Annotated in this window: 55 protein-coding genes and 2 pseudogenes (2 of these 57 only partly in view); 26 read left to right on the plus strand and 31 right to left on the minus strand. The window is 69.0% G+C overall.

Features of this window, described 5'->3' with window-relative positions; all coding sequences use genetic code 11:
• Positions 1-579, minus strand: partial view of a carbohydrate ABC transporter permease gene (locus tag EDF19_RS18060; protein ID WP_260217292.1) — the 5' portion only. It extends 327 nt beyond the left edge of the window; the window shows 579 of its 906 coding nt (coding positions 1-579); it begins with the start codon at positions 577-579; its stop codon lies off the left edge, out of view.
• A 42-nt stretch (positions 580-621) separates the two neighbouring features.
• Positions 622-1,659 carry a carbohydrate ABC transporter permease gene (locus tag EDF19_RS18065; protein ID WP_123682244.1) on the minus strand — a complete coding sequence of 346 codons (1,038 nt, stop codon included), beginning with the start codon at positions 1,657-1,659 and terminating at the stop codon, positions 622-624.
• Between the two features lie 134 nt (positions 1,660-1,793).
• Between EDF19_RS18065 and EDF19_RS18070 the strand changes: the two genes are divergently transcribed.
• Together EDF19_RS18070 and EDF19_RS18075 are read left to right on the plus strand one after the other, a co-directional pair.
• Positions 1,794-3,059, plus strand: a complete 1,266-nt coding sequence (locus tag EDF19_RS18070) for an ROK family transcriptional regulator (protein WP_123682245.1) — start codon at positions 1,794-1,796, stop codon at positions 3,057-3,059.
• Positions 3,060-3,152: 93 nt separating this feature from the next.
• Positions 3,153-3,962: a DUF1684 domain-containing protein gene (locus tag EDF19_RS18075; RefSeq protein ID WP_123682246.1), complete on the plus strand. Its 810-nt coding sequence runs from the start codon at positions 3,153-3,155 to the stop codon at positions 3,960-3,962.
• Between the two features lie 255 nt (positions 3,963-4,217).
• Here the strand turns inward: EDF19_RS18075 and EDF19_RS18080 are convergent, their stop codons facing one another.
• Positions 4,218-4,778: a histidine phosphatase family protein gene (locus tag EDF19_RS18080; protein ID WP_123682247.1), complete on the minus strand. Its 561-nt coding sequence runs from the start codon at positions 4,776-4,778 to the stop codon at positions 4,218-4,220.
• Positions 4,779-4,841: 63 nt separating this feature from the next.
• Between EDF19_RS18080 and EDF19_RS18085 the strand changes: the two genes are divergently transcribed.
• The 13 genes from EDF19_RS18085 (at position 4,842) to EDF19_RS18150 (ending at position 20,942) form a co-directional block, all read left to right on the plus strand.
• Positions 4,842-6,326, plus strand: coding sequence for a reverse transcriptase family protein (locus tag EDF19_RS18085; RefSeq protein ID WP_123682248.1), 1,485 nt, complete (start codon positions 4,842-4,844; stop codon positions 6,324-6,326).
• Positions 6,327-6,421: 95 nt separating this feature from the next.
• Entirely contained in the window at positions 6,422-7,642 is a 1,221-nt protein-coding gene (locus EDF19_RS18090; protein ID WP_123682249.1) for an acyl-CoA dehydrogenase family protein, read from the plus strand.
• 154 nt (positions 7,643-7,796) lie between these two features.
• Positions 7,797-8,576: an LLM class flavin-dependent oxidoreductase gene (locus tag EDF19_RS18095; RefSeq protein ID WP_185022939.1), complete on the plus strand. Its 780-nt coding sequence runs from the start codon at positions 7,797-7,799 to the stop codon at positions 8,574-8,576.
• Entirely contained in the window at positions 8,573-9,850 is a 1,278-nt protein-coding gene (locus tag EDF19_RS18100; protein WP_123682251.1) for an NtaA/DmoA family FMN-dependent monooxygenase, read from the plus strand. Before EDF19_RS18095 ends, EDF19_RS18100 begins: the two co-directional genes overlap by 4 nt.
• Before the next feature lie 507 nt (positions 9,851-10,357).
• Positions 10,358-10,813: a carboxymuconolactone decarboxylase family protein gene (locus tag EDF19_RS18110; RefSeq protein ID WP_123682253.1), complete on the plus strand. Its 456-nt coding sequence runs from the start codon at positions 10,358-10,360 to the stop codon at positions 10,811-10,813.
• Positions 10,814-10,836: 23 nt separating this feature from the next.
• Positions 10,837-12,063 (plus strand): LLM class flavin-dependent oxidoreductase, encoded by a 1,227-nt coding sequence (locus EDF19_RS18115; RefSeq protein ID WP_123682254.1) that lies wholly within the window; start codon positions 10,837-10,839, stop codon positions 12,061-12,063.
• Positions 12,060-13,496 carry an NtaA/DmoA family FMN-dependent monooxygenase gene (locus tag EDF19_RS18120; RefSeq protein ID WP_260217297.1) on the plus strand — a complete coding sequence of 479 codons (1,437 nt, stop codon included), beginning with the start codon at positions 12,060-12,062 and terminating at the stop codon, positions 13,494-13,496. The genes EDF19_RS18115 and EDF19_RS18120 overlap by 4 nt, the downstream gene beginning before the upstream one ends.
• On the plus strand, positions 13,493-14,521 hold the full coding sequence (locus tag EDF19_RS18125) for an LLM class flavin-dependent oxidoreductase (RefSeq protein WP_123682255.1): 1,029 nt from the start codon (positions 13,493-13,495) through the stop codon (positions 14,519-14,521). Before EDF19_RS18120 ends, EDF19_RS18125 begins: the two co-directional genes overlap by 4 nt.
• Complete coding sequence (locus EDF19_RS18130) at positions 14,518-15,567, plus strand: ABC transporter permease (RefSeq protein ID WP_123682375.1); 1,050 nt, start codon at positions 14,518-14,520, stop codon at positions 15,565-15,567. Before EDF19_RS18125 ends, EDF19_RS18130 begins: the two co-directional genes overlap by 4 nt.
• Entirely contained in the window at positions 15,564-16,460 is an 897-nt protein-coding gene (locus EDF19_RS18135; protein WP_123682256.1) for an ABC transporter permease, read from the plus strand. Before EDF19_RS18130 ends, EDF19_RS18135 begins: the two co-directional genes overlap by 4 nt.
• Entirely contained in the window at positions 16,457-18,163 is a 1,707-nt protein-coding gene (locus EDF19_RS18140) for an ABC transporter ATP-binding protein (protein ID WP_123682257.1), read from the plus strand. Before EDF19_RS18135 ends, EDF19_RS18140 begins: the two co-directional genes overlap by 4 nt.
• A complete protein-coding gene (locus tag EDF19_RS18145) occupies positions 18,160-19,785 on the plus strand; it encodes an ABC transporter substrate-binding protein (RefSeq protein ID WP_123682258.1) in 1,626 nt (541 codons plus the stop codon). The genes EDF19_RS18140 and EDF19_RS18145 overlap by 4 nt, the downstream gene beginning before the upstream one ends.
• Entirely contained in the window at positions 19,782-20,942 is a 1,161-nt protein-coding gene (locus EDF19_RS18150) for an LLM class flavin-dependent oxidoreductase (RefSeq protein ID WP_123682259.1), read from the plus strand. Before EDF19_RS18145 ends, EDF19_RS18150 begins: the two co-directional genes overlap by 4 nt.
• 602 nt (positions 20,943-21,544) lie before the next feature.
• Here the strand turns inward: EDF19_RS18150 and EDF19_RS18155 are convergent.
• The 3 genes from EDF19_RS18155 to EDF19_RS18165 form a co-directional block, all read right to left on the minus strand.
• Complete coding sequence (locus tag EDF19_RS18155) at positions 21,545-22,576, minus strand: transporter substrate-binding domain-containing protein (protein WP_123682260.1); 1,032 nt, start codon at positions 22,574-22,576, stop codon at positions 21,545-21,547.
• Positions 22,577-22,657: 81 nt separating this feature from the next.
• Entirely contained in the window at positions 22,658-23,431 is a 774-nt protein-coding gene (locus tag EDF19_RS18160) for an amino acid ABC transporter ATP-binding protein (RefSeq protein WP_123682377.1), read from the minus strand.
• Positions 23,428-24,450: an amino acid ABC transporter permease gene (locus EDF19_RS18165; RefSeq protein WP_123682376.1), complete on the minus strand. Its 1,023-nt coding sequence runs from the start codon at positions 24,448-24,450 to the stop codon at positions 23,428-23,430. Before EDF19_RS18165 ends, EDF19_RS18160 begins: the two co-directional genes overlap by 4 nt.
• A 148-nt stretch (positions 24,451-24,598) precedes the next feature.
• Between EDF19_RS18165 and EDF19_RS18170 the strand changes: the two genes are divergently transcribed.
• The gene (locus EDF19_RS18170) at positions 24,599-24,835 is read left to right on the plus strand and encodes a DUF4287 domain-containing protein (protein ID WP_123682261.1); all 237 of its coding nucleotides are present in this window, start codon (positions 24,599-24,601) and stop codon (positions 24,833-24,835) included.
• A gap of 410 nt (positions 24,836-25,245) precedes the next feature.
• Here the strand turns inward: EDF19_RS18170 and EDF19_RS19475 are convergent, their stop codons facing one another.
• The 6 genes and pseudogenes from EDF19_RS19475 to EDF19_RS18195 all read right to left on the minus strand — a co-directional run bounded on the left by EDF19_RS19475 (position 25,246) and on the right by EDF19_RS18195 (position 30,019).
• A complete protein-coding gene (locus tag EDF19_RS19475) occupies positions 25,246-26,022 on the minus strand; it encodes a hypothetical protein (protein ID WP_260217304.1) in 777 nt (258 codons plus the stop codon).
• Between the two features lie 752 nt (positions 26,023-26,774).
• Positions 26,775-27,140, minus strand: a pseudogene (locus EDF19_RS19560) (TniQ family protein); the annotation flags it as partial.
• Positions 27,049-27,360: a hypothetical protein gene (locus EDF19_RS19480; protein ID WP_260217305.1), complete on the minus strand. Its 312-nt coding sequence runs from the start codon at positions 27,358-27,360 to the stop codon at positions 27,049-27,051. The pseudogene EDF19_RS19560 and the gene EDF19_RS19480, both read right to left, overlap by 92 nt.
• A 220-nt stretch (positions 27,361-27,580) precedes the next feature.
• The gene (locus tag EDF19_RS18185; protein ID WP_123682263.1) at positions 27,581-28,039 is read right to left on the minus strand and encodes a hypothetical protein; all 459 of its coding nucleotides are present in this window, start codon (positions 28,037-28,039) and stop codon (positions 27,581-27,583) included.
• Positions 28,040-28,209: 170 nt separating this feature from the next.
• On the minus strand, positions 28,210-28,836 hold the full coding sequence (locus EDF19_RS18190; protein ID WP_123682264.1) for a DUF2332 family protein: 627 nt from the start codon (positions 28,834-28,836) through the stop codon (positions 28,210-28,212).
• A gap of 19 nt (positions 28,837-28,855) precedes the next feature.
• Positions 28,856-30,019, minus strand: a pseudogene (locus tag EDF19_RS18195) (IS3 family transposase).
• A 786-nt stretch (positions 30,020-30,805) separates the two neighbouring features.
• On the opposite strand from EDF19_RS18195, the gene EDF19_RS18200 reads away from it, so the two are divergent.
• Together EDF19_RS18200 and EDF19_RS18205 are read left to right on the plus strand one after the other, a co-directional pair.
• The gene (locus EDF19_RS18200) at positions 30,806-31,633 is read left to right on the plus strand and encodes a universal stress protein (RefSeq protein WP_185022941.1); all 828 of its coding nucleotides are present in this window, start codon (positions 30,806-30,808) and stop codon (positions 31,631-31,633) included.
• Positions 31,634-31,831: 198 nt separating this feature from the next.
• Complete coding sequence (locus EDF19_RS18205; protein ID WP_123682266.1) at positions 31,832-33,709, plus strand: heavy metal translocating P-type ATPase; 1,878 nt, start codon at positions 31,832-31,834, stop codon at positions 33,707-33,709.
• Here EDF19_RS18205 and EDF19_RS18210 read toward each other — a convergent pair.
• Positions 33,684-34,613, minus strand: a complete 930-nt coding sequence (locus tag EDF19_RS18210) for a universal stress protein (RefSeq protein ID WP_123682267.1) — start codon at positions 34,611-34,613, stop codon at positions 33,684-33,686. The two genes, EDF19_RS18205 and EDF19_RS18210, sit on opposite strands and share 26 nt — an antisense overlap.
• Before the next feature lie 110 nt (positions 34,614-34,723).
• On the opposite strand from EDF19_RS18210, the gene EDF19_RS18215 reads away from it, so the two are divergent.
• A complete protein-coding gene (locus EDF19_RS18215; RefSeq protein ID WP_123682379.1) occupies positions 34,724-35,491 on the plus strand; it encodes an SDR family NAD(P)-dependent oxidoreductase in 768 nt (255 codons plus the stop codon).
• A gap of 16 nt (positions 35,492-35,507) precedes the next feature.
• Here EDF19_RS18215 and EDF19_RS18220 read toward each other — a convergent pair whose 3' ends face one another.
• Positions 35,508-35,972, minus strand: coding sequence for a DUF2231 domain-containing protein (locus tag EDF19_RS18220; protein ID WP_123682268.1), 465 nt, complete (start codon positions 35,970-35,972; stop codon positions 35,508-35,510).
• A 156-nt stretch (positions 35,973-36,128) separates the two neighbouring features.
• On the opposite strand from EDF19_RS18220, the gene EDF19_RS18225 reads away from it, so the two are divergent.
• The 6 genes from EDF19_RS18225 to EDF19_RS18250 all read left to right on the plus strand — a co-directional run bounded on the left by EDF19_RS18225 (position 36,129) and on the right by EDF19_RS18250 (position 41,794).
• The gene (locus EDF19_RS18225) at positions 36,129-36,848 is read left to right on the plus strand and encodes a VIT family protein (protein ID WP_123682269.1); all 720 of its coding nucleotides are present in this window, start codon (positions 36,129-36,131) and stop codon (positions 36,846-36,848) included.
• 19 nt (positions 36,849-36,867) lie between these two features.
• The gene (locus tag EDF19_RS18230; RefSeq protein ID WP_260217307.1) at positions 36,868-37,533 is read left to right on the plus strand and encodes a response regulator transcription factor; all 666 of its coding nucleotides are present in this window, start codon (positions 36,868-36,870) and stop codon (positions 37,531-37,533) included.
• Positions 37,530-38,894 (plus strand): HAMP domain-containing sensor histidine kinase, encoded by a 1,365-nt coding sequence (locus EDF19_RS18235; RefSeq protein ID WP_123682271.1) that lies wholly within the window; start codon positions 37,530-37,532, stop codon positions 38,892-38,894. Before EDF19_RS18230 ends, EDF19_RS18235 begins: the two co-directional genes overlap by 4 nt.
• Positions 38,895-39,024: 130 nt before the next feature.
• Complete coding sequence (locus EDF19_RS18240) at positions 39,025-40,491, plus strand: ferredoxin reductase family protein (RefSeq protein ID WP_260217310.1); 1,467 nt, start codon at positions 39,025-39,027, stop codon at positions 40,489-40,491.
• The gene (locus EDF19_RS18245; protein WP_123682273.1) at positions 40,488-41,003 is read left to right on the plus strand and encodes an FMN-binding protein; all 516 of its coding nucleotides are present in this window, start codon (positions 40,488-40,490) and stop codon (positions 41,001-41,003) included. The genes EDF19_RS18240 and EDF19_RS18245 overlap by 4 nt, the downstream gene beginning before the upstream one ends.
• Complete coding sequence (locus EDF19_RS18250; RefSeq protein WP_123682274.1) at positions 41,000-41,794, plus strand: FAD:protein FMN transferase; 795 nt, start codon at positions 41,000-41,002, stop codon at positions 41,792-41,794. Before EDF19_RS18245 ends, EDF19_RS18250 begins: the two co-directional genes overlap by 4 nt.
• On the opposite strand, the gene EDF19_RS18255 is transcribed toward EDF19_RS18250, so the two are convergent.
• Positions 41,747-42,415, minus strand: a complete 669-nt coding sequence (locus EDF19_RS18255) for a BON domain-containing protein (RefSeq protein ID WP_123682275.1) — start codon at positions 42,413-42,415, stop codon at positions 41,747-41,749. The two genes, EDF19_RS18250 and EDF19_RS18255, sit on opposite strands and share 48 nt — an antisense overlap.
• Positions 42,412-42,711 (minus strand): hypothetical protein, encoded by a 300-nt coding sequence (locus tag EDF19_RS18875; protein ID WP_148071148.1) that lies wholly within the window; start codon positions 42,709-42,711, stop codon positions 42,412-42,414. Before EDF19_RS18875 ends, EDF19_RS18255 begins: the two co-directional genes overlap by 4 nt.
• Before the next feature lie 144 nt (positions 42,712-42,855).
• On the opposite strand from EDF19_RS18875, the gene EDF19_RS18260 reads away from it, so the two are divergent.
• On the plus strand, positions 42,856-43,716 hold the full coding sequence (locus EDF19_RS18260; RefSeq protein WP_123682276.1) for a universal stress protein: 861 nt from the start codon (positions 42,856-42,858) through the stop codon (positions 43,714-43,716).
• A 3-nt stretch (positions 43,717-43,719) separates the two neighbouring features.
• Here EDF19_RS18260 and EDF19_RS18265 read toward each other — a convergent pair whose 3' ends face one another.
• The 15 genes from EDF19_RS18265 to EDF19_RS18335 all read right to left on the minus strand — a co-directional run.
• Positions 43,720-44,178, minus strand: a complete 459-nt coding sequence (locus EDF19_RS18265) for a BON domain-containing protein (protein WP_123682277.1) — start codon at positions 44,176-44,178, stop codon at positions 43,720-43,722.
• Positions 44,132-45,313, minus strand: a complete 1,182-nt coding sequence (locus EDF19_RS18270) for a lysylphosphatidylglycerol synthase transmembrane domain-containing protein (protein WP_185022942.1) — start codon at positions 45,311-45,313, stop codon at positions 44,132-44,134. Before EDF19_RS18270 ends, EDF19_RS18265 begins: the two co-directional genes overlap by 47 nt.
• On the minus strand, positions 45,310-45,792 hold the full coding sequence (locus EDF19_RS18275; RefSeq protein WP_123682279.1) for a pyridoxamine 5'-phosphate oxidase family protein: 483 nt from the start codon (positions 45,790-45,792) through the stop codon (positions 45,310-45,312). Before EDF19_RS18275 ends, EDF19_RS18270 begins: the two co-directional genes overlap by 4 nt.
• On the minus strand, positions 45,789-46,181 hold the full coding sequence (locus tag EDF19_RS18880) for a hypothetical protein (RefSeq protein WP_148071149.1): 393 nt from the start codon (positions 46,179-46,181) through the stop codon (positions 45,789-45,791). Before EDF19_RS18880 ends, EDF19_RS18275 begins: the two co-directional genes overlap by 4 nt.
• The gene (gene adhP / locus EDF19_RS18285) at positions 46,178-47,242 is read right to left on the minus strand and encodes an alcohol dehydrogenase AdhP (RefSeq protein ID WP_123682281.1); all 1,065 of its coding nucleotides are present in this window, start codon (positions 47,240-47,242) and stop codon (positions 46,178-46,180) included. Before adhP ends, EDF19_RS18880 begins: the two co-directional genes overlap by 4 nt.
• Positions 47,243-47,330: 88 nt before the next feature.
• Positions 47,331-47,846 (minus strand): hypothetical protein, encoded by a 516-nt coding sequence (locus tag EDF19_RS18290; RefSeq protein ID WP_123682282.1) that lies wholly within the window; start codon positions 47,844-47,846, stop codon positions 47,331-47,333.
• A gap of 253 nt (positions 47,847-48,099) precedes the next feature.
• Positions 48,100-48,912 (minus strand): ABC transporter permease subunit, encoded by an 813-nt coding sequence (locus EDF19_RS18295; RefSeq protein ID WP_123682283.1) that lies wholly within the window; start codon positions 48,910-48,912, stop codon positions 48,100-48,102.
• Entirely contained in the window at positions 48,909-49,862 is a 954-nt protein-coding gene (locus EDF19_RS18300) for an ABC transporter ATP-binding protein (protein ID WP_123682284.1), read from the minus strand. The genes EDF19_RS18295 and EDF19_RS18300 overlap by 4 nt, the downstream gene beginning before the upstream one ends.
• Positions 49,863-49,944: 82 nt before the next feature.
• Positions 49,945-51,378, minus strand: coding sequence for an NAD(P)(+) transhydrogenase (Re/Si-specific) subunit beta (locus EDF19_RS18305; protein ID WP_123682285.1), 1,434 nt, complete (start codon positions 51,376-51,378; stop codon positions 49,945-49,947).
• A complete protein-coding gene (locus tag EDF19_RS18310) occupies positions 51,375-51,689 on the minus strand; it encodes a proton-translocating transhydrogenase family protein (protein ID WP_123682286.1) in 315 nt (104 codons plus the stop codon). The genes EDF19_RS18305 and EDF19_RS18310 overlap by 4 nt, the downstream gene beginning before the upstream one ends.
• Positions 51,686-52,873: an NAD(P) transhydrogenase subunit alpha gene (locus EDF19_RS18315; RefSeq protein WP_123682287.1), complete on the minus strand. Its 1,188-nt coding sequence runs from the start codon at positions 52,871-52,873 to the stop codon at positions 51,686-51,688. The genes EDF19_RS18310 and EDF19_RS18315 overlap by 4 nt, the downstream gene beginning before the upstream one ends.
• A complete protein-coding gene (locus EDF19_RS18320) occupies positions 52,870-53,733 on the minus strand; it encodes a slipin family protein (RefSeq protein WP_123682288.1) in 864 nt (287 codons plus the stop codon). The genes EDF19_RS18315 and EDF19_RS18320 overlap by 4 nt, the downstream gene beginning before the upstream one ends.
• Positions 53,730-54,803, minus strand: coding sequence for a zinc-dependent alcohol dehydrogenase family protein (locus EDF19_RS18325; protein WP_123682289.1), 1,074 nt, complete (start codon positions 54,801-54,803; stop codon positions 53,730-53,732). The genes EDF19_RS18320 and EDF19_RS18325 overlap by 4 nt, the downstream gene beginning before the upstream one ends.
• A gap of 203 nt (positions 54,804-55,006) precedes the next feature.
• Entirely contained in the window at positions 55,007-55,651 is a 645-nt protein-coding gene (locus tag EDF19_RS18330; RefSeq protein ID WP_123682290.1) for a response regulator transcription factor, read from the minus strand.
• Positions 55,648-56,283 carry the 3' portion of a GAF domain-containing protein gene (locus tag EDF19_RS18335; protein WP_123682291.1) on the minus strand. 1,074 nt of this gene lie beyond the right edge of the window, so only the last 636 of its 1,710 coding nucleotides appear in the window; its start codon lies beyond the right edge, outside the window; it ends in the stop codon at positions 55,648-55,650. The genes EDF19_RS18330 and EDF19_RS18335 overlap by 4 nt, the downstream gene beginning before the upstream one ends.

Here is a 56,283-nt window from a genome sequence, read left to right on the forward strand (position 1 = left end):
GAGCAGGTCCTTCGGGATCTGCAGCAGGAACTGCCGGAGCAGGAACACGTAGAACGCGGACCCGAACAGACTCGGCACGATCAGGGGCAGGAACGTGTTGATCCAGCCGAGTCGGGCGTACAGGTCGAACATCGGGATGAGCGTGACCGGGAACGGGATGAACAGCGTGGCGAGCACGACGTAGAACACCTTGTCGCGGCCGCGCCACTCGAGGCACGAGAACCCGTACGCGATCACGAGGTTCGAGACCATCGAGAAGAGCGTCACGCAGACCGTGATGATGAGCGTGTTCCGGAAGAACGTGAAGAACGGCATCGCGTCGATCGCCTTGCCGAAGTTCGACCAGTCGAGCCACTGCGGGAACCACGTGGGCGGGAAGGCGCCGAGCTCCGAGTTGCCCTTCAGCGCCGAGATCACCATCCAGTAGATCGGGATGAGGAACAGCAGGCTCATCGCGATGAGGAGCACGCGAGCGAGGACGGACGACCACGGTGAGCGGATCGAGCCGTCGGCGTTCCGGGAGCGGTCGTCGGCCCCCTTGCGACCGCGGGGTCGGACGGACTCGATCGACGAGGTCACGGTGTCACGGTCCGGGTGTCGTTCAGTGCGCAGTGTCATCGGTCACTCCCCGGTCACGTCGTAGTTGACGAAGCGCTTGGACAGCCAGTACACGAGCCCGGACAGGATCATCCCGGCCAGGAACAGCAGCACGGCCATCGCACTCGCGAACCCGAGCTGCGCGTAGCTGAACGCGTTCTTGTAGAGGTAGAGCATGTAGAACAACGTCCCGTTGTCCGGGCTGCCGAGCCCTCCGGTGCCGGAGGAGATCACGTACGCCTCGGTGAAGACCTGCAGCCCGTTGCTGATGCCGGTGATCAGGTTGAACAGGATCACGGGGGAGAGCAGCGGCAGCGTCAGCGCGAAGAACTGCCGGAGCGGTCCGGCCCCGTCCACGCGAGCGGCTTCGTACAGGGTCTTCGGGATCCCACGCAGCCCCGCGAGGAAGATCAACGCCGCGTTGCCCGCACCCATCTGCGCGAGCGCGACGATCACGAGCTTCGCCGTCGTCGGGTCGCCGAGCAGGTTCGTCGCCGGGATCCCGACGAGCTTCATGACCTGGTTGACGAGGCCGGTCTGCGGGTTGACGAGCACCACGAAGATGAACGCCAACGCGAACGTCGGGATGAGCGACGGGATGTAGAGCGCCGTCCGGTACCAGCCGATCTCGCGGACGTCCTGGTTCATCGCGATGGCGATCACGATCGCGATGACGATCCCGACCGGCACCGCGATCACGGCGTAGAACAGGGTGTTGCCGACCGCCGTGTGCACCAGCGGGTCGATGAAGGCGGCGACGTAGTTGGCGAACCCGACCCACGTGATGTCGGCCATGCCCGAGTACCGGGTCAGGCTGATCGCGAACGAGTAGATCAGGGGGTAGGCGATGAACACCAGCACGCCGAGGATCCACGGCGAGATGAACGCGATGCCGACGCGGAGCCGACGGCGCTCGGCCGGGGTCCACGGATGGCGTTCCCGTGCGCGGCCACCGGCGGGTCGCCGTCTCGGTCGACCCCGGCTGGTCGGTCCGTCGTCGTCCCCTCGGCGCTCGCCGCTGGAGGGTCGTGGTGCTGTTCCGGTCCGTGTCGTCGTCGTCACGAGCGTCCCTTCCGACCCCGCGTCACCCCGATGTGACGCGGGCGAATCCGTCTCCGGACGGGCGAACCGATCGCACCGTCGCGGATTCAATCCAATTGATTGACAAATTCGTTTGAGCAGAGACGATAGGGATCATGGACGAGCCACGTCAACCCCTTCGCCACACCGTGGTGCAGGGCAGAACGGGCGGCACGAACCTCGTGCGCGTCGGGGTCCAGAACCGTGCGCTGGTGCTCGATCTCGTCCGTCGCCGGGGACCGTTCGCCCGCGCCGAGCTGATGCGTGCGACCGGGCTCAGCGCGCAGACGGTGTCGAACATCGCGGCCGGACTCGTGGCAGCGGGACTCGTGCGCGAAGCACCGGGCGGCGGACGACGACTCGAGGTCGTCGCAGGGTCGCGGTCGGCGATCGGGGTCCACCTCGACCCGGCGCACCTCGTCGTCGTGCGCACCGACCTGACCGGCGCCGTGCTGGCCGTCGAGCACGTCGACCTGGACGCGACGGACGACCCGGCGCGGACGCTCGACACGATGGCGGCGGCGGTGCACCGGGTCCGTGGCGGTGCCCGTCAGCGCGTTCCCCTTCCCGCCGGCATCGGCCTCGCCGTCCCCGGCTCGATCGACCCCGACGGCGTCCGGCTGGGTACCCCCGCGCAGTTGCCCGCCTGGTGGTCGCTGCCGGTCACCGACGAGCTCGCCGCCCGGACGGGTCTGCCCGTGCGGCTCGAGAAGGACGGCGTCGCGAGCGCCCTCGGCGAGGTGTGGTCCGCTGCCGGTGCCGACGACCTGGTCTCCGTGTTCCTCGGCCACGGCATCAGCGCCGCGACGGTCGCCGCGGGCGAGGTGGTCCGCGGCGCGACCGGCAACGCCGGCGAGTTCGGTGGCATGCCCGTCGAGGCGCACGGCCGCTGGACCGAGGTCTGGGAAGCATGCCAGCCCCTGCAGCAAGTCCGCCGCGGGATCGACGCCGGGCTGCTCCCCACGGGAGTCCCACTCGACCGCCCCGGCGACGTCCGGCACGCGTTCGAGCGGCTCTGCGCGACGCCGTCCGCAGCGCCGCTGGTCGCCGAGGCCGGTGCCGCCCTCGGATCCGCGCTCGCCCACGTCGTCGAGTTGCTCGACGTGCCACGCGTCGTGATCGGTGGCAGCGCGGCCCTCGCCGGCGGCGACGTCTTCATCGATGCCGTCCGCGAGCGGCTCGCGGTCCGGCTGCCGAACGGACCGTTCCCGACGGTCGCGGCGACCGCCTTCGGCGAGGCCTCGGTGGCCCGTGGCGCCGCCTGCGCGGTGCTGCAGGCCGACCTCGCCGTGCCTGCCCCCGTCGGCCGCGGCGCCGGCGTCGGTACGGGGCGTCGACCGGGAGGCCCGGTGCACGTCCGCAGCATCGCCCACCCCTGGTGAGCGGGACTGTCCAGGGCGTCGGGTCGGCCGTGCGCATGACGTCGCGCGACGGGGACGTCGCGTTCGCGGCCCGGGCGTCGTAGCGTCGGGGGCATGAGCACGACGACGCCGACCGCACCCGAATCCGCCACCGAGTGGGCGGCCTGGCACGACGCCCACGAACGAGCCCGGGCGAGCGAGCACGGCTTCCTCGCGATCACGAGCATCCGTTGGCTGACCGCCACGCCCGAGCGGTTCGACGACGCGCCGGGCACCTGGTCGACCGGTGAAGACGGCCCGGTCGTGGAGCTCGCCGACGACGAGGCGATCGAGGTCGACGGACAGCGGATCACCGGCACGCACCGGTTCGGGCCGCTGCCGGAGCGGTCGAGCACGAACGTCGTGTGGCAGGACGGCGACGAGTCCGTCGTCATCGAGGTTGCGCGGCGCGGCGGCAGCGACGTCATCCGGCCCAGGCACCCGGGCAACCCGACCCGGACCGAGTACCCCGGCACCCCGACGTACGAGCCGTCGGACCGGTTCGTCGTCGACGCGCGCTTCGAACCGTTCGACGTACCGCGCGAGGTCACCGTCGGCTCGGTCGTCGACGGGCTGCAGCACGTGTACTCGGCCCCGGGCGTCCTCACCTTCGACCTCGACGGGCCGCGGTCGCTGCTCGCGTTCAACGGGCACGGCGACGGCCTGCACCTCTTGTTCACCGACCGCACCAGCGGCGTCACGACCTACGCCGCGAATCGGAGCCTGGACATCGCCGCCCCGGATGCCGCCGGCGCGACCCGGATCGACTTCAACCGCGCCACGAATCTGCCGTGCGCGTACACGGCGCACGCCACGTGCCCGCTGCCTCCGGCCGAGAACCGGCTCGACGTCGCGGTCGAGGCGGGGGAGCGGCTGCCCGCCTGAGCCCGCCGCCGCGGTGCGACGCCGCGCCCGCCGCCGCGGTGCGACGCCGCGCCCGCCGCCGCGGTGCGACGCGGTGACGTCGTTCGCTGCGCGTGCATCGTCCGACACTCCACGAGGTGATCGACTCGTGGTTGGTCGGAACATGCACGCGCACTCGATGCGTGCGCAAGAGACGACGATCCACCCGTTGATCAACGAGTGGATCGTCGCAACATGCACGCGCACCGGCCGCCGGCGCACCGGTCGGCGTGCGCGTCAGGCGAGGGGCAGGCGCTGCCAGGTGCTCGTCGCGGCCCAGCGACGAGGGTCGAACGAGAACACACTGCCCATGCCGGGCTGGTCGAGCGCCCGTGAGACCGGTTCGCCGAGCAGGTCCGCGAGGAGCAGTGCCCCGACGGCACCGTGCGACACGATCGTCACGTCGCCGTCGGCTGTCAGGCGTCGGACCACCTCGACGATCCGGTCCTGCGCGTCGACGGCACGCTCCCACCCACGCACCGACCGGGTCGGGTCGGCGAAGAAGGCCTCGACGACACCGTCGAACTCGTCCGGTGGCAAGTACCCCGTCGCGTCGCGGTCGATCTCGCCGAGCCGGGCGTCCGTCGCGGGGACCAGCCCGACCGCGGTCCCGAGCAGCCCGGCGGTCTCGATGGCCTTCCGCTCGTCGCTCGACACGATCCGCCGGACGTCCGGGTCCCAGGCGATCTCGGCGGCAGCGGCTGCACGAGCGCGGCCGTCGCGGGACAGCCCCCACGACCGGATCGGTTGGGCGGGTGCCACGACGACCTCGGCGTGGGTCAGGAAGTACGAGACCATCCGCCGATCCTGGCACGGCGGCCATGTGCTGCCGTCTCAGGGGTGTGACCGTAGGGTGAGCGCGTGGAGTTCCCGGGGGAGGCGGCCGGCGCGCGTGACGCGTCGACCTCTCCGGGGTCACCCCGGGGCACGCAGGACCAGCAGGAGGACACGCCCCGAGCGGGACAGCGCGCTGCGCGCGCGACGCCGCACGGAGGCACCGACGAGTCCTCCGGGAACCCCACGCCCCTCACCGTCGTCACCGCGGCGCTGGCCGACGCGTTCCTGACCGCCGAGCGGTGGGCCGCGAAGGAGCTCACCGCCCTCGGGTACGTCGTGCTCGGCGTCGAACGGGCCGCCGTCCGGCACGCCGTCACCGCTGCGCTCGAGGCGTACCCGCGGCCACCGGTCGACGCACCACGCCAGCTCGCCGCCGTGCTCGCCCTCGCGCCCGGCCTCGTCCGGCTGCACCGCATCCGTTCGGCACGGAAGCCGATCACGGTGCTCGTGCGCCGGGTCACCGCGGTCCGTGCGCGTCCCGAGACGGCGAGCCCGCTGCTCGTCGACACGCTGCCCGAGCTCGCCCGGGCACTCGACCTCACCGTCGGCCGGCTGCTCTGGCTCGCCGACACCCGCGCGTGGAACCGCCGATCGGCACCGTCGAGCCCGCTGCACCACTACCGGCACGAGTGGATCACCCGCCCGGGGCGTGCACCTCGGCTGCTCGAGAAGCCGATGGACATGCTCCGGCGCACCCAGCGGACGATCCTCGACGAACTCCTGACGATGCTGCCCGTGCACGACGCCGCGCACGGGTTCGTGGCCGGTCGGAGCGTCGTCACCGGAGCAGCCGCGCACACCGGCCAGCAGGTCGTGGTCACCGCCGACCTCACCACGTTCTTCGCGAGCGTCAGCGCCCCGACGGTCTACGGCGTCTTCCGGCAGGCCGGGTTCGCGGAACCCCTCGCGCACGTGCTCACCGGCATCTGCACGCACCGCGTGCCGGTCCACGTGCTCAGCGCCATGCCCGCCGGCGGCTCCCCGGAGGAGCGGCACGCGCTGCGCCAGGCGTTGGCGGGAGCCCACCTGCCGCAGGGAGCGCCCACCTCGCCGGCACTCGCGAACACCTCGTTACGGCACCTCGACGCGCGCCTGTCCGGATGGGCCGGCGCCGTCGACGCCGTCTACACCCGCTACGCCGACGACCTGACGTTCAGCGGGGGCGACCGGCTGGCCGCGCGGCCGGACGCGTTCCTGCGGGGCGTCGACCGCATCGTGCAGGAGCAGGGACACCGGCTCAACCCTGCGAAGACCCGGGTCCGTCGGCAGGGCGTCCGGCAGTCGGTCACCGGGGTCGTCGTCAACGAGCGGACCTCGCCCGGACGTCGCGAGGTCGACCGGCTGCACGCCATCCTGCACAACGCCGCGGTGCACGGGCCGGCCTCCCAGAACCGCGCGGGACACCCGGAGTTCCGGGCGCACCTGCTCGGGCGCATCGGGTGGGTCGAGCAGGTCAACCCGGGCCGGGCCCGACGGCTCCGCGAGGAGTTCGCGCGCATCGTGTGGTGAGGCGCGCTGCCCGGTCTGTGACGTCCGGTTGCGCCGGGTTGCCCAGCGTTGCGGCGGCACGCCGGCCACCGCCTGCGCCTGGGTAGCGTGCGGCCATGTGTCCGAGTGAGCTCCCGACCGATGACCGCTACGACGCGCTGATCGCGCCGCTCCGGCCCGTCATCGAGCAGATCGGTCTCGACGCCCGCCAGCGGGAACGCGAGGAGCGTCTCGCCACGGAACAGCTCGGCTGGCTCGTCGACGCCGGCTTCGCGCGGTGGCGGACGCCGGTCGAGTGGGGCGGGGTCGGTGCCCGTCTGTCCGACGTGTTCCGCGCGATCGCCGAGATCGCCGAGGTCGACCCGAACCTGGCACACGTGTGGCGGAACCACTTCTCGTTCGTCGAGGACCGCGTGCACGCCGAGGGCACCGCGTTCGACCGTGCGATCGTCACGCGGCTCGGCGACGGCGAGTTCGTCGGCGGCGGGTGGAGCGAGTCGCCGAACACGACCGGGGTCGACCTCGCCACGCGGATCGTCCGAGACCCGGACGGGTCCTGGCGGCTGACCGGTCGGAAGTTCTACTCGACGGGGAGCGTGTACGCCCGGTGGATCACGGTGCTGGCGGTCGACGACGCCGGCGCGAAGTCCGTCGCGCTCGTCGACGCTTCCGACCCCGGTGTGCTGATCGGCGACGACTGGGACGGCTTCGGCCAGCGGATCACCGGCAGCGGGAGCGTGACCTACACCGACGTGCCGGTGCCCGACGAGCGGGTGCTGCCGTACGCGACCCGGTACCCGTACCAGGAGCAGTACTACCAGACGGTGATGCACGCGATCCTGGTCGGCATCGGCCGCGCTGCCCTGCGCGAGGGCGTCGAGGCGCTCCGCGCACGAGCACGCGGCCACCACAACGGCACCGCGGCGGATCCGACCCACGATCCGGAGCTGCTGAGCGTGATCGGCACCGTCGACGCCCGGGTGCACGCCGCCGACGCCGCGTTCGCCGCGAGCCTCGGCCCGGTGGACGCGGCCGTCGACCGGCACACCGCCCTGCGTGCGGCGGGTGCGGACCCGTCGACGGACCCGGCGCTGCGTGCGGCGCTCGAGCGCAGCTGGGTCGCTGTGGCGCGCGCGCAGACCATCGTCACGGACGCCGTGCTCGACGCGACGACGCTGGTGTTCGACGCGCTCGGGTCCTCGGGGACGTTCCGCTCGCTCGGCCTCGACCGGCACTGGCGGAACGCCCGCACCCTGGCGTCGCACAACCCGCGCGTGCACAAGCGCCGCATCGTCGCCGACCTGCTCGTCAACGGTGCGAGTCCACTCGACCGCTGACGGATCCGCCGTAACGGGCCGTCACGCGGAGCAACCCGGTGACACCTGCGCACGCGGCGGCGACCGACCGCCGTACGGTCGGTGCAACGGCCCGCCACGGACGCTGGGGAGGCGATGGTGGCGGGCCGCTCCCACCGGACCGGAAGGCACCGACGTGACCCCACCAGCCGAATCGCCCGAACAGGACGTCGTGGCCGTCCCGGACGCTGACCTCGTCTCGGCCGTGACCACCCCCGGCGGGATCGTCGCGCTCGCGGACCGCATCGTCCGGTCCGGAGCGTCCGTCGTCGCGATCGGTGCGGACCGCTTCGACCGGGCGACCGGCACCGGGTACCGGCTCGACCCGACGACGGCGACACTCGCCCTCGGTCGTGCACTGCCCGGCCACGGGTTCCTCGTCGCCGTCGCCCCGACCCGCGAGCACCCGTACAACGTCGCCCGCCGGGTGCTCTCGCTCGACCACGTCCTGGACGGCCGCGTCGGGCTCCTCGTCGGAGCGGTCGACCACGGCGTGCCCGATTCGGGGGAGCAGCACGACCCCGCCGAGTTCGCCGACGTGATCCGCGGGCTGTGGCGGACGTGGCCGCTCGACAGCATCGTCGGTGACCGGGACGCCGGCGTCTTCGCCGACACCGAGCGGATCCTCCCGCTCGACCACGACGGCGGGCCGGACGGCTACCGGGTGCGGGGCCCGCTCACGACGCCGTCGAGCAGGCAGGGGGAGCCGGTCCTCGCGGCCTGGCACGACGTCGACCTGCCGACCGCCGACCTCGTGCTCGGCCACCACGCGCACCCGCTCGCGCCGCTGCCGGAGGCGACGTCCGAGGCGGAGCCGAGCCGTGCCTCCCGGCCGACCGTGCCGCAACCCGTCCACCCGACGCTCCGCGCCCTGCTCGGTCTCACCGTGCCGGACGTGGCTGCGGTGCGCGCATGACGAGCGAGCGGGACGACGCGGGGCTGATCCTCGGCGTGAACCTGCAGGGCTTCGGGCAGCGGCCAGCGGCATGGCGGACCCAGGACGTCGAGGCCACGGACCTGCTCACCGCGGACTTCTGGGCAGGGCTCGGGCGGACGGCCGAACGGGGACTGCTCGACATGGTCTTCTTCGCCGACCACCCGGCGTTCGGCGACCCGAACGTCCGGGCCTACGGGCTGCTCGAACCGTTCGTGGGCCTCGGGGCGATCGCCGACGCGACGAGCCAACTCGGGTTGGTCGGCACCGCGTCGACGACCTACAACGACCCGTTCGACCTGGCCGAGCGGCTGCTGTCACTCGACACGGTGTCCGGCGGCCGGGTCGCGTGGAACGCCGTCACCACCTACGACCGGTCCGTCTCGGCGAACTTCGGCGTCGCGACGAACCCCGACCGGCCGGAGCGGTACGCCCGCGCCGGGGAGTTCGTGGACCTGGTGACGGCACTCTGGCGGTCTGCGGCGACGGGGGAGCCGGTCGTCCACCACGGCGAGTTCCTCGACCTCGACGGAGTCCTCCGGGTGCCGCCGTCGGCGCAGGGGCACCCCGTCGTGTTCCAGGCCGGTGGGTCTCCGCACGGGCGAGACCTGGCGGCGCGGGTCGCCGAGGGCGTCTTCGCCGTCGAGCTCACCCCGGAACCGGCGCGGGAGCACCGCCGCGCCGTCAAGGCCGCCGCCGCGACGTACGGGCGAAGCGCGTCGGACGTCGCGATCGTGCCCGGACTGTCGCTCGTGCTCGGCAGCACGGAGGCCGAGGCGCAGCGCCGGTTCGACGAGCTCGAGTCCCTCGCGCCGGACGGGTACTCGCTCCGGGCGCTCGGGACCCACCTCGACGCCGACCTGTCGGGGCTCGACCCGGACGCGCCGATCCCGTCGGCGATCCTCGACCGCGAGGTCGACCCGGTCACCTACGGGCCGTCGCTCGGGTACCACGAGACGGTCGTGCGCTGGGTGCGCGCCAACAACACCTCGTTGCGGGACGTGCTGCGGGGCTTCGGCGGGTACGGCGCCCGGATCGTCGTCGGGACCCCGGAGCAGGCCGCCGACACCATCGAGGACTGGTACCGCACCGGTGCCGCCGACGGCTTCAACCTGATGATCGACGAGTTCCCGCGGGGCCTCGAGACCGTCGTCGACGAGCTCGTGCCGATCCTGCAGCGCCGGGGTGTGTTCCACCGGTCGTACGAGGACGTGACGCTGCGCGGGCGGTTCGCGGCGCGGGCGCGGGCGGTCTGACGCGGGGGCGTGCGGGGGCGCGGCGCGGGCGGAGCGTGCGGGGCGGGGCGGGGCCGCAGTGTGCGAGGTTCCTGCGACCGTGGGACCTGCGCGGCGTCCCACGCTGCGCGGAACCTCGCACACTGTCGGCGCCCGGCGTGCGTGCCTCGCACCGTGCGACCCCGTGCGACCCCGTGCGACCCCGTGCGAGCTCCTGCAGCTCGTGCGGCTCGTGCGGCTCCAGTGTGCGAGGTTCCTGCGACCGTGCGACCTGCGCGGCGTCCCACACTGCGCGGAACCTCGCACACTGTGGGCGCCCGGCGTGCGTGCCTCGCACCGTGCGACCCCGTGCGACCCCGTGCGACCCCGTGGGACCGCGAACGCGAACGCGACCCCGAACGCGACCGCGCCCCCCGCGTGACGCCGTGTGACACCGGGCGACGCGGCCCGCCGTCACACGGTGCAACGCCCGTTCACGGTCCGCAACACCACCCCGCACCGGGGCCGAACCGTCCTAGCGTCGCCGACATGACCGACTACCTCGACCGCGAGCAGGACAAGACCTTCACGAAGGTCTACAAGCAGCAGACCCCGGACATCCTCAAGGCCTTCGTCCAGTTCGACGAGTCGGTGTTCCAGCCCGAGGGCCGCGCGATCCCGCTGAAGTACCGGGAGCTCATCGCCCTCGCGGTCGGCATCACCACGCAGTGCGTCTACTGCATCGACGGCCACAGCCAGCGAGCGGTGAAGGCCGGCGCGGACGAGGCCGAACTCGCCGAGGCCGCCTGGGTCGCCACGGCCATCCGCGCCGGCGGCGGCTTCGCCCACGGTCGGCTCGGCTTCAAGTTCGGCGCCGACGCGGCTGCACCGGCCGACACGCCTGCACCGACCGACGCCGAAGCACCGGCCCACGCCGAAGCACCGGCCCACGCCGCTGCACCGGCCGACACGGCTGCACCCACCCACGCAGCCCACTCCCACTAGCCACCGAAACCGGACGGAACACCATGCCCGACCGCATCACCCTCGTCACCGCGCTGCAGGGCGCCGGCTGGCACCCTGCCGCCTGGCGCGTCGCCGGCCCGGCCGCGCAGCGCCTGTCGAGCCTCCGGCACTGGCGCGACGTCGTCGTCGAACAGGACCGGCTCGGCATCGACGCCGTCACCATCGAGGACTCCTTCACAGCCGGCCCGACGACTGCCGGCCCGACGACTGCCGACCTCGACCTCGACCTCGACACCACCACCGTCGTCGGCCGCCTCGACGCCCTGCTCGTCGCGAACGCGGTCGCCCCTGCGACCCGCGCCGTCGGTCTGGTGCCGACCGTCTCGGTGACGCACACCGAACCGTTCCACGTCGCCACGGGCCTCCAGACCCTGGACCACGTCTCCCTGGGGCGAGCCGGGTGGCGGATCCAGGTGAGCCCGACGACCCGTGAGGCCGCCCTGTTCGGCCGCCGCCCCGGCGGCGACGACGCGGCCACGCTGTTCGACGAGGCCCGCGAGGCCGCCGAGGTCGTCTCCCGCCTCTGGGACAGCTGGGACGACGACGCGATCATCCGCGACGTCACGACCGGCCGCTTCATCGACCGCGACCGCATCCACAACGCGGCGTTCGAGGGGCGGTACCTCTCGGTGCACGGCGCGTCGATCGTGCCGCGGTCCCCGCAGGGTCGACCGCCGGTCTTCTCGCTGGCGCACCGCTCCGACGCGGCCGCGTTCGCGGTCGACGCTGCGGACGTCGTGCTGGTCACGCCCGGGTACCAGGGCCGGGAGGCGCGGGACCTGTTGACGGAGATCCGTCACCTCGAGCAGGTGGCCGGGTCTGCCGTCCGTCGTCCGGTCCTCGCGGACCTCGCGGTGCTCATCGGGTCGTCGACGGCGGCTGCCGCCGACGAGCTCGCCGCGCTCGACGCGGCCGCGGGCGCCCCGTACGCCGTCGGCTCCGGGTCCGACACGTCCGTCCTCGCGACCACCGTGCCGGACCTGGTGTCACGGATCGGCGACCTCCGCGACCTCGGCTTCGCCGGCGTCCGGCTCCGCCCCCTGCGCATCCCGATCGACAGCACCGCCATCGCCAGGCAGCTCGTCCCGGCTCTCGTCACCGCCGGGCTCCGCGCCGACGTGGCGTCCCGTCCCACCGCCGACCTGCGCACGCGGCTCGGCATCGCCCCGGCGGTCAGCCGGTACGCGTCCGCACCCGCCGGTTCCGTCTCCGTGGAGGTCTCAGCATGAGCGCCAAGCGTCAGGTCCACCTCGCCGCCCACTTCCCGGGCGTCAACAACACCACCATCTGGAGCGACGACCGCGCCGAGAGCCAGATCGCGTTCTCGTCGTTCGAGCACTTCGCCCGGAACGCCGAGCGCGGGTACTTCGACTTCCTGTTCCTCGCCGAGGGGCTTCGGCTGCGCGAGCAGAAGGGCCGGGTCCACGACCTCGACGTCGTCGGCCGTCCGAACACGCTCGCGATCCTCGCCGCGCTGGCCGGTGTCACCGACCACATCGGCCTGGTCGGCACCCTGCAGACGACGTTCAACGAGCCGGTCGAGCTCGCGAAGCAGCTCGCCACGCTCGACCACCTCACCGACGGCCGCGCCGGGTGGAACGTCGTGACGAGCTCGGACGCGTTCCACGGCGCGAACTTCCGCCGCGGCGGGTTCCTCGACCACGCCGACCGGTACACGCGGGCCGCCGAGTTCATCGCGCTGTCCCGCGAACTCTGGGACTCGTGGCAGCCCGACGCCGTCGTCGCGGACACCGCGGCTGGCAGCGCGCTGGCGGACGGCGTGTTCGCCGACCGGTCGCGCATCCACGACGTCGACCACCACGGCCCGCAGTTCGACGTGACCGGCACGTTCCCGGTGCCGCGCAGCCCCCAGCGGCACCCGGTGATCGTGCAGGCCGGCGACTCCGACGAGGGTCGCGACCTCGCCGCCGCGAACGCCGAGGTGATCTTCTCCCTGCACACCGAGTTCGACGACGCGCAGGCCTTCTACCGCGACGTCACCGCGCGCCTCGAGCGCGTCGGACGGTCGAAGGACGAGCTGCAGATCCTGCCGGGTGCGACGTTCGTGATCGGGTCGTCGGCAGAGGACGCCGAGGAGCGGTCGAACGCCATCCGTCGCGCCCAGGTCAGCCCGGCCACGGCGATCGCGTTCCTCGAGCAGGTCTGGAACCGCGACCTGTCGTCGTACGACGTCGACGGCCCGCTGCCGACGATCGAGCCCGACCTCGACGGTGCTGCGATCACGAGGGGCCGCGCCCGCCACACCCGCGACGTCCCCGCCCTGGTGCGGTCGTGGCGCGACCTGGCCGACGCCGAGCACCTGTCGATCCGCGACCTCGTCATCCGGGCATCGACCCGCGGCGGGTTCGTCGGGACGGCGTCCCACATCGCCGCCGAGATCGACCGGTACGTGCAGGAGCGCGCCACCGACGGCTTCGTCGTCGTGCCGCACACCAACCCGTACGGACTCGACGAGTTCGTCGACACCGTCGTCCCGCTGCTGCAGGAGCGCGGCGTGTACCGGCAGTCGTACGACCAGGGCGCAACGCTCCGGCAGACGCTCGACCTGCCCGGCACGATCCGCGACCGTTCGGTCCCCGCACGCACGGCCGCTGCGGCAGGTCCGGCGCGTACGGCAGCGTCCGCCGGGGTGCTCGCGTGACGATCTCGAGCCTGGCGATCCTCGTCCCCGGCAACTTCGACGACGACGCACCCGCCGACGGCCTGGAGGCCACCCTCGACCTCTTCGCCACCGCGGAACGACTCGGCGTCGACGGCGCCTGGGTCCGGCACCGCCACCTCGAGCACGGCATCGGCTCGGCCGCGGTGTTCCTGGCCGCGGCCTCCCAGCGGACGACGTCGATCGAGCTCGGTGTCGCCGTGGTGCCGATCGGGTGGGAGAGCCCCTTCCGCCTCGCCGAGGACTTCTCGCTCGCCGACGTCCTGTCGCACGGGCGGGTACAGGTCGGGCTGTCGACGAGCGCCCCGCACGCCGACATCCTCGGCGACTTGGTGTTCGACGGCGACTGGCGCTCGTTCGACCGCGGGTACGGCCGGGTCACCCGGTTCGTGGACAACCTGCGCGGGGACTTCCTCGGGGACACGGACACTGTCATCGAGAGCCCGGGCAACGTCCAGCGGCCCCGCCTGCAGCCGTACGCGCCGGGCCTGGTCGACCGGGTCTGGTACGGCGGCGGGTCGCTCCGCTCCGCGGCCTTCGCGGGCAGCGCCGGCCTCAACCTGCTCATCGGCAACCTGACCTCGGGCGAGGGCACCGACGACTACGGCACCGCCCAGCGGAACCAGCTCGCCGCCTACCGCGCCGCGCTGCCCGACGGTCGCCGCCCGCGCGTGGCCTGGGGGCGCTGCGTCGTCCCGACGGACTCGGCCGACCGGGTCTCGCGCGAGCGCTACCGCACGTGGCACGAGTCGCGCCTGGCACGGCAGAGCGCACCGCAGGGGCCCCGCCGCACCCTGTTCTCCGCCGACCTGGTCGGACCGGCCGAGCAGATCGTCGAGCAGCTCGTCCACGACGCCACCCTCGCCGAGGTCGACGAGTTCCGGATCGAGCTGCCCTACGAGTTCGCCGGCGACGAGTACGAGCAGATCCTCGCCGACGTCGTCGAGCGGGTCGCACCGGCGCTCGGATGGACGGCGCGGACGCAGCAGGCGGTGGTCGCCGCATGACCCGCTACGTGCTCTCCCGCATCGGGCAGGCCCTGCTCGTGCTCTGGGCGGCGTGGACGATCTCGTTCTTCGTCCTCTACGTGCTGCCGAGCGACCCCGCACGGATCATGGTCGGCCCGGACGCCACCGACGTGACCGCGGCGCAGCTCGACGCCCTCCGGCACCAGTACGGCCTCGACCAGCCCGTGCTCGTGCAGTACTTCCAGCACCTCGGCTCCCTGTTCACCGGGGACCTCGGCCGTTCCATCGGGGTCGGCCGGCCGGTCGCCGACGTCATCGGCGAGGCGATCGCCCCGACGGCCCAGATCGCCGTCGCCGGCCTCGTGCTCGCGATCGTGTTCGGTGGCGGGATCGCGGTGTTCGCGACCTGGACCCGCAACCGTGCCCTCGGTCAGTTCCTGCTCCAGCTGCCCCCGATCGGCGTCGCGGTGCCGGGGTTCTGGTTCGCGTTGCTCCTGGTCCAGTGGTTCTCGTTCGGCCTGCACGTGTTCCCGGCGTTCGGGGGTGAGGGCCCCGCCTCCGTCGTCCTGCCGGCGATCACCCTGGCGCTGCCGACCGGCGCCACGATCGCGCAGCTGCTCTCCAAGTCCCTCGTCCAGACGCTCCGCGAACCGTACGTCGACACGGCGTACGCGAAGGGTGCCGGGCGCTGGCGAGTGCAGCTCCGCCACGCACTGAAGAACGCCGCGCTGCCTGCCCTCACCGTCACCGGGCTCATCGTCGGGCAGCTGTTCTCCGGCACCGTCGTCACCGAGACCGTGTTCTCGCGGCCGGGCCTCGGGCGGGTGACGGCGACGGCCGTGCAGCAGCAGGACATCCCCGTCGTGCAGGGCATCGTCCTGCTCGCCGCCGCGATCTTCGTGGTCGTGAACCTCGTCGTCGACCTCGTGTACCCGCTGCTCGACCCCCGCGTCGTGATCGCCGGCAGCCGTCGGAAGCTCCGAGACCAGGACAGCGCGACCCCCGGCGCCACCCCCGGCGCCACCCCCGGCGCGCCCGGCACCACTCCGTCCAGCACCCCCGAACCCAAGGCGGTCCACGCATGACCGAGACCACGCAGCTCGCAATCGGCCGTCCGGCCCCGCTCGCCACGACCGCGGGCCGTGTACCCGGGGGCACCACGGCACTCCGCGGCCTCGTCGCCCGCCCGACCCTGACCGTCGCCGTCGTCTGGCTGGCGCTCGTGATCGTCGCCGCCCTCGTGCCGGGAGCCCTGACCCACCACGACCCGCTGGCCGCCGAACCAGCCGTCAAGCTCACCGCTCCCGACGCCGCGCACTGGTTCGGCACCGACCAGCTCGGCCGTGACCTGTACGCGCGGGTCGTGCACGGCACCGCGCTCACCCTGCAGGCCGCGGTCCTCGCGATCGTCATCGGACTGGTCGGCGGTTCGCTCGTCGGACTCGTCGCCGGCTTCGTGGGCGGCGTCGTCGACGCGGTGCTCATGCGCGTCACCGACGTCCTGCTGGCCATCCCGAGCCTGCTGCTGTCGCTGACGATCGTCACCGTCCTCGGCTTCGGCACCGTGAACGTCGCCGTGGCGGTCGGTGTCGCGAGCATCGCCACCATCGCCCGCATCATGCGCTCCGAGGTCGTCCGCGTCCGCACCGCCCCGTACGTCGAGGCCGCGAGCGCGAACGGCAACCGCTGGTGGCGCGTCCTGCTCGTGCACGTGCTGCCGAACGCCGCGGGCCCCGTGCTGGTGCTCGCCGCGCTCGAGTTCGGCACCGCGATCCTCGCCGTGTCCAGCCTGAGCTTCCTCGGCTACGGCGCCCAGCCGCCCCAGCCGGAGTGGGGTTCGCTCGTCGCCACCGGCCGCGACTTCATCGCGTCCTCGTGGTGGCTCACCACGATCCCCGGGCTCGTCATCGCCGTCACCGTCCTCGCCGGCAACCGCGTCGCCCGTGCACTCGACACCGAACGGCGGGCCGTCCGATGAGCCTCCTCTCCATCCGCGACCTGACCGTCTCCTACGGTCGCGGCCGCGCCGCGCGGCCCGCGCTCCACGGCGTCTCGCTCGACGTCGGTCGCGGCGAGCGCGTCGCGATCGTCGGTGAGTCCGGTTCGGGCAAGTCGACGACGGCCCACGCGGTCCTCCGGCTCCTGCCCGCAGCAGCGGAACTGACGGGAGGCACGGTGCGGCTCTCCGGGGCGGCCGCCGGTTCCGCGGACCTCGACCTGGTCACCGCGACCGACAGCGAGGTCCGGTCCGTCCGCGGCGTCCGGATCGGCTTCGTGCCGCAGGACCCGACGGTCTCGCTCAACCCCGTGACGCGGATCGGCACCCAGGTCGCCGAGGTGCTCCGCATCCACGGCCTCGCCACCGGCGCCGAGGCCCGGGACCGTGCCGTCGAGGAGCTCCGCCGTGCGGGCATCGACCGTCCGGAGCTCCGTGCACGGCAGTACCCGCACGAGCTCTCCGGCGGGATGCGGCAGCGTGTGCTCATCGCGATCGCCCTGATCGGCGACCCGGAGCTGCTCGTCGCGGACGAACCGACGAGTGCGCTCGACGTCACGGTGCAGCGGACGATCCTCGACCACCTGGACCGGCTCGTCGCCGAACGGGGCACGAGCGTGCTGTTCATCACGCACGACCTCGGGGTCGCCGCCGACCGGGCCGATCGCATCGTCGTGATGTCCGAGGGACGGATCGTCGAGCAGGGCACCCCGGCCGAGGTGCTCGGCGCACCCCGTGAGGCGTACACGCGCGCACTGATCGCAGCGGCACCCAGTCTCGACGACGTGACCGTGTCCGTGGGACGCGATCCGCGCCTCCCGTCCGACCGCCCCGACCCACTCGTCGTCGCGACCGGACTGCGGAAGTCCTTCGACCGCGTGACCGCCGTCGACGGGGTCGACGTGACCGTGCCACGCGGCCGCACGCTGGCGCTGGTGGGGGAGTCCGGGTCCGGCAAGTCGACCACTGCTCGGCTCGTGCTCGGACTCGAACGGCCCGACGAGGGCAGCGTGCGCTTCGACGGTGCCGACGTGGCCGGAGCCCGAGGCGTCGCGCTCCGGGCGTACCGGCGGCAGGCGCAGATCGTGCAGCAGAACCCGTACGCGGCGCTGCACCCGCGGCTGTCCGTGGGGTCGGTCATCGCCGACCCGCTCGCGGCGTTCGGCGTCGGTACCAGGCGGTCCCGCGCAGCCCGTGCCGCCGAGTTGCTCGACCTCGTGGCACTGCCGGCCTCGACCGCCGCACGACGCCCAGCGGAGCTCTCCGGCGGCCAGCGGCAGCGGGTCGCGATCGCCCGTGCGCTCGCGCTCGACCCGTCGTTCATCGTGCTCGACGAGCCGGTCTCCGCGCTCGACGTGTCCGTGCAGGCACAGATCCTCGACCTGCTCGCGGAACTGCAGTCGACGCTCGGCGTCTCGTACCTCTTCATCTCGCACGACCTAGCCGTCGTCCGCCGCATCGCCCACGAGGTGTCCGTCCTGCGGGGCGGGCGCGTCGTGGAGCACGGCGACGTCTCGCAGGTCCTGCACGACCCACAGCACGAGTACACGCGTGCGCTGCTCGACGCGATCCCGGGGCGGTCCCGGCGCGTCGTGCCCGTGCCCGTTCCCGTTCCCGTTCCCGTTCCTGTTCCTGTTCCCGCATCCGCATCCGCATCCGCATCCGCACCCGAAGGAGTCTCATGACCATCCACCGCACGCCGTTCCGTCTGGTGGCCGCGATCGCGGCCGGAACCACGGCGGCCCTGGTGATGGCCGGCTGTTCGTCGGGCGGCACCGCGTCGACGTCGTCGTCGAAGCCCGTCGACGGCGGCTCGCTGACCTACGCCATCGCGAACGACCCGATCTCGCTGAACCCCTCGGGTACCGGCGCCGGCAACGACACCTTCGCGATCACCCGACAGCTCGTCGACTCGCTGCTGTGGCAGGACCCCTCCGACGGATCGCTGAAGCCCTGGCTCGCGACGAAGTACTCGGCGAACGCGGACGCCACCGCCTTCACGTTCGACCTGCGCTCCGGCGTCACCTTCTCGGACGGCACCGCCTTCGACGCGACCGCCGTCAAGGACACCTTCGACGACATCGTCGCGGCGGGGGCGTCGAGCACGGCCGCCGCGTCCTTCTCCGGGTACGAGAAGACGAAGGTCATCGACGACGACACCGTCGAGGTCGACTTCACGACGCCGAACGCCGCGTTCCCGAACGCCACCGCGTCGGTCGGACTCGGCATCGTCGCGCCGGAGACCACCGAGACGAAGTTCGACGACCGCGCCGACGGCAAGGCCGTGATCGGCACCGGGCCGTTCACGCTCACCTCGTACACGAAGAACACCTCGACGGTCCTGACCAAGCGGAAGGACTACGACTGGGGTCCCGCCGAGCGGAGCAACACCGGGGCCGCGCACCTGTCGAAGGTCACCTTCCAGGTCGTGCCGGAAGCCAGCGTCCGCACCGGCAGCCTGGAGTCCGGGCAGCTCGACGCGATCAGCAGTGTCCAGCCGAGCGACGTCGACACGCTCACGGCGCAGTACGACCTCGTCACCCGGGCCAACCCCGGGCAGGTGTTCGGGCTGACGTTCAACCAGGAGCGCCCGATCGTGTCCGACCTGGTGGTCCGCAAGGCGATCGCGCAGTCGGTCGACGCCACTGCCGTCCGGGACACCTCGCTGAACGACCTGTTCAAGGTGGGGACCTCGGTGCTCGGGTCCACGACGCCCGGGTACACGGACGCGTCCGACGCGCTGCCCGCGTACGACCCGAAGGCCGCCGCAGCCGCTCTGGACGACGCCGGATGGAAGGAAGGCTCCGACGGCATCCGATCGAAGGACGGCACGAAGCTGCAGCTGAAGCTCATCTGGATCACGAACTTCGGGCCGAACCAGACGTCACTCGAGCTCATCCAGCAGGAGCTCGGGAAGGTCGGCGTCGGGCTCACCCTCGAGAGCGGCACCGTCCCGCAGTACCTCGCCAACCTGACCAGCGGCGACTGGGACCTGTCGTGGGACAACAACTCCCGTGCCGACGGCGACGTCCTCCGCTCGAAGTTCTCCAGCACCGGTGCGCAGTCGATCGGCGCCTCGGACAAGACGCTCGACGCGCTCTTCACGAAGGAGCTGTCGCAGTCGTCCGCGGAGGACCGCTCGGCCACCTTCGCCGACATCCAGGACCGCATCGCGTCCCAGGTCGACTTCGTCCCGGTGCACGAGCTGACGAGCATCATCGCCCCGGCCACGGACGTCCACGGCATCGCCTTCGGCGCCGACACCCGACTCGACCAGCTCACCGGGGCCTGGAAGGACGCATCGTGACCGCCGCGCGGCCCGTCCCGCTCTCCGTCCTCGACCTGGTGCCGGTGAGCGCCGGCTCGTCCGCCGCCACCGCCCTGGCGAACACGGTCGACCTGGCCGTCGCCGCCGAGCGCGCCGGGTACGCCCGGTACTGGCTGGCCGAGCACCACCTGAACCCGGGCGTCGCGGGCAGTGCGCCGACCGTCGTCATCGGTGCGGTCGCTGCCGCCACCCGGGAGCTCCGGGTCGGCAGCGCCGCGACGCTCGTGGGCAACACCCGCGGGCTGCAGATCGCCGAGACCTTCGGCACGCTCGCCGCGCTGTACGGGCCCCGGATCGACCTCGGGCTCGGACGTTCCGGCGCCCCGGCACCGGGGACGCCGAAGCCACCGTCGCTCGCGCCGCGGTCGGACCAGGTCGTCGACGGACTGCTCGTCCCCGCCCCGTTCGACTTCCACGTCGCGCCGGGCAGCCGGTTCGCGCTGCAGGGCGAACTGCTCGGACGGGTGCCGGGCGACGTCGACCGGTTCGAGGGCGAGCTGGAGCTCATCCGCGGGCTGCTCGCCGGTACGTGGTCGCGGGACGGTGCCGTCGTCGAGGCTCCGCCGGCCTCCGGCGCACCCGTCGAGCTCTGGATCCACGGGTCGACCGGTGGCGAGAGCGCCCGGATCGCCGGTGCGCTGGGGCTGCCCTACGGTGCGAACTACCACACGTCACCGGGCACGGTCCTGGCGTCGGTGGAGGCCTACCGCGACGCCTTCCGGCCGGGAGTGCTCGACGCGCCGCACGTCATCGTGTCGGCCGACGTCGTGGTCGGGCGGTCGTCGTCCGAGGCCGAGGAGCTCGCGCTCGGGTACGACTCGTGGGTGTACTCGATCCGCGCCGGCGTGGGTGCGATCGCGTACCCGTCGCCGGCCGCGGCGCGACGCGACCCCCTGGACCCGGCGGCGGCGGAGTCCGTGGCCGACCGGGTGGCCACGCGCTTCGTGGGGGACGCGGCGGAGGTCGCGGACCGGCTCGAGACCCTGCGCCGGGCCGCCGGGGCGGATGAGCTGCTCGTCACGACGATCACGCACGACCACGCGGCGCGGGTGCGCTCGTACGAGTTGCTCGGGGCCGAGTGGGCGGCGCGTGGCGCGGGTGCCGTCGTGGGGGAGTCCGCTCTGGCTGCGCGGTAGCTCGCTGCGTGTGCATGTTCCGACGTCCCACCTGTCGTTCGACGGTTGGGACGTCGTTCGTTGCCCACACATCGGATGCGTGTGCATGTTCCGACGATCCACGAGTCGTTCCCCTCGTGGATCGTCGATCGTCGCGTGGGCGCCGCCGTCGTGCGACGACGCCGACGTCGCACGACGGCGACGAAGTCGTTCGGCGGCGGCAACCCGACGGCCCGCCAGTTCGGTGCGTGTGCATGTTCCGACGATCCACGAGTCGTTGCCCTCGTGGATCGTCGTTCTGGGCGTGGGCCGCCGCAGCCGTGGTGCGACAACGCCGACGCCGTACGACGTCGACCCCGTCGTTCGGCGGCGGCAACCCGACGGCCCACCTGTCGTTCGACTGGTGGGACGTCGTTCGTTGCGCACGCATCGGGTGCGTGTGCATGTTCCGACGATGCACGAGTCGTTCCCCTCGTGGATCGTCCTTGTGGGCGTGGGCGTGGGCGTGGGCGTGGGCGTGGGCCTGCGCCGCCGTGGAGCGACAACGCCGGCGTCGCCCGCCCCCGCACGCACGACACCCCCGCGACCACGACGGCCACGGGGGTGTCCCGGCACAGCTCAGCTCAGCTCGCGTCGAGCGGCAGCCCCTCGGGGTTCAGCTCCGAGGTCTTCACGGCCTCGTTCGACAGGTTGTACGCCTTGAGCCACGTGGCGTAGGTGCCGTCCTCGATCAGATCGTCGATCGCGCCCTGGATCGGCTCCGCCAACCCGTTGCCCTTCTTGGTCGTCGCCGCGATGAGCCCCTGCAGCGTCGATCCGGCACCGGAGTACGTGCCCGCGGTCGACGTGGCCTTCGCCGTCCCCGCGTTCTGCTTGTTCTGGTAGGCGATCGTGGGGTTCGGGCCGAGGTACCCGTCGACCTTGCCGGACTGCACGGCGAGCAGGCGTGCGTTCGCGTCCGGGTAGTACTTGACCGTGATGGTCTTGCCCTCCTTCGCGAGCTCCTTCTTCCAGCCGAGCAGGATGTTCTCCTGGTTCGTGCCGGAGTCGGTGGCGATGGTCTTGCCGGCGAGCACGGACGGGTCGCCGTCGAAGGTCAGGGAGCTGCCCTCCTTGACCTGCAGCGCGAGGTTGTCCTGGCGGTACGCGGCGAAGTCGTACTTCTCCTTGCGCTCCTCGGTGACGGTGATGTTCGAGAAGCCGGCGTCGATGGAGCCGCCGTCGATGCCGATGAACAGGTTGTCCCACGTCGCGTTCTTGATCTCGGGCTCGAGGCCGAGCTTCGCGGCGACCAGTCGACCGAGGTCCGGTTCGGTGCCGGTCAGGGTCTTCGTGTCGGTGCCGGTGAAGGCGAGCGGCGGGTAGCCGGAGGGCAGCGCGCCGATGCCGACGACGAGCTTGCCGGACTTCTTGATCGAGGCGGGCAGCGCGTCGTGGAGCTTCGCGTCCTCCTCGACCGTGACCTTCGTCTCCGTCGCGGCGCCGTTCGAGACGGCGCCGATGGTCACGGAGCCGTCGGGACCGGAGCCGTCCGTGCCGGCACCCGCCGAGGCAGACGTGGCGCATCCGGAGAGTGCGACGACGACTCCGGCGGCGAGGACGAGGGCGCCGGCGCGCAGGCGCCAGCGGCTGGGGGTGGAGGTGATCGTGGACATGGTTCTCCTGGGATCGGGTGACGAAGGAACGAACGAGGGAACGAACGAAGGAACGAACGAGGGAACGAACGACGGGGAGTCTCAGCGGACTCGGGACAGGAAGTCCCGCGTCCGTGCGTGCTGCGGGGCGTCGAGCACCTGGGCGGGCGGCCCCTGCTCGACGACGCGGCCGTGGTCGAGGAACACCACGTGGTCGGCGACCTCGCGGGCGAAGGCGATCTCGTGCGTGACGATGACGAGCGTCGTGCCGGACTCGGCGAGGGACCGGATGACGCCGAGCACCTCGCCGACGAGCTCCGGGTCGAGCGCCGAGGTCGGTTCGTCGAGCAGGACGACCGACGGTTCGAGCGCCAGTGCCCGGGCGATCGCGACGCGCTGCTGCTGGCCGCCGGAGAGCTGTCGCGGCCGGGTGGCTCCGCGGTCACCGAGCCCGACGCGCTCCAACAGTGTCTGCGCCCGCGCGCGTGCCTGGGCGGCGGGCACGCCGGAGGCGATCGGCCCCTCGGCGACGTTCTCGAGTGCGGTCAGGTGCGGGAACAGGTTGAAGTGCTGGAAGACGAAGCCGATCCGGGCACGCTGCCGCAGGATCGCCCGTTCGGGCAGCTCCTTCCACCGCGGGACCCCGTCTCGCCCGGTCCGGAGTCGGACGCCGACGGCCTCGCCGCCGACGGTGACGACGCCGCGGTCGAGCGGCTCGAGGTGGTTGATGGCGCGCAGCAGGGTCGACTTGCCGGACCCGGACGGCCCGAGCACGACGGTGACGCTGCCTGCGGCCAGGTGCAGGTCGATGCCGTCGACGACGACGGTCTCACCGAAGGCCTTCACGGCCCCGTGGATGCTGATCGCGGCGCTCATCGGACGACCCCCGGACGACCTCGCCGCACCGCCGCCCGAACCCGCTGCCACGGCGTCGGCGGCAACGCGCGGACGGATCCGCGCGCCGTCCACCGCTCGACGTAGAACTGCACGACGGACACGGCGCTGGTGAGCACGAGGTACCAGATCGTCGCGACGACCAGCAGGGGGATGACGTCGCCCGGGTACGTGCTGGACAGGTTCTGCACGACGCCGAACAGGTCGAGCAGCGACACGTAGAACAGCAGCGACGATGCCTTGAGCAGCCCGACGACCTGGTTCACGAACGCCGGCACGATCGATCGCATCGCCTGCGGCATGATCACTCGGACGAACTGCCGCCGCCGGGGGAGCCCGAGCGCCTGCGCGGCCTCGTGCTGCCCGTGGTCGACGGCCAGCACCCCGGCGCGGACGATCTCGGACGCGTAGGCGATCTCGCTGAGACTCAACCCGATCACCCCGATCGCCAGGTCACCGAGCAGGTTCGCCGTCGGCACCTGCACCTGCGGGCCGAACGGGATGCCGATGCCGATCGTCGGGTACAGCGACCCGAGGTTGTAGAGGAAGACGAGCACGAGGATGAGCGGCACGGACCGGAACAGCCACACGTAGCCCCACGCCAGCCCGGACAGCACCGGGTTCCGCGAGAGCCGGGCGATCGCGACGACGATGCCGCCGGCGAAACTGATCACGGCACTCAGCGCGGTCGCCGTCAGGGTGAGCTGCAACCCCGTCAGGATCGCCGGACTGAACAGCCACTTCCCGACCGCCGGCCAGCCCCACTGCTCGTTCGTGAAGAGCGTCTCGACGAAGTTCAGGAGCAGGACGAGGACGAGCGCGGCGGCGATCCACCGCAGCGGGTGCCGCAACGGCACGACGGGTCGGCCGAGCGCGGCGCGTCCGGCCGCGTCGATGGTCGGCACACGATCCGGCCTGGAGGCGGTGCTCGCGTCGTGCGCGCCCGCCGCGTCGTCGACACCGGTCGCGTCCCGGGCCGGCACCTCGGTGATCTCGGTCATGTCGCGACGGTAGGAGGACCGCCCGGTGCCGGACAACACCGCACGCAACAGTCCGGCACGGGGCGGAACACGCCGTCATCGACCGGGCCGTGCGTGACCTCCCGTGACGTGTCGCGCGGCCGTCGTGACGCGCGGCTATCGTGACGCCATGAGCACCCACCGTGTCACCGCACCCGAGCCGCCGGCGGACGGCGTGCAGCCGAAGGGGCCGGCCTCGTACTTCCCGAGCATCGAGAAGACGTACGGTCGCCCGGTCCAGGAGTGGCTCGACCTCGTCGCCGACCGGCTCGACGACCACCAGCACATGGAGGTCGTCGGGTGGTTGAAGTCGGAGCACGGCCTCGGGCACGGGCACGCGAACGCCCTCGTGGCGTACTGTGACTGATCACGGAAACCGTCGCTGACACCCTGATGAGAATGCGGCTTGCTCACGAAGTTGTCGCCGATCTTGCTCACCAAAGATGTCGCTTCCGATTCTGCTGTGCTCACCGGTTAAGCCGCAAGCAGCGTCGGTGCCAGTACCATCGCGCTTCCCTCGGATGGGAGGGAGCGTGGGACCAACCCAAGGGCCGTCGAGTCGCCGACCAAGTGAATAGCAGTCTCAGGGGGCAGGCGTCTCCGCGCGAGCACGTCAGCTCAACGGTCAAAAGGCGAGGCGACCCGACGGCCTGGACGCACTAGTCGAATCCAGTGACGCACGAGTGACCTGCTGGTCGATATGGACGGATCACGCCTGTTGTCCAGTTTCGCTTCGCCATGTCGTCCGCTCCCGACGCCGATCCGCACGAGCAGGGTTTACCCGGAGGATAGCGGCCAAGCATTGAGGGCGAGCTTGACGTGCGCGACGGTGCGATGCAGTTCCGTAGAGAGCCACGACAGCGTCGCGTTCCCCTCGGCGAGCAAGGTGTGCATTTTGGCCGTGTCGATATCGTCGAGTTCCCGCGCGACGGCGCGAGTTCTTGCCAGCACTGAGCGTTCCGGCGACCACACGAGTGGTTCTGTGATGAGTCTGGTGGGCGAATAAGGGTGCTCCCAAAGCATCTCGCACTCCTCCTCGCCGAAAAAGTCCCGAGCGTACCCATCCATCGCGCTTTGAAGCTCAAGCGTGAAATGCAGGAGAAATGTCGTGTCCTGAGCGTCGTTGTCCTGGTGCTGCCGTCCGAGCTCAGCGGGAAGTCTCTGCGGGCCGTCGCCCGTGAGCCGCATGTACATGTAGCGGCGGGCAAGATTCGCTTGTTCCTCGGATCCTGGATTGATGTCGATCGATTCGCCCAGCCTGCGCCAGTCAGAATCTGGCAGGAAGCGTTGCCAAGGCAAGATGCGTCGACGTTCGTAGTCGATAGGTGTGCCGCTGACGAGCAGCTGTGAGCGAAGCGACGCAAGAGCAAGGACAGTCTTCTCGCGCTCGTGTCCAACACCGACAATGTTCGGGCGGAGCTCTGGTGTGCGTCCGTCCGCGTCGAGTGCAGCGGCGAAAGCGTCGGCGACCGCTTCGACGTTAGGACCGCGGTCGAGGTACAGAGGGGCGGTCCACGAGGGCCAGAGTCGCGTCGGTAAGGTTGCGACCCGCATTCGGTTTTCCGGACGTGTGCGCCTCGTAGTTGCGTCGACTTCGATTGCCGGGATGGCGCTGCGCGTGCGGATACGTGCGACCGGACCAGATCGTGGTCGAGAGATCGGACGACGCGGTCAGTCATTGGTGCCCGCAATCGCCCCCAAGCTCCGAGGAGCTTCTTCACATCGGCGGAGCTGATCTCTGTCGTGTGAGGAGAATATCCGGATGGACGACTGAGGGTGATCTCTCTAAGAACCGGCCCGACCTCCTGTTCGGGATCGTTTCGCAGACGGAGGGCGGCGGCAGCCAGCGCTGCGAAGGAGAGTGCATCCGCCGGTGGGGAAGCTCCGGATCGTCGTTCGGGCTCAATCAGACCGAGGAGCCTCTCGGGGTCGAGGCCGGCCAGTTGCGCGATAACCGCAGTAGGCGCGGCGAAGCGCACCGACCCCATCGTGCTTGCGAAGTCACGGAGTTCAATGCTCGGGCGCACGGCACGACGCAAGATGTCGTTGATGAAGTGCTGCGCTCGTAGCACTGGTGAACTTGTCGGTAGGGGGTCATGGTGGTCAGGGCGGTCAAGCGGGGTGTCGCAGTAGAAGTCCTCGTCAGCGTTGCGGATGCGATGACTGCATCGGTTCGGGTCTCGGGGTTGGGTGCGGAGTCCGTAGGGCTCGGCGAGTTCATTCCCACAGCCAGGGCATACGTCTGCGAGGAGTTGGCGGTGGTGAAGGCAGACGAACGTCCAGTTGAACCGCCAGCTCATTGGGAAGACACCGGGTTGCTCGGCGAGACAACGCGTGCAGAACCGTGTGCCGGTCCGGCGCGCCCAGGTGAAGTTGTTGCCGATGGTTTGGAGCTTGTTGGCCGTTCGGCGCAGGTTGAGGGCGCGGCCGTCATAGCGGCTCAGTGTCATGCCGCGCAGACGAACCGGTGACAGGCCGGTAGCTCGTGAGAGTGCATCGACATCGACTGGCCGGATGTTGTTGGACAGGGCTCGTATCTCGTTCGGGTGTAGATCCGCAAGGCCGAGCGCGGCGTAGAGATCAGCGGGCGGGGAGTCGAATGTGTACCAGGCCCAGCGGTTGATCGCCGACGGTAGCCACTCGTCGTCCTGAGGATGAAGGCGAATTGGCAGTGAGCCATAGGTACCCGTGTCGGGCGAAACCAATCGCTCCAACTAGTGCAACGACCAATCCGATCGCAGCGATCACCATCCCGGCCGCTACGAGCCCGACGAACTTGGCGCCGAGGACGAGGCCGAGAAGCGCCATGACGAGGCCCGCAATCAGCGGCCCCGCACCGATCGCCAGGCCGAGGGCGCGCGGCTGGTAGTTGGGCAACAGGTCTGTATCCAACTCCCCACTATTGGCGTCCGGTAGCCGATCGGCTACCGGTCATGAGAACGGCGAAGGTCCCGCAGACCACGGAAGAGCCCCGGCGGCATCAACACCATCAGCGGCAGCCAGGTCCCCACGCTCGTCGTGTTGATGATTAGGTTCACCACCGCCAATGCAAGCAGCACGCTCGACGTAATGACGGCAAACCAGGCGAAAGGGCGCGGCCATGGCTTGTTTATCACGGGTGGAAGCGCGGCTCGGTCGCGTAAAGACCGTAGGTTGCGTCGGTCAGAGTCATCGTCGGTTCTACGCAGACGTTTGTGATGCCGCCCTCGAACTCGCGGATAAGCGCATCGGACGGCAGCCCGGTACCGCCATCGATCTTGTTGCGCGCTGAGGTGAGTATGTCTGCGGCTGCGGCGAACTGCTGCTGCCCGGTCATCTCACCGTTCCAGTCGGAGCAGGTGGTGTCGGAGTACTGCTTGCTCCACGTCTGCGTGTACTTCGAGACACTGTCGGACGTTCCGGTGCTGGCGTCATCGTCACCACCGCTGCCGATCGTTGAAAGTACGCCGAAGAGTACTGCGAGGAGAACGATGCCTCCGCACCCAATGCCGGCGATCGCGCCACAGCCGAGCGTCGGCTTCGGCTTGTCGGGTCCGCTGAGGTTCGGCTGCGGCGGCAAAGCGTCGTGCATTTCGGTTCCCCCCCCTGGTCGCATGAAGGATAGTTGGGATTCTGTCCCGTCAGGGTCGAGGCACGGTGAACTGCCAAGCGTCGGCCTTCTCACCCGGTGAACACGGACGACGTCTTGTTCAGATGCCCGCTCGACGATCCATCACCGGGCACGCCGAGCTGCCCGTCCGATCAGGAGGCGGCGAGAGCGTTGAAAAACTGACCGTGTGGGCCGACGACAGCGACGGGTGTGCCCTCGACCGCCAGGACGGTGCCGTTATCGGTGCCTGCAGGTAGCTGCGACGGGACATCCGACAGTACCGACTTGCCCTCATTACTGATCCACACAGCACCGCTCGTACGCACCTTGCCGAAGAAAGACTCGCGCGCGTCCGGGCTGAGATACACGAGCACGGCACTGTGGAAGACGACCAACATCGCGTCAGCTGGCGCTTGCGCCGCGACCTCCTCGAACAAGTCGTTCAGGTCACCGGCCACGAGCAGCGGTCGCTCTGCCGCGACGACGGATGCGGCCGCGTGCAGATTCCGGCGGCGCTCGTCATGCTCGGGCCAGACGAGCGTCTCCAGCCATTCCAGTGACGCTGGGTCCGCGACATCGAGAGGGTTGAGGTCGATGCCGGCACGCCAGACGATCTCCGGGAGATGCGTCGGGGTTGGACGCCCGCGAAGCTCGGTCTCGAGCACGACCGTGCTGCCGCCTGTCGGTGCCAGTTCGTCGACTCCGCTCTCGGTGATGAAGCGGTAGGCGTACTTGTCCGGGTACAGGCAGAATCCCGCGGACGCACGGGACTGCTGCAGGGTTGGTTGACGCGTTTGTTTAGGCCGCGAGTGCGACCTGTGGGTTGATGATCGTCTCGTACTCGATCGGGGTCAACTTCCCCAGACCACGTTGGCGCCGTTTCCGGTGGTAGGTCGCTTCGATCCAGGTGATGATCGCGAGCCGGAGCTCTTCCCGGGTCGCCCAGCGTCTCCGGTTGAGGACGTTCTTCTGCAAGAGCGCGAAGAACGATTCCATCGCCGCGTTGTCCGCGCACGCGCCGACCCGCCCCATCGATCCGAGCAGCCTGGCGTCCGATATCGCCCGGACGAACTTCTTCGAACGAAACTGGCTGCCCCGATCCGAATGGACCACCGTCCCTGACGGGCTCCGGCGGGAGATCGCCATCTGCAGAGCCGCGACGGCAAGCGAGGACCGCATCCGGTCACTGATCGAATAGCCGACGATGCGCCGCGAGCACGCGTCCTTGATCGCGCAGAGGTAGAGCTTGCCCTCACCGGTCGGGTGCTCCGTGATGTCCGTCAGCCAGAGCTTGTCGAGGTCTGGTGCCGTGAACGCACGCCGGACCCGGTCGTCGTGCACCGGTGGCCCGGCCTTGCGATTCAGGCCGCGCTTCTTCGCATGCAACGACCACAGCCGCTGCTGCGAGCACAGCCGCCACACCCGCCGTTCCGATGCCCGATGGCCGGCAGCATGAAGGTCATCGGCGATGAACCGGTATCCGAACGTCGGATCGCGCGCGGTGCGCATCGATCGCTGCGTTGGTCAGGTGCGCGTCCGCCCAGTCGCGCTCAGTCACCGGATCGGCACGCCACCGATAGAAGGCCTGTTTCGAGAAGCCCAACACCCGGCAGGCCACCGCGACCGGGATCCGATCGTCGGCGAGTTCGAGGACCAGCGGGTAGATCATTTTGGGAGTTGCGACTGAGCGAAGTACGCGGCCGCCCGGCGGAGGATCTCGTTCTCCTGCTCGAGCAGCCGGATCCGCTTTTGGGCGTCCCGCAGCTCCGCCTGCTCCACCGGCCTCGCCGACGGCACCGCTGCAACACTGATGCCGTCGTCGCGGTCCGCGAGCCGCAACCAGCGGGCCAGGCAGGACTCGGACACACCGAAGTCCTTCGCGACCTGCCGCACCGACGTCTCGCCCTTCCGGGCGACCGCGATCACATCACGGCGGAACTCTTCCGGATACGCCTTCACCATGGCGCACATCCTTCCAGCAGGAGCCAACGCCCCTACCTGTCAGGAGTCAACCAAACCTGCAGCAGTCCCCGCTGACGGGTCGACCACCTTCGCCGATTAACGATCCATCAGTCGACGAGGCCAGGCGTGCTCAAGGTGGCGCAGTCTTGATGGGTTTGGTCCCGGATGCTTGGAACGTTCATACGGTGGGGGTGTTCTCGAGACGGCGACCGGACCCTTGTCCACCGTGTCACGCGCGCGACTCAGATGCTCGACCGCCGACCCTCCGGTGTTGTGATGTCGCTATCGCGCACGGGGCCGCTCATGGGTCCGTGACGACAATGGAGCACCGTGATGCCGTCGTGTAGGCAGTGTTGCGCACCCACGGCGACACTCGATCGGTGACGAGCTCGACGTTCAGCTTGTGTGGGTTCACTCCCGTAATCGCAATTCGGACTGCGTAATCGGTGCGTTGCGAGCGCCGGTTCGGTGCTTCCCACGTCGAATCGTCACGACCCGATCGCCGCGCGGCAGCTCTCTGCCCCCTTGTAGGAACCCTGCCGGGAGACCTGCGACCTCTCCATGGGACGAGCGATGTCCTTACTTTCGGGTGCGAGCTGAGGCGATGACGCGATGCGGCCGACAAACTTCGTCACCCGCCGGAACGAAGCGAGCGATTACGCGTCGAAGCGTGACTGTGTCACCGTGGGCCGTTCGTCCCTTTTCCCAGGGTCGCGGTTCCGGGATGCTGACAGCACGACGGCTGCTTCTAGCCGGATCGGTCAGAGCGCGACGGAAGGCGTCAGGGTGACGACGTACACGGTAGGTCTCGATGACACCGACGGTGGGCACGCCGCAGTGCGGTGGGTTGCTGCGGAGCCGCTGACGTCCGGCGACGTCGTCAAGCTGGTCAACGTCGCTGAGCTGTTCGGCGAGCCGAGAGCGGCAGCGAAGCAGCGCATCGAATCCGTCGCAACCGACTTCCGACGTGACCACCCTGATGTTGACGTCGAGATCATCACAACTGGCGGCTCGGTCGCCGATCGTCTGCTCGAACACGGGAACAGCGGCGACATCCTCGTCGTCGGTTGTCACCGGCATCGGCTGATCACTGGCGTGTTCGACCGGTGGCTGCCGGAGCGCATCGTCAGTAGGAGCAAGGTGCCAGTCGTTGTCGTCCCGGACGACTGGACCGAGGGCGGAGACGACATCGTTGTCGGCGTCGACGCGATCAGCCCCATTCGGATCATCGACTTCGCTGCGTCCCGTGCACGGCTCCGCGACCAGGTGGTGCTCCTCGTAAACGCGTGGCGCATACCGACCGTCGCAACGCCGTTCGGCGCGGCTTACCTACCCGACGACCGACCGCGGTACGCCGAACACTCCGACCGCCAGCTCGACCGCATCCTCACTCTCGCGGTCACGCGTTTCCCAACCGTCTGGTTCCAGAAGCGTTCCCTCGAGGGCTCAGCAGCATCCGCATTACAGCGCACAGCTCGCACAGCTTCGCTGGTCGTCATCGGCCGGGAACACCGCAGCGCCCTCGGCGGAGCGCTCTTGGGATCTGTGGGAGAGCGTCTCCTGCGAACGATGACACGGCCCATCGCGGTTGTTCCGGCGGAGGAAGCGGCCTAACTTCCGCGGTGTTGGGAGTTGTGTCGGCGCCGCTGGTCAGTAGTGCCTGTCGACGGATCGCTCCCACCACCGCGCCGCGCCTCCTTGCCTGGAATATGCCTGCCCTTGTGCGGGACGTTCGGCTCTGGGCGCGCGTGCGAGGACGGATGAGCATCAGGTGACGCGTGCTGGCGTCACGGACTGCTCGTTGGAGGTTCCATGTCACGGTCGTCGAAACCGATGTTGGTTCGCACTCGTCTGGTGAGCGTGATTGCAGTTGGGGTGTTGGCGATCCTTCTATCGTCTTTCGGGTTCGCGGGCGCGGTGCCGGTGCTGTTGTCTGCCACGGCGGTCGTTGCCGCCGGAGTCGAGGCGGTGTCGATGGTCAGGTCGATGCTCCACAGGCGGTTCGGCGTTGACCTGCTGGCGGTCACAGCGATCGTCGCCACCCTCGCCGTCGGGGAGTGGTTGGCGGCGTTCGTCATCGTGCTCATGCTCGTCGGCGGTGAGGCGCTGGAGGCACACGCGCAGCGCCGAGCGACGAGTCAGCTGTCGCGACTGCTCTCCGACACTCCGAAAACCGCCCACCGCATGACGGGTGAGACCGTTGTGGACGTACCGGTGGGGGACGTCCTCGTCGGGGATGTGCTGGTCGTCCGACCATTTGAGGTGGTGCCCGTTGATGGCGCCTTGGTGGCCGGTGCGGCAACGTTCGATGAGTCACGGCTCACCGGGGAGAGCGTCCCGGTGGGGGTGTCAGCTGGGGCGAACGTGCCAAGCGGTGCGGTGAATGGCGCCGCGGCGGTGCTCATCCGCGCCAGCCGGCCCGCCGCGGCGAGTGAGTACCAGCAGATCGTCGCATTGGTCTCCGGGGCGATGTCATCACGGTCGCCGATGGTCCGACTTGCCGACCAGTACGCGCCGTGGTTCACCGCGTTCGCGCTCGTCCTCGGCGGTATCGCATGGTGGGTCGCCGGAGATCCGCGACGTTTCGCGGAGGTGCTCGTACTTGCGACGCCGTGTCCGATGCTGATCGCGGCACCGGTGGCGTTTCTTGGCGGCATCGGCCGGGCAGCTCGCAGCGACGTCGTGCTGAAGGACGCGTCGGTGCTCGAACGGCTCGCCGCTGTCCGCACCGTCGTGTTCGACAAGACCGGCACGTTGACGATGGGACGACCAACCCTCGAGCGGGTCGTCACGGTTGCGGGCGGTCCCACCCGTCAGCGGCTTCTGGAATTGGCAGCGAGTGCGGAGCAGTACTCCTCCCACACGCTGGCAGCCTCGATCGTTGACGCGGCGCGGGCCGAGGCGATCACGCTGACCAGCGCGAATCACGCCGCTGAATCGGAGTCGGATGGTGTCGCCGCGGAAGTCGACGGCCATGAGGTCGCGGTGGGCACGCTCGCGTTCGCACGTCGACGAGCCGCGGAAGCCGCACCAGCCGAAGTGGCGGGCGGCAGGGTGGTGTCGTACATCTTGGTGGACGGTGCTCCGGCTGGGGCGCTGGTGTTACGCGATCCGATCCGACCGGAGGCTCCGGCGACGGTCGTCGAGCTCCGGCAGCTGGGGATCCGCGACGTGGTGATGCTCACCGGCGACGCCCGTGCCACGGCTGAGGCTGTCGCAGCGGATGTTGGTGTCGCAGTGCTGCGGGCTGAATGCCGACCAGGGGACAAGGTGACGGCGGTTCGCGAGCTGACCGAGCGTCCCGTTTTGATGATCGGTGATGGTGTCAACGACGCACCGGTGCTGGCCGTCGCCGACGTTGGCGTGGCGATGGGGGCCAGGGGCGCCTCCGCTGCGAGTGAGACTGCGGACGCGGTCGTGCTGGTCGAGTCGGTCGAACGCGTGGCGGTTGCAGTCCGTATCGGGCGTGAGACTGTCCGGATCGCTCGGCAGAGCATCTGGATTGGGATGGGCGCGTCGGTCGGTCTGATGCTGGTCGCGTCGACTGGGGTGGTGCCTGCCGTGGTTGGTGCGCTGCTGCAAGAGCTCGTCGACGTCGTCACGATCCTCGCCGCCCTGCGCGCCACGACCGGCGGGACCGCGCATGTTCGTGGCGCCGCTCCGGTCAGGCGGTCGGTACCGGCACGATGACCACCGGTGTCTTCGACCGGTGCATTGTGTCGCGTGCGACGGAACCGAACAGTTCGCCGCCGATCATGGTGCGGTGCCGGCGCCCGACGACGATCAGGGATCCCTCGACTCCGGCTTTGGTGAGCGCTTCGCCGGGGTCGCCTTCCCACAGTGCAGCTCGGACCTTCACTGCGGGCTCGAGCTGCTCCGCGCTTCGCGTTGCTGCGGCCAGAACAAGGCGGGCGGACTGCTCGTCCGCCGCGGACGCGTCCTCGAGCAGCGCGATCGGCCGCGCGGATACCGGAGCCGTCACTCGCCAGGCGTGCACGAGGTGCACGCTCCGGTGGGAACGGCGCGCTTCCTGCAGGCCGAATGTAAGGGCCCCTTCGGCCGTTTCAGCGTCGATACCGATGACAACCGGTCCGGTTCCGAACGTCCAGTCGTCCGGGATGACGACCGTCGGCACGGGTGCTCTCGTCGCGATACGTTCCGGCAGGGAGCCGGTCAGAGCGGACCGGAGTCTGCGGTTGCGGTGCGCACCGATGACGAGGAGGTCAGCCGTCGATGCGTCATCGACAAGCGTGTCCGCTGCGAAGCCCCGTTCGACGTCGGTGTCGACAACTGTGCCGGGCGCGGTGGAACGGACGAAAGCGGCGGCGTCGGCGAGGCGTGCACGCACCATCATCACGTCCGTGTCGGTTGATTCCAGCGCGTGCACGATCCGGACCGTGGCTGGTGCGTCTGCCGCACGGTTTGCTACCCAGCGGAGTGCGGTCCAGCTGGCCTGTGCGTCGTCGAGGCCGACGAGGATTCGCTCTACGGACATGATGAGTTCTTTCTGCTCCGGTTGGTGGCACGTGCGTGTGCTCGTGCTGACGGTAATGCGGGGGCGTGACCCCCCAGCAGTGCCGAACGTCCCGCCCATGACAACGTCGGGAACAGAGGCGCAGGCCGAAGGGCCCTGGCGTCAGCGACGCATCCGAACTGATGCTGTGCGGGGCCGGATTTGCCGGCATGGGTATGACAGGAGCGACGATGAACGATGCGACGACAACGACGCCGGGACGGTTCGCCGGGACGACGGTGGTTGTCACCGGGGCCGGTGCCGGCATCGGTCGGGCGACAACGGAGCGACTTGTCGCGGAGGGCTGCCGTGTCGTTGCATCCGACGTGGTCCCGAAGCGGTTGGATGCGCTTGCGGCGGCGCTCGACTCGGACCGTCTGGTTACCGTGGCGGGAGACCTTGCGGATCGTCCGGTGATTGACCGCATCGTGTCCGCCGCGGACGGCCCCGTTGACGGCCTCGCGAACGTCGCCGGCATCATGGACGGGTTCCTTCCGACAGCAGAACTCGACGACGACGTCTGGGATCGCATCCTCGCTGTGAATCTCACTGCGGTGATGCGGCTGACCCGCGCGGTCCTGCCGTCAATGATCACCGCCGGCAAGGGCAGCATCGTCAACGTGTCGTCGGAAGCAGGACTCCGTGGTTCGGCTGCGGGGACTGCATACACGACGTCGAAACACGCCGTGAACGGATTCACCGTGAGCACGGCGTTCTTCTACGCTCCGGCGGGTGTTCGCTGTAATGCCGTCGCGCCGGGGGCCGTTGCCACGAGTATCGAAGCACCGTTCCGTTCTCAATACGCGGGGGACCGGCTCGGCCCGTACCTGCAGACGAATGTCCCGCCGATCGCGACGGCGCAGCAGCTCGCGGCGGCGATCACCTGGCTCCTCAGCGACGACTCGGCGAACGTGACTGGTGCGATCCTCCCCTCCGATGGCGGTTGGTCAGCTATCTGAGGCCCGTTGGAACATGTCAGCCCTTCCAGACTGATTCGGCTCCGGCGTGACCGATGATGACAACTTCGACGATGGACACGATGGCTACCGCGATGAGAAGGACCGGCCCAATGACCGCGGTGGTGCGCTGGATGGCGCTGCTGGTGACGTGCGTGGTTCCGAAGCGGTGCCACGCCCACCACAGCACGAGGAGCGCGAATACTGCAATGGACCACGGCAGCATCCCATCGGCGAGCTCGGTGTGCCGTTCAAGGAGCGCGGTCTCCCGTTCCCGGTGTTCCAGCCACTCGCCGGAAGATGTCGCCAACGGGACTGAGATCAGAGCGATCAAGCCGATGATCGGTGCACCGATGGACAGCCATCGACGCGCCGCCGGCCAGACTGCGACGACGATTGCCGTGAGGGCGGCGACGGGCACCGCCACGGAGGTGAGGTGGACGAAGAGGGGGTGGAGCGGAATCCCGCCGAACTGCCAGTCCATGTCAGCCTTTCGCATCGTGCGCCGTTGGACGGGGCGCTGTCCGCACAGACAACAGGAGCGTCACGGCAGTGCACCGGACGTTGTCCGCGCGGCGGGTAACCGGATCGTTCGAAACCTCACACGAATAGTGCCGACCGGACCTGGTTCGCTGTTCACATGACCTCCTCCGAGCCGCACCCGGGCGAAGCGCACACCGGGGACCTTTCCGCACGGTTGAACTGGCTGCGAGCCGGCGTGCTCGGCGCGAACGACGGGATCGTTTCGACGGCATCGATTGTCGTCGGAGTGGCGGGCGCGTCGTCGTCGATCCCGGCGATTGCGACGGCCGGGGCGGCGGCGCTGGTCGGGGGCGCGATCTCCATGGCGTTGGGGGAGTACGTCTCGGTCAGCAGCCAGAAGGACAGTCAGCGTTCCCTCATCGAGAAGGAACGTCAGGAGCTGGCCGATGACCCTGCGGCTGAGTTGGAGGAACTCACTCAGCTGTGGGAAGCGCGTGGTCTGCAGCGTGCAACTGCGGAATCGGTCGCCGCTGAACTGACGGACCGGGATGCCCTCGCCGCACATTTGACGACGGAACTCGGAATCGATGAGGACGAAGTGGTCAGCCCGTGGCATGCGGCGTTCGCGTCGGCGGCGGCGTTCTCGATCGGCGCGGTTCTGCCGCTTCTGGCAATCCTGCTGCCACCCGAAAGCGTTCGGGTACCCGTCACGTTCGTCGTGGTTCTTCTGGCGCTTGCGTTGACGGGAGCCACGGGCGCAAGAATCGGGGGCGGTTCGACGATGCGTGCCACCGTCCGGGTGGTCGTCGGCGGTGCGCTGGCTCTCGCGGCCACGTTCGTCATCGGCTCTCTCCTCGGCACGAGCGGGGTGGTGTGAGGTGGCGAACATTCTTGTGGTGGAAGACGACCCGCAGATGGGCGCGCTTGTGGAACGTGGTTTGAGCGGAGAAGGGCATGCGGTCACGGTCGTGTCGGACGGTGTCGCAGCCCTCGTACAAGCACGTCTGCACTCCTTCGACGCCGCCGCAATAGACGTGATGCTGCCGGAGATGACCGGATTTGAGGTGTGCCGTCGGCTTCGGGAAATGGGGCAAGATTTCCCCGTGATCCTGGTCACGGCCCGCGACGCGGTCGACGACCGGGTGTTCGGTTTGGACTCCGGCGCCGACGACTACCTGACCAAACCGTTCGCGATAGCGGAACTGAATGCCCGTATCCGTGCGCATCTGCGACGACGGGCCGCAGGCTCCGCGACGGTTGTGGAAGCGGGCACGGTGCGACTCGACATCGTCACCGTACGAGCCTCCGTCCGGGGACGTGACTTGCCGTTGAGCGTCAAAGAGTTCTCGTTGCTGCGGTTCCTCATGCAAGGCTCACCCGAGCCGCGAAGCAGAACGGACGTCCTCCAAGAAGTGTGGGGGAGCGCTGAGCACTTCGACCCGACCATCGTCGACCAATACGTCAGCTACGTTCGGAAGAAGCTGCAGGCCGCTGACGCCGACGTCGCGATACGCACGGTCCGCGGTGTTGGGTACGCACTTGAGGTCGTGCCGTCACCATGATGTTCCTGCGTCGGCTGTCGATCCGGGCACGGATCACCGCCGGAAGTTTGATTGTCGGCGCTGTGGTGCTCTCTGGCGTCGCGGTTGTGCTGCACGTCCAAATTGAACGCGCCACCCTTGCAACTGACCGCTCCCTCGCGGCCGGGGACGCAGCGCCGTTCGTGTCGGACCTTCGGCACAACCCGAATGAGCCGCCGGACCGCCCCGCCGAGGATGTGTTGGTGGGTATCCGGTCCGTAACGGGGGACTGGGTTGTCGATTCGTTGCCACGTGATGTCCGCCAAGCCCTTCCGACGTCCGTGCCGGCTGACGAGCGGACTCTTCGCCTCAGTACCGATCGCCGCGTCGTGAGCGTTGTCGGGATCCCGGTGACCAATGACGCCGGATCCTTCGTCGTCTGGGCGGCGCATGACGGGCGGGCTGGGCAGGAAACGCTCCAGCGTGTGGACCGGTCCCTCATTGTGGGGACGGTGCTTGCGTTGCTCGCGTTCGCGGTGACCGCCTGGCTGTTATCGACGTTGGCACTTCGACCGGTCGCACGCATGCGGAGGACCGCGGAACGTCTCAGCGCCGGAATCGACGACGGGCACCTTCCGGTCGGAGCGTCAGACGATGAGCTCGCGGCACTCGCGAGAACGCTGAACGCATTCATCGACCGGCAACGTGAGAACGCTGAGCGTGAGCGGCGGATGGTCTCCGACGCGAGCCATGAATTGCGCACACCGCTCGCCGCGTTGACGGCACGTCTTGAGCTTGCACATCAGTCCTCCGGCGACGCGGCCGCGTTGGAGCGGGAACTGGTCGCCGCGGAGAGCGACGCTGCGCGGTTGGTGGCTCTTGCGAACACCCTCCTCGAGCTGAGCCGGCTCGATGAGGCAGGTCCCACGCCGTCCAGCACCGCCGCCGACCTCGTCACGGAACTGATGGGGTCAATTGACCGTGCACGGGCCGTCAGCGGCGCCGGCGCACGCGACATCGACTTCACCGTCGCGACGCATACATCGGACCAGCGGTACGCGCTGGAACCGGCCGCGTTCGCCCGCGTCGTGGACAACCTCGTCGCGAATGCGATCGCAGCTGGTGAAGACGGTGGGGTGATTCGGGTGATCGTCGAACAGGACTCCGGAAGCGTTCTGGTGTTGCGCGTCATCGACGATGGTTCTGGGGTGCCGGATGCGTTCCTTCCCCAGGCGTTCGACCGGTTCACCCGCGCTGACCAAGCCCGCCGCGCTGTCCTCGGGGGCAGCGGCCTTGGCCTCGCGCTGGTGCGCGGCATCGCGGAACGCGCCGGCGGGGCGGCGACGCTGGAGAACGGCGTGCGTGGTGGTGCGATTGCGACGGTCCGTTTCCCGCCCCGGTGACCCTGGGCGCTTTCCCGTCTCCCGATCACTCGAGGTCTCGAACGAACGGCACGCCCCGTTCCGTGCTTCTCCATAGCCCCAATGCTGATGCTGTGAGCCACCCGATCACATGCTGGAGAGGACCGAGACGATGATCGACACCGCTCGCCCCACATCGCCCCCCGCCACGACGGCGCCGGAACGTCGGCGCTTCCGGGCCGTACCGGCGCCCGCAGAGTCGCTTGATGCCGCGGCCCGGCGACGCCACCGGTCCGGTCGTCGCCGGAACGCGATGGCTGACCTGCTTGGGATCCTCGCGTGGACCTCCGCTGCAGTCGCGGTGTCGTTGTGGCTTGCAACGCCTGGGTCGCACACGGTTTCCGGCAGTGGCGGGTGGCTCACCGATGCGGGCATCGTCGCGGGACTGATCGGCACCGACCTCGTCCTGATGATGCTGGTCCTCGCCGCTCGCGTCCCGCTCATCGACCGGACCTTCGGCCAGGACAATGCCATCGCCGTGCACCGTTCGCTTGGGAAGCCGGTGCTGTACCTCCTCATCGCGCATGGGCTGCTGTTGACCCTCGGGTACGGCGCATCGGACAAGACGAGCCCGATCGCGGAGACCATCTCGCTCTTCTCAACGCCAGACATGCCGCTGGCGTATCTCAGTTTGGGGCTCTTCGTCGCCGTGGTGGTGTCGTCCCTCGTCGCGGTACGCCGGCGGCTGCCGTACGAGGCATGGCACATCATTCACCTGCTCAGCTACGCCGCGGTGCTCGTCGCGCTGCCCCACATGCTCAGCGTCGGCAGCGTCCTCGCGCAGGGCACATGGCAGCGCATCTACTGGATCGCGCTGTACGTCCTAGCCCTCGGACTGATCGCTGTGTTCCGGTTTGCGATGCCGCTCGTGGTGACGTTCCGGCACCGTATCCGTGTCGTCGGCGTTGAGACCATCGCGCCGGGGGTCGTATCGATTCACCTCGCCGGTCGGGACCTTGACCGACTCGGTGCTCGCGGCGGTCAATACGGGGTATGGCGCTTCTGGACGGCGAACACCTGGTGGCACGCGCACCCGGTGTCGTTCTCCGCGGTGCCCGACCGCGACCGGGCACGCATTACCGTCCGCGACCTCGGAGCAGGCTCGGCGCGGCTCGGACGCATCACGCCGGGCGCCGTTGTCTCCCTTGAAGGCCCGTACGGGCTGTTCACCAGTCGCGCTCGGACGGCACCGTTCCTCGCGCTCGTCGCATCCGGCATCGGAATCACCCCCGTCCGAGCGTTGCTCGAGGACACGGATCTGCGCCCAGGCGAAGCGACTGTGTTGTTGCGCGGAACCGACGCCGACCAGCAGTACCTCTGGGATGAAACCGTCGAGCTTGCGAAGGAGACGGGGAGCCGGCTGTACGCAATGGTTGGCCACCGTGCACGATCGCGGGAGAGCTGGATGACCGAGGAAGACCTCCGACGCGGTGTCACCCTCCGTTCCGTCTTCCCCCGGCTCCTCGAATCGGACCTCTACGTGTGCGGTCCTCGCGCCTGGTCCGACCTCGTCGTCCGCGAAGCCCGACTGGCCGGCGTCCCGGAGCACCAGATTCACCATGAACGGTTCGAATCATGAAAGTTCGCATCATCGCCGGCGGGATCGCCTCCTCCATCGCAGTGCTCGCCATCGGCTGGCAACTCGGCGGCCAGCCCGCCGTCACTTCTCCGGTGCAGCCGAGCACATCCTCCGGTGGGACAACTGGTGGGAGCTCGACATCCGGCACCAATGGCAGCAGTTCCAGCACCAGCGATGCCAGCGGCACGTCGGGCAGCAGCGGCAGCAGCGGGAGTAGCGGGAGCAGTTCCACGGCATCCGGCACGTTCGCCGGTGACACCGCGCAGACGCAGTTTGGTCCCGTGCAGGTGCAGATCGTCGTCACGAACGGCAAGATCACCGACGTCACTGCGCTGCAGCTGACCAACCGTGACGGCCGTTCCGTGTCGATCAGCCAGCAAGCAGCACCGGTTCTGCGTCAAGAGACCCTGCAGGCGCAGTCCGCACAAATCCAGTCCGTGAGCGGCGCCACATACACAAGCGAGGGCTACATCACGTCACTGCAATCGGCGATCGATAAGGCCGGGCTATGAGCGTTGCAACGTTCGAGGCAATGGGCACCGTCGTCAGTGTCCGCGGCGCATCACCTCACGCCGTATCCGCGGTGCGCGCCGTTTTCGCCGACTACGACCGCCGCTACAGTCTCTACAACCCGTTGTCGGAGTTGAGCCGCGTCGCCGACGGGTCGCTTCGGCTTGCCGACACGACGCCAGAGCTTCGGGAGGTCTATGCCCTCGCGCTGGAATGGCGTGACCGAACCGGTGGTACCTTCACCCCGCACCGTCCCGACGGCGTCATCGACCTTTCCGGCGTCGTCAAGGCGCTCGCTATCCGGGACGCCGGCGTGGTCCTCGATCAGGGGACCGAGGATTGGATGATCAACGCCGGCGGGGACATCCTCGTCCGCGGTCGCTTCCGTCCCGACGTGCCTTGGAGCGTCGGCGTTGTCAATCCCGCGCAGCGAGACACGGTGATCGGCGTTGTGCGCCTGCAGCCACCCAGACGAGCAGTGGCGACCTCCGGTACGGCGGAGCGGGGCGAACACATTTGGCGCCGGGCCGCACCAACATTTGTTCAAGCCACCGTCATCGCCGACGACATTGTCACCGCAGACGTCTTGGCGACCGCGGTAATCGCCGGTGACGAAGGTGACCTTCGCCGGCTGACGAGCGAGGGCACTGTCGACGTGCTTGCGTTCGCCGCCGATGGGACAGTGTGGGCAACGCCAGCGGCGGCGGAGAGCATCGAAGTGAGGTCTGCGTCGTCGGGGTCTGCATCAGGCGTCGACGACGACCTGATCGTCGACGTCGAGCACGTGCGGTGATCGCCACGCGGCGATTTCCGCTTGCCGTCGTTCCGCCCACGTGCGGGCCCGCCCGGTGAGCGTCACGGTGGTGCCGTGGACCGTCGCTGCAATCCGGTCGGCGTCGAGTTCGGCGTTCCGGACGAACGCCTGCCGAATGCGTTCTTCGGTATCGGGGGCGCTCGGCCGTGGTGTCAGCTCCAACCGGTCGAGTACGAACTGGACGTCGCCGACCCGCTCCGCGTCGCGGACGGCTGCGACTTTCTGGAAGTACCAGTGGGCCGACCCGGTCAATGTGACGATCCGGTCCCGCACCTGCACATCAACCGTGTCGGACGGCACGGATGCGTCAGCGTCGAGCGCTGCCCGCACTGCCGAGGCGATGTCGGCGTCGGTGCGTCGACTCGGCCCACGGATGTCGAGTTCTTCGGCAAGGCCGCGAACCCCGGTCACCCGGAGCGCGGCTTTCCCGGCCTGCATTCGTTCGGTGTGACTGCCCACCTGGCCGGTCAACGTAACGATGCCGTTCTCGACGGCGACGCCGATGCTGGCTGCATCGATTCCCGGCGTCCAGGCAAGCTCATCCTCGACGTCGGCTCGTACGTCGCTGTCGTTACGGGAGTGCACGCTGCGGTCTGTCATACCGGCAACGATGCAGCGATTGATGCTGAGGCGGGAGAGCCCAACGTCCCGCGGTGCGCAACAGCAGCGACGTGGATCCGGTCGATGAGACACAGGGTGGGGAGCGCCTGTTGCGCTGTTTGCAGTGCCCGCTCGTGGCACCGAGTCGAGGGGACGGTTCCGGTGATGACTTTGCGGTTGCCGCCGATGTCAATCTCCACATCGAGGCGTGCGTTCCGGAGGAGGGGGTCGGCTCGCCACACATCTGTGATCGTTTCGCGGACGGATCGTGAACCAGCGGCGGTGAGTGTGTCCATGCGACGAGTGTCGGTGGCGGAGCGCGTGTTCCGAAGGGGCGGAAGTCCCGGGACCTTCGGCTCTCGAGGCGGTACCGGTCCTGGCATACCGTCCCGGGAGGCGGGACGGATGGCGTCCTGACGGATCAACCGGAGGAACGAGTCATGCACGAGCATGTCGAACGGATCACGATCGGGCTCGACGACACCGACGCGAGCTGGACAGCGCTTCGCTGGGTTGCGGAGCGGGCTGCACGGCATTCGTGCCGGGTACGGATCGTCCGCGCGGTGGACCCGTTGGAGCCGGAGGAAGGTTGGACGCAGCATCGTCTTGGCGCGGGCCGTTCACTGGTGCTGCAGTCCGCGCCCGGCACCGAGGTGGAACTTGCCGCGCCGCCGCAACCAATCGTTGACGCGCTCGTGGATTTGGCGCAGGCGGATGGTCTGCTCGTCGTGGGCAGTCACCGTCGTCGTCGTTTGCGGTCGGCTCTGACCGGGTTGCTGCCGGACCGGATCGCCGGCACATCCCACGTCCCAACGGTGATCGTCCCGGACGACTGGCCAAGCGGGCAGCTTGACGCCGACGTCGTACTCGCAGTGGATGCCGACACTGCGCCGGAGGTCATCGACTTCGCCGCAGCTGAAGCGGGACGGCACGGAGCGGTGCTCCGAGTGGTGCACACCTGGCATGAGCCGGCCCCGATCGGGCCGCCGGTGGTCGTTGGCGCCGACGACTACCCCGCCGTGTACCGGGAGACCGCCGGACATGTGCTGGCGGACGCGGTGCAACGCATCACCACGTCGGCACCCGAGCTGCAGGTACGGACGGAACTGCTCATGGGTGCGGCTGGGAGCGGCGTCGCGGAAGCCGCAGAGCATCACGGGCTCGTGGTGGTTGGTCGCCGGCACCGTTCCGTGTTCGGTGGTGAGATGCTTGGCTCCGTCGCCCAGGACGTGATGGCCGAATCCAGCACTGCGCTCTGCGTCGTGCCCCTCCAGCGCCGGGATCGGACGTCGCAGCTGTGAACCTCAGTCGACTGTGAGTCGGTCGACAACGAAGTGCACGCCTGGGCACCGAGCCGCCGCTGCATGCGCCGCTCGCCGTTCCGCTTCACTGCTGATCGTTCCGGCGATGGTCACGACGTGGTCGAGGGTTCGCACGTCTACAGAATCAGCTTCCGGCACGGCCACGGCGATCGCTTCCACTACTCGTGCGCGCACTGTTGCGTCTGACTCTTGCGGATCGCAGTCGTAGCCGCGGACGACGATCCGGTTCTCGATCGCCGTCATTGGAGCGCACTGCTCCACTAGCCCGACGGCGGTCGCCCGGTCACTGTGACAGCCGACGTCCCCGGTCAGAACGATGTGTCCGCCCTGCAACATTGCATGAAGTGTGCTCGCGTCGAGGGAGCGCTCTGCATCCCAGGCGTGGCGGATCCGGTCATCGACGGTGCACGGTGCGATGTGGCGGGAAGCTTCGATGTCCATGCAGCCATCGTCGGGGTCGCCATCGCCAGCGCAGAGTGCCCAAGGTCCCGCGGCTTGAGGAACGGGCGGGACGCCGTCGCGTGGCGATGAGCACCATGGGAGTTGCGACCACTGCCGCGGCCAGGGGCAGCCAGTACTCGACGATGCGCCAACCGAGCACGCCGACGAGTGCCACTGCCGTTGGCGCCCCGGCGAGGTGCAGGGACGCAATGGCCGCGCCTTCAACGACACCGATCGCGCCAGGGGTGACCGGAATCGTCGCGAGGATGTTCACGAGCCCGTACGTCAGCAACGAGACCTGCCACGGAACATGGGCCCCCGCGGCGGACACCATGAGGACGAACGCGGTGAAGTCCGCTGTCCAGTTCAGCAGGACCCAGCCGAGCAGCGCGCCTGCCAGCGGCGGCGACCGTAACCGGCCCAGCCCGGTCCCGAGCGCGTCGACGTACTCCGCGACAGTGCGGTCCGTTGGCCGGTGCAGTACCCGTCGCACTGGTCGGGTCCATCGAACTGCGGCATCTCGAACCTTCTCCGGCTTTCGCAGCAGCAGCCAAACTCCGATGATGCTGGCGAGCACGAGCAGCACCACCATCGTCGCTGCTCCGTCCACGATCGGTGAACCAGCTGAACCGGCAGTCAACGCGAGGCCGAGCAGGAAGATCGCGGACAGGACCAGGTTCGACGCGACCACTCCTGTAGTTGCCGCGGACGCTGCAGCGGACGAGGTCACTCCAAGCCGTTGCAGCAGCGTGATGCGAACCCCAGCGGACGTCGCCGCACCGCCTGGCATGATGCTGCGGACACCCTGCGCCATGAGGTCAACTCCGAGCACGTGCCGGAACGGTGGCCCGGCGGGATGGAGCAGGATCTGGGTGGCGCGAGACGCCGCGGTCAGCGAGACCGCTTCGGCGAGGCTGGCGGCTCCCGCCGCAATCAACGCCGTCGACCCGAGCGCGCGAACGACGACAATGGCCTCTTGGACGTGCGGCAGTGCGATGACAAAGGCGGTGCCGATAAGGATCGGTGTGAGCGCGAGGAGGATCCACCGAAGCCGAGACCGTGACGGGGTGGCCAGGGTCTGCGCGTGTGCACCGCGTTGCCACCCCGTAACGTCGGTGTCTTCGTCGTCGGTCACGGAGCCATCTGGTCGAACAGCCGTCCCGTGATCGAAGAGGGTTCCAGGACCACGGTGGCCCGTTTCGGTGTTGGGAGCATCGAGCGAAGCCGCTGCGCGGTGACATGCCGGGTGTCCGGGAGGTGCGCTGAGCCTTTCGCAACCACGCTCCACGCTGTCCAACCGTCGTGCTCGTCCACTTCCATCACGATCTCCCGACCGGCGTGCACTGCTTCGAGGACGACCGTGCTGGAGGTAGCGAAGACCAGTCGCCGTTCCTCGGCGACGTAGTTGACAGGAATGATCTCGAGGGAGTCTTCCGTGCGGAACGCCACCCGTGCGGTGCGGGAGCGGTGCAGGCGCTCCCAGCATTGGTCGGGGTCGAGCCGGACGATGAGCTCGTCCACCGGCGCGTCCGTTGCCGGTGCGCCGAGCGGGTTCGCCGGTTCATCGCGGGTGGGTACCGGATCCGGGGTGCTATCCGGTGTGACACCGTTCATGCCGCCATCACCGCCCGTGCTGCCCCTTGGTGTGCGTCTCGCGCGAACACGATCCCGCCCACCTCGACGACGTCAAGGACGGTTCGGCGCAGCGGGACGCCGAGACCAACACCCGACACGACGGTGATGGGGCCGGTGCGGACGACCGCGATGACGTTCCATCCGCCCTCGGCTCCCTGGCCACCGATCTCGAGCAGTGCCCGCTCCTGCTCACAGACGGTCGCGCCGAGATCGACGGTGATCCGTTGGCGTTCCCGGTCGATAGCGACAACGGTGACCGGGGAGAGCGTCCCGTGTGCAAGTCGGGCTGAAGGTGTCCGGGCAAGGAGCGACCAACACTCTGAGGAGTCGAGGGACCGGTCGGTGGTGCCGAACAGCACGGCGGTCATCGTTCGATCCGTTCAGCGGGCTCAGTGACGAGTGGTTCACGGTCGACGGCGGCCAGTTCGAAAACGATTCGTGCCGGCACCCGCCCGGCGAGCACGTCCGCCATGGAGTCGTTCACGTCCGCGAGGGGCCGTCGGACCGACACGACGCGGGTGCGGCCAGCGGCGTGCAGCGCGAACACTTCGGCGAGGTCCTGCCGAGTGCCGACGATCGACCCGATGATCGAGATGCCTTTGAGGACAGTGTCGAAAATCGGAATCGACATTGTCCCGTCTGCGGGAAGCGCCACACACACCAGGCGTCCGCCGCGCTTGAGCGATGCGAAGGCCTGCTCGAATACCGTTGCGGAAGCGGCGAGAACGACGGCCACGTCGGCGCCGCCGAGCTCCTGCACCTGTGCAGCAGCGTCCCCTGACGAGGCGTCCACGGTGTGGTCCGCGCCGAGGTCGCGGGCGAGCTGCAGCTTTTCCGGCTCAACGTCCACACCGATCACCTGCGCGCCGAACACTCGTGCGTACTGGACGGCGAGGTGTCCGAGACCGCCGACACCGAAGACGGCTACCGTTTCCGCGGGCACGACATGCGCCACCTTCAGCGCCTTGTACGTTGTCACCCCGGCGCAGGTGAGCGGTGCGGCATCCCACGGGTCGACGCCGGCGGGGACTGGTACGGCGAAGCGTGCGTCAGCGACTGCGAACTGGGCGAACGAGCCGTCGATGGAGTAGCCGGTGTTCTGCTGCTGCTCGCACAGTGTCTCCCGCCCGTCGATGCAGTAGCGGCACGCGCCACATGCATAGCCGAGCCAGGGGAGTGCGACGCGGTCGCCGATCTGACGGTCGGTGACACCGTCGCCGACCGCTTCTATGATGCCGACGCCCTCGTGTCCGGGGATGAACGGCGGTGTGGGGCGGACGGGCCAGTCGCCGTGTGCGGCGTGGATGTCGGTGTGGCAGAGCCCCGACGCTTCGATGCGGACCAGCACCTGTCCGGGGGCCGGGTCCGGGAGCGGGCGGTCCTCGATGACGAGGGGCTGCCCGAGTGCGTGAACGACTGCTGCCTGCATGGTCGGCCTTTCCGGTGTGGGCGGGAGGGGACGACGTGTCCTTCGCCTGACGGCGCCCGTACCGTCACGATGGCCGGGTCACGGCAGGTCAGGCAGGGTCGGAAGTCCCGTCGGTGAAGCGCCAGGCTGACACCATCGGCAGCATGGCCATCGCAAGCTCTGGAACGACCGGCGACTGATCGGTGACGCAGGTCGGTGAGAGCCACACCACTCGATCCGTTCCCCCGTGAACCAAGCGGTCCCCACGAGCAATGTGCAGCACGCCGCCGGGGAGGAGCGTGGCGAGCACGCGGAGGTACCGGAAGGTGCCCGGGCCAACGGTCGTGGACAGTCCGAGGAGGACGGACTCGTCGGCGATCAACGCGGCGGCCAGGTGCACGGTGGCAAGGTCGAGCGGAAAGTCACCGTCGACGACGAGCTCTGTACGGAGCCTGCGCGGTGGCGCTGGCTGGGCGGGGAACCCTGCTGCGTAGGCGGCGATGTCGTGCAGTATTCGATCGCAGCGAGTCGGCAGATCCGGGGCCACGATGGGACTGGCGGCGGAGGCGCTGTCGGAGTTGGCGGTACCGGCGACCGCGATCGTGCTGCATTCCGCGAGAAGCACCGCGCGCGCTGACGCTGACAGCGACGACCACGCACCACGTGACGAAGCACGCGCGTGCGTCCTCGACAGTGCTCGGATTGTGGTCGTAGCGGGGGTAAGCGTCGTTGTCATGGGTCGGGTCCCTCAAACGGTCAGCGGAGAACCATACTCACCGGGACAAGTTTCAGGCGGCAGGGCCAATGGTCCCGCTCCCGTTAGCACGTACGGGTGGCCGCCGCTTTGACCGGACAACAGCGCTGAGCAGCGAGCTGTCTCAGCGCCCGACATCCCGACGGTTGAAACCGACTACGGCGACAACGATCAGCGTGAGAGCCAGCCCGTAGAGCAGCGCGAGTCCGCCCCAATCGACGCCAGTTGCCAGCGGTCTGTGCTGATAGGCCCACCCATATGGCGAGAGGGTACGGAGCCATTGGAGCGTCGCCGACTGTGACCCGAGCGCATTCAGGATGTAGGCGATCACGGCAACTCCTGCCCCCGCGGAAATGGCTGGGGTTCGTCTACCCAGGATCGCGCCGGCCGCGATCGCCGCCGCTGCCGAGATCAGGCCCAGCCCGAGGAACGCGGCGCTCACGGCGGTGACATTTGCGGCGCGGAGCTCGAGCTGCGCGGGATCGTTCAACGCCCATACGGCGGCGCCGCTGAGCGTGACGAGCCACACCAGCCGCACCGCAGTGGCGAGCGTTCCCTCAAGCACGACTCGGGTCCGCGACACCCCGTGGGCGAGGACCAGCACGAGCTCGCCGTCTTCTTCGGCGGATGCGGTCGTGCCGGTTCCCCACGCCGTCGCGGCGATGACGATGATCGCGAAGCCTGCCAACCCGTAGAACGTGGCCCCGGCGTAGCCGGCGCCGGTGGCAATGTCCGTGTAACCGATCGTCGCCACCAGCTGCTTCGGAAGTTCGGCGATGAGCCGCGCCATCTGCGAATTCGCACCGCCAATCGAAGGGTACAGCGGCAGGTACAAGCTGATCGCTGCAAGGATTCCCGCTGACCAGAGAACCGTGGAAATGCGCCCGTTGTTCATTGCGGCGCGAAAGAGAGGCAGGGTCGGTGTCCGTTCCGTCATGGCTGGGCTGACCCTCTGCTCTCGGTGTAGATCGACAGCACGACGTCCTCGAGGTCGGGTTCGGCAACTGTCAGATCCAGGACCTCCAGCGGCGAGATCGCTTGGAGAAACGCACCGACTTCACCCTCAATTGATCCGGTCACGGTTGTCATCTCGTCGGTGCGGTGGGTGCCGTCAGTGCCGTCGGCACTGACGACGGTGACCCCGCCCCGGCTACGGAGACGTCCGATCAACGTTGCCGCTTCGGACGTCCGGACCCCGACTGCGAATCGGCGGCGGGCACGAGCTCGAAGTGCGTCGACCGTCGACTGGACGATCAGGCGCCCGCTGCGGAGGACGGCGACGTCGTCGGCGACGTGTTGCACCTCGCTCAACACGTGCGACGACAGGAAGATGGTCGCGCCACGAGCGCGGTGTTCTCGGACGAGCGCCGCGAACTCCCGTTGCGCGAGCGGATCAAGCCCGCTCGTCGGTTCGTCAAGGATGAGCAATGGCGGCGCGGCGGCGAAGGCTTGAATGAGCGCAAGCTTCTGCCGGTTCCCCTTCGACAACGCTCGCGCCCGTCGTGTCAGGTCCACGTCGAATCGCTCCGCGAGGTCACGGATCGCGTGCGCCGGCACCGGTCCCGAAAGTCGGGTGAGGGCAGTGAGCACCTGTTCGCCGGTGCCATGTCGGGCGAGGAGCACCTCGCCGGGGACGAAGCCGATTTTGCGGCGGAGTTCGGTTCCACCCTCGGACGGGTGGATCCCGAAGACGCTAACGGAACCGCTCGTGGGCCGGGCGAGATCGAGTAGGACTCGCATGAGGGTGGTCTTCCCCGCGCCGTTCGGGCCGATCAGTCCGCACACGGTGCCGGCACGCACCCGAAGGTCCAGCCCGTCGAGCGCCGCCGTCCGCCCGTATCGTTTCGTTAGCTGACGGGCGGTGATTGCATCTCTGTTGTCCGCCATGGTCGTCAGCGGAGGATGCGCAGTGTGCGCGGGGACTGTTCGAGCACACGAACCGCGGCGCCGCACGCGACGACAATGTCGGTCATGTTGTGTTCCGTTCGCGGCGCGGGTCGGTGTACTGCTTCACGGCTGCGATGACATCGGTAAGCCCCTGCTTTGCGTCGCTGAAGAGCATGCCGGTTCGGGGTCCGGTGAAGAGCTCGTTGCTGATGCCGGCATAGCCGGGCGCCATCGACCGTTTGATTACGACGACTGCTCTGGCTGTATCAACGTTGAGGATCGGCATCCCGGACACGGCGTTCCCGGTTCGGCGTGCTGCGGGGTTCGTGACGTCGTTCGCACCGACGACGAGGGCAACGTCACAGGTCGAGAACGCGGCGTTCGCGTCGTCGAGTTGCATCATCTGCTCGTAGGGGACGTCCACTTCGGCGAGCAGGACGTTCATATGGCCGGGCATTCGTCCGGCGACGGGGTGAATCGCGTACGCGACGTGGACGCCGTGCGCTGTGAGGAGCGCCGCGAGTTCGGCGAGTTCGTGCTGGGCGCGGCCCGCGGCGAGGCCGTAGCCGGGGACGATGATGACATTCGACGCGTAAGCGAGTTGGATCGCGACGTCGTCGGCGTTCACAGCGTGGACGTTCTCCGTCGCCGTGTTGGGCGCCGTGGGTGCTGCCGTCGTCGCGCCGAACCCGCCGGTCATGACCGCGAGGACGGAACGGTTCATCGCCGACGCCATCGCGAGCGTCAACGTGGTGCCAGCCGCGCCGACAAGAGCGCCGGCGATGATCATCGCCTGCACGTCGAGCGCGAAACCGGCCATCGCGACCGCGAGGCCGGTGAACGCGTTGAGCAGGGAGACGACAACTGGTGCGTCGGCTCCGCCGATCGGGAGGACGAGGAGCACGCCGAACGCGCACGCACCGATGGCCGTGACCCCAAGCGCGATCCCCGTCGCAGGTCCGGCGATCAGTGTCACCGCACCCGCTACCGTGATGACGGCGACGCCAAGCAGCAGCAGTCGGCCGCCGGGGATTCGGATTGACCGGCCGGGGACGATGCCCTGCAGTTTGCCGGCTGCGATGATCGAACCGGTGAAGGTCGCACCACCGATGAGTAGGTCAAGCGCGACCGGTATCCCGGTGACGAGCGGCATCCGAAGCGTCCCCGGCGCGCCGACGACCGCGACGATGCCGAGGACCGCTGCGGCTCCGCCACCGACGGCGTTGAAGAGGCTCACCAGCTGCGGCACGGACGTCATCTCGACCTGGCGCGCACCGACGGCGCCAGCAGCGCCGCCGACCGCTAGACCAATGCCGAGCGCTGTCCAACCGTCGAGGGTGCCCCCGGCGGTGCTGGCGGTGATCAGGGCTGTGATGATGACGAGAGCCATTCCGGCGGCGGATAGGGCGTTGCCGCTGCGTGCGGTGCCGGGGGTGCGCATGCGGTGCAGCCCGATGATGAACGCGATCGCGCCGATCATCGCGGCGACGGTGGACGTGACAGCTGCGGGGCTCATCGTGCCGGTGTCGTGGAGACGGCTGGTCGCGGCACGGGACGGAACATCTCGAGCATCCGGTCGGTGACGATGTATCCGCCGACAACGTTAGCGGCTGCGAACGCGGCTGCAAGGCCGATGAGCAGGACCTCGGTGAGGCTGTCCGCAGTCGGGACGACGACGATCGCACCGACGATGACAACGCCGTGGACTGCGTTGGCGCCGGACATCATCGGGGTGTGCAGGGTTGCGGGGACCTTGCCGATCACTTCGAATCCGACGAGCACGGCGAGGATGAACACCATGGCGTTGTTCAGCAGGGTTTCGCTCATGAGGATCGCCCTTCCTGGGTTGAGACGAGCTCGGCAAGCCGCGGGTCGGTGATGCGGCCGTCATGGGCGATGACGATCGCGTGGAGAAGCTCGTCGGGTGCGTCAAGCCGGAGGACCGCGTCGGGAGCGATTGTCCGGATCGTTGCGACGATGTTCCGTCCGTACATTTGGCTTGCTGACACGGGAAGCCCTGCTGCCGCGTCACCGTCTCCGATGATCACCACGCCGTTCGAGGTGGTGCGCTGTTCGCCGTCGGAACTGCCCTCGACGTTGCCGCCGAGCGCGCCCGCTGCCAGGTCGACGCACACCGACGCTGGCGCCATCCGTGCAAGCGTTTCGTGGGTGACGAGGACTGGGGGAGGGCCGCCGGGAACCCGTGCAGTGGCGACGACGACGTCTGCCTCGGCACATGCGTCGGCGAGTTCACGTTGCTGCCGGTCCGTCTCGGTGGCGGCCATGCTTCGCGCGTATCCACCTGCTCCGGCCGCGTTGATGGTACTAGCGAGAAACTTCGCCCCAAGCGCTTCAACTTCGCCGCGGCTCGTCGGACGGACGTCGTAGCCGGTGACGACCGCGCCGAGGCGCTTCAGGGTGGCGATTGCTTGCAGTCCGGCGACGCCTGCGCCGAGGACGAGCGCCTGGGCAGGGCGGGCGGTTCCTGCAGCTGTGGTCATCATCGGCAGGTACCGGCCGAGCGCCTGCGCCGCGATGAGCGCCGCCCGGTACCCGGCGGCGGACGACTGCGAGCTCAGCGCGTCGAGGGTCTGCGCCCGGCTGAGCGTTCGTGGAAGCGCGTCAAGTGCGATGACGCTGATTCCGCGCACCGCAAGGTCACCGACGACCTCCGGACGTGCGAACGGGTTCAGCAGGCCGATGATCACCTGGCCGGCGTGTAGATGCTGAATCACGGAACCGGTCGGTGCGTGCAGGAGCGCCAAGATGTTGGCACGTTCGACGATGACAGCCCCCGCATGAATCTCCGCACCGGCGCGTTCCAACTCGGTGTCCGGAGCGGCTGCCTGGTTCCCGGCTCCGGTTTCCATGAGGACGGTGTGGCCGTCGGTGACGAGGGCACGGACGGCTCCGGGATCAAGGGCGATCCGATGTTCTCGCTCCGTGGTTTCGTCGAGGACGCCGACGACCAACCCGTGGTGGTCCTCCACGTGCGGCGTCTCAGCGTTCACGGGCGGACCGGCAACGTGTCGGCGACCACCGTCGGTGAGGTCGGCAGGAGCGTCGCACGGGCTCCGGTCATGCGGTCAGCTCCACTGGTTTCATGTTCGATGAACCGACCGAGTTCGCTGATCGTGCTCATCAGCGGAGCGGGGAACACCACCGTGGTGTTCTTATCAACCCCGAGTTCAATCAGCGTCTGCAGGTTCCGAAGTTGCAAGGCAAGCGGGTGCGCCATCATCGTGTCCGAGGCGTTGCCGAGCGCGGCGGCCGCCATCGACTCGCCCTCCGCGGCGATGATCTTCGCGCGCTTTTCCCGTTCCGCTTCGGCTTGACGTGCCATTGCCCGTTTCATCGATTCGGGAAGCTGGATGTCTTTGAGTTCGACGAGGGTGACTTCGATGCCCCACTCGACCGTTGTGACGTCGAGTACGGACCGTATGCCAGCGTTGATGGTGTCGGTCTCGGCGAGCGTCTCGTCGAGGGTGTGCTGCCCGACGACCTTCCGCAGGGTGGTCTGCGCGATCTGGTTGATCGCGGCGGCCACGTTTTCGATCTGGACGACGGATTTCACTGCGTCGACGACGTGGAAGTAGGCCACAGCGGAGATGTCGACACTGACATTGTCCTTCGTGATGATGCCCTGCGATTGGATGGGCATGGTCACTGTCCGCAGGTTCACTTTTCGTAGCCGGTCAACGATTGGGATGATCGCGGTCAGTCCAGGTTCCCTGACGCGGGCAACCCGCCCAAATCGGAACACGACACCCTTCTCGTACTGTGTGACGACGTGCAACGACATGGCTGCGGCGATGATGAGCAGCAGGGCGAGGAGCGCGGCGAGGGTGAGAGCGAGCGCGGTGGCGGTCATGGTTGGTCGTACCCGTCGGTTCGGATGAGCACCTTGAGTGCGTCATGTTCAGTGGCGTGCCCGAACACGTCGTAGGCCTCAGCGATGTGGGCGAAGGTGAACTCGTGCGTGACGAAGTCGTCGACCGGGAGCGTGCCCGCGGCGACGAGGCGGAGCAGCATCGGGAGTGTGTCGGTATTGACCAATCCCATTGAGATGTCGATGTTTTGAATCCACAACGTCTGCAGCGCGAGCTCCACTGATGTGCCGTGCACGCCGATGTTCGCGACTCGGCCGCCTGGGCGCACCATTTCGGTCGTCATTGTGAACGTCGCCGGGGTGCCGACCGCTTCGATGGCGACATCAACGCCGAGACCGTCCGTGGCGGCGAGGACTTGCTTACGCCAGTCCGGCTCGGACGAATCGACGGTGTCGGTGGCGCCGAAGAGGCTGGCTCGCTCGAGGCGGCTCCGGTCGACGTCGATGGCGACGATCTTTGACGGACCGTACAGCCGTGCGGTGGCGACCGCAGCGAGACCGACGGGTCCCGCACCGACGACGGCGACAACATCGCCTGGCCGGACCCGACCGTACTGAACACCGATCTCGAACCCGGTGGGGAGGATGTCAGAGAGCAGGATCGCTTGCCGGTCCGTGACACTCTCCGGAACCGGGTACAGCGAGCTCTCACCGAATGGGATCCGGACGTACTCGGCTTGGGTGCCATCGATGAGGTGACCGAGCACCCATCCAATTCCTGGTGCGCCTTCGTCTGCGAGGCAGTGACTGTAGAGACCCTGTCGACAGAAGGCGCATCGCCCGCAGGAGCTGATGCAGGAGATGATGACACGGTCCCCTACCGTCAGCTGGGTGACGGCCCCGCCGGCTTCGGTGACGATGCCAACGCCTTCATGGCCGAGGATCCGGCCCGGCTGCACCGCGGGGACATCGCCCTTCAGAATGTGCCGGTCAGTACCACAAATGGTGGTTGACACCATCCGCACGATCACGTCGGTCGGATCGATGATCGTTGGTTTCGGAACCGACCGCCATTCCTTGCGATTCGGTTCGTCGTAGACGAGCGCCATCATCCGAGCATCTGAAGCCGGAGCTTCCGACGCGTCGGGTGCGCTGAGCGATGTGGTCATGCCGTGAGCATGCACGCGTCCGTTCTCTGCGTTGCAGGTCGAAGGTCACATCTTCACCTGGGGCGTACTGCGCGTGCAGTCACCATCCGGCCCGCACCGACTTAGGGACCCCACGCACGAACACCGGCCGCTCAATGACGGTCCTGTCAGGAGCGCCGACGGCTGCCGAGGCCGTGTTCGGCACCGTACACGGCGGCCTGCGTTCGCCGTTCGAAGCCGAGTTTCGCGAGTAGGCCAGATACATAGTTCTTCACCGTCTTCTCCGCGAGCCCGAGACGGTCGCCGATCTGCCGGTTCGTGAGACCGCCGGCAATGAGTTCAAGGACCTGCCGTTCGCGGAGGGTCAGCTCCGCGACGTCGTCAGGGACGTCTTTGGTCAACCGTTCGACCGTCACTGGAACGGTCGCCGCGGGCAGGAGACGACGACCGGCGGCGACGCGTCGAATGTCGTCGACGAGCGTTTGACCCCGGATGTCTTTCACGACGTAACCCGCGGCCCCGGCGAGGATCGCAGCTTGCATTGCCCGGTCGTCGTCGTAGGCGGTGAGCATCAGACACACGATGTCCGGGAAGGCCGAGCGGACCGACCGGCAGGCGTCGATGCCGCTACCGTCGGGCAGTCGCACGTCAAGCACGACGACGTCTGGAAGTGTTGCGGCGACCCGACCGACCGTGTCGCGCACGGTCCCCGCTTCCCCCACCACTTCGAGGTCAGGCTCAGCGTCGATGAGGTCTGCGACTCCGCGGCGCACGATTTCGTGGTCATCTACAAGGAAGACTCGGGTCGTCATCGGTGCTCCGTTGCTTCGGGGTTGACGGGGGCGACCCACACGACGCGGGTTCCTCCGGTTGGGCGTTCTTCGAGCTCGTACGCACCGCCGCGGAGTCTGGCCCGGGCTGCGAGATTAGCGGTGCCGCTCCGCCGACTGCGGTCGCCCGGACCGGGACCGTCGTCCTCGACGACGACACGGACCGTGTCGTCGCTCACCGCGACGTCGATTCGGCAACTCGCCTCCGGCGCATGGCGGGCCACGTTCGCGAGGGATTCGCGGACGACCGCCGTCACGTCGAGCGCGAGGTCTCCGGTCAGGATGGTGTCGACCGGTCCGGTGAAGGCGATTCGCGGAGGCGTCGTCAGTGCGGGGCTGAGCTCAGCAACGATGTCGAGTAGTCGATCGCGGGTGGAACGAGGGCCATGGCGTTCCGGCGTTCCGAGGGCGAACACTGCCGTTCGAATCTCACCGATCGCCTCGTCGATGGTGGTGATCTGCGCGTCAATGCGGTCGCGGAGCTCCTCGGGCGCGCGCTGCGCAGTGGCTTGGAGTGAGAGCCCCGCGGCAAACAAACGTTGGATGACATGGTCGTGCAGGTCGCGGGCGATGCGGCTGCGATCATCGGCACGCTCGAGCAGCCGTCGGTCCTT

Source organism: Curtobacterium sp. PhB115, assembly GCF_003752025.1.
Lineage (GTDB): Bacteria > Actinomycetota > Actinomycetes > Actinomycetales > Microbacteriaceae > Curtobacterium.

What these genes read in the sequence shown, in the direction of transcription:
- EDF19_RS18320 (WP_123682288.1), bottom strand. Translation starts at nt 53,733, where the DNA reads ATGACCGCCACCGCGCTCGCTCTCACCCTCGCCGCGCTCCTCGCCCTG.
- EDF19_RS18205 (WP_123682266.1), top strand. Translation starts at nt 31,832, where the DNA reads ATGTCACGGTCGTCGAAACCGATGTTGGTTCGCACTCGTCTGGTGAGC.
- EDF19_RS18880 (WP_148071149.1), bottom strand. Translation starts at nt 46,181, where the DNA reads ATGACCGCCGTGCTGTTCGGCACCACCGACCGGTCCCTCGACTCCTCA.
- EDF19_RS18115 (WP_123682254.1), top strand. Translation starts at nt 10,837, where the DNA reads ATGCCCGACCGCATCACCCTCGTCACCGCGCTGCAGGGCGCCGGCTGG.
- EDF19_RS18210 (WP_123682267.1), bottom strand. Translation starts at nt 34,613, where the DNA reads ATGGGCGGGACGTTCGGCACTGCTGGGGGGTCACGCCCCCGCATTACC.
- EDF19_RS18225 (WP_123682269.1), top strand. Translation starts at nt 36,129, where the DNA reads ATGACCTCCTCCGAGCCGCACCCGGGCGAAGCGCACACCGGGGACCTT.
- EDF19_RS18145 (WP_123682258.1), top strand. Translation starts at nt 18,160, where the DNA reads ATGACCATCCACCGCACGCCGTTCCGTCTGGTGGCCGCGATCGCGGCC.
- EDF19_RS18305 (WP_123682285.1), bottom strand. Translation starts at nt 51,378, where the DNA reads ATGAGCCCCGCAGCTGTCACGTCCACCGTCGCCGCGATGATCGGCGCG.
- EDF19_RS18130 (WP_123682375.1), top strand. Translation starts at nt 14,518, where the DNA reads ATGACCCGCTACGTGCTCTCCCGCATCGGGCAGGCCCTGCTCGTGCTC.
- EDF19_RS18250 (WP_123682274.1), top strand. Translation starts at nt 41,000, where the DNA reads ATGAGCGTTGCAACGTTCGAGGCAATGGGCACCGTCGTCAGTGTCCGC.
- EDF19_RS18260 (WP_123682276.1), top strand. Translation starts at nt 42,856, where the DNA reads ATGCACGAGCATGTCGAACGGATCACGATCGGGCTCGACGACACCGAC.
- EDF19_RS18140 (WP_123682257.1), top strand. Translation starts at nt 16,457, where the DNA reads ATGAGCCTCCTCTCCATCCGCGACCTGACCGTCTCCTACGGTCGCGGC.
- EDF19_RS18165 (WP_123682376.1), bottom strand. Translation starts at nt 24,450, where the DNA reads ATGACCGAGATCACCGAGGTGCCGGCCCGGGACGCGACCGGTGTCGAC.
- EDF19_RS18155 (WP_123682260.1), bottom strand. Translation starts at nt 22,576, where the DNA reads ATGTCCACGATCACCTCCACCCCCAGCCGCTGGCGCCTGCGCGCCGGC.
- EDF19_RS18300 (WP_123682284.1), bottom strand. Translation starts at nt 49,862, where the DNA reads ATGGCGGACAACAGAGATGCAATCACCGCCCGTCAGCTAACGAAACGA.
- EDF19_RS18275 (WP_123682279.1), bottom strand. Translation starts at nt 45,792, where the DNA reads ATGAACGGTGTCACACCGGATAGCACCCCGGATCCGGTACCCACCCGC.
- EDF19_RS18090 (WP_123682249.1), top strand. Translation starts at nt 6,422, where the DNA reads ATGTGTCCGAGTGAGCTCCCGACCGATGACCGCTACGACGCGCTGATC.
- EDF19_RS18235 (WP_123682271.1), top strand. Translation starts at nt 37,530, where the DNA reads ATGATGTTCCTGCGTCGGCTGTCGATCCGGGCACGGATCACCGCCGGA.
- EDF19_RS18265 (WP_123682277.1), bottom strand. Translation starts at nt 44,178, where the DNA reads ATGGACATCGAAGCTTCCCGCCACATCGCACCGTGCACCGTCGATGAC.
- EDF19_RS18070 (WP_123682245.1), top strand. Translation starts at nt 1,794, where the DNA reads ATGGACGAGCCACGTCAACCCCTTCGCCACACCGTGGTGCAGGGCAGA.
- EDF19_RS18215 (WP_123682379.1), top strand. Translation starts at nt 34,724, where the DNA reads ATGAACGATGCGACGACAACGACGCCGGGACGGTTCGCCGGGACGACG.
- EDF19_RS18255 (WP_123682275.1), bottom strand. Translation starts at nt 42,415, where the DNA reads ATGACAGACCGCAGCGTGCACTCCCGTAACGACAGCGACGTACGAGCC.
- EDF19_RS18075 (WP_123682246.1), top strand. Translation starts at nt 3,153, where the DNA reads ATGAGCACGACGACGCCGACCGCACCCGAATCCGCCACCGAGTGGGCG.
- EDF19_RS18110 (WP_123682253.1), top strand. Translation starts at nt 10,358, where the DNA reads ATGACCGACTACCTCGACCGCGAGCAGGACAAGACCTTCACGAAGGTC.
- adhP (WP_123682281.1), bottom strand. Translation starts at nt 47,242, where the DNA reads ATGCAGGCAGCAGTCGTTCACGCACTCGGGCAGCCCCTCGTCATCGAG.
- EDF19_RS18080 (WP_123682247.1), bottom strand. Translation starts at nt 4,778, where the DNA reads ATGGTCTCGTACTTCCTGACCCACGCCGAGGTCGTCGTGGCACCCGCC.
- EDF19_RS18310 (WP_123682286.1), bottom strand. Translation starts at nt 51,689, where the DNA reads ATGAGCGAAACCCTGCTGAACAACGCCATGGTGTTCATCCTCGCCGTG.
- EDF19_RS18160 (WP_123682377.1), bottom strand. Translation starts at nt 23,431, where the DNA reads ATGAGCGCCGCGATCAGCATCCACGGGGCCGTGAAGGCCTTCGGTGAG.
- EDF19_RS18100 (WP_123682251.1), top strand. Translation starts at nt 8,573, where the DNA reads ATGACGAGCGAGCGGGACGACGCGGGGCTGATCCTCGGCGTGAACCTG.
- EDF19_RS18135 (WP_123682256.1), top strand. Translation starts at nt 15,564, where the DNA reads ATGACCGAGACCACGCAGCTCGCAATCGGCCGTCCGGCCCCGCTCGCC.
- EDF19_RS19475 (WP_260217304.1), bottom strand. Translation starts at nt 26,022, where the DNA reads ATGCGGGTCGCAACCTTACCGACGCGACTCTGGCCCTCGTGGACCGCC.
- EDF19_RS18170 (WP_123682261.1), top strand. Translation starts at nt 24,599, where the DNA reads ATGAGCACCCACCGTGTCACCGCACCCGAGCCGCCGGCGGACGGCGTG.
- EDF19_RS18330 (WP_123682290.1), bottom strand. Translation starts at nt 55,651, where the DNA reads ATGACGACCCGAGTCTTCCTTGTAGATGACCACGAAATCGTGCGCCGC.
- EDF19_RS18875 (WP_148071148.1), bottom strand. Translation starts at nt 42,711, where the DNA reads ATGGACACACTCACCGCCGCTGGTTCACGATCCGTCCGCGAAACGATC.
- EDF19_RS18240 (WP_260217310.1), top strand. Translation starts at nt 39,025, where the DNA reads ATGATCGACACCGCTCGCCCCACATCGCCCCCCGCCACGACGGCGCCG.
- EDF19_RS18295 (WP_123682283.1), bottom strand. Translation starts at nt 48,912, where the DNA reads ATGACGGAACGGACACCGACCCTGCCTCTCTTTCGCGCCGCAATGAAC.
- EDF19_RS18245 (WP_123682273.1), top strand. Translation starts at nt 40,488, where the DNA reads ATGAAAGTTCGCATCATCGCCGGCGGGATCGCCTCCTCCATCGCAGTG.
- EDF19_RS18220 (WP_123682268.1), bottom strand. Translation starts at nt 35,972, where the DNA reads ATGGACTGGCAGTTCGGCGGGATTCCGCTCCACCCCCTCTTCGTCCAC.
- EDF19_RS18120 (WP_260217297.1), top strand. Translation starts at nt 12,060, where the DNA reads ATGAGCGCCAAGCGTCAGGTCCACCTCGCCGCCCACTTCCCGGGCGTC.
- EDF19_RS18185 (WP_123682263.1), bottom strand. Translation starts at nt 28,039, where the DNA reads ATGCACGACGCTTTGCCGCCGCAGCCGAACCTCAGCGGACCCGACAAG.
- EDF19_RS18325 (WP_123682289.1), bottom strand. Translation starts at nt 54,803, where the DNA reads ATGATGGCGCTCGTCTACGACGAACCGAATCGCAAGGAATGGCGGTCG.